The 57,671-nt window shown below is 59.3% G+C and carries 47 protein-coding genes and 1 pseudogene (2 of these 48 running past the window's edge); 32 read left to right on the top strand and 16 right to left on the bottom strand.

Features of this window, described 5'->3' with window-relative positions; all coding sequences use genetic code 11:
• Positions 1-574: the 5' portion of an FMN-binding negative transcriptional regulator gene (locus ACYZT6_RS26890; protein ID WP_462029300.1), read on the bottom strand. Its footprint begins 50 nt before the window's first position; only the first 574 of its 624 coding nucleotides appear in the window; the start codon lies at positions 572-574; its stop codon lies off the left edge, out of view.
• 90 nt (positions 575-664) lie between these two features.
• Here ACYZT6_RS26890 and pdxR point away from each other — a divergent pair, with 90 nt between their 5' ends.
• Positions 665-2,215 carry a MocR-like pyridoxine biosynthesis transcription factor PdxR gene (pdxR, locus tag ACYZT6_RS26885; protein ID WP_462029299.1) on the top strand — a complete coding sequence of 517 codons (1,551 nt, stop codon included), beginning with the start codon at positions 665-667 and terminating at the stop codon, positions 2,213-2,215.
• Here pdxR and ACYZT6_RS26880 read toward each other — a convergent pair.
• The 8 genes and pseudogenes from ACYZT6_RS26880 to aspA form a co-directional block, all read right to left on the bottom strand.
• Complete coding sequence (locus ACYZT6_RS26880; RefSeq protein ID WP_462029298.1) at positions 2,212-6,735, bottom strand: dermonecrotic toxin domain-containing protein; 4,524 nt, start codon at positions 6,733-6,735, stop codon at positions 2,212-2,214. The two genes, pdxR and ACYZT6_RS26880, sit on opposite strands and share 4 nt — an antisense overlap.
• Before the next feature lie 147 nt (positions 6,736-6,882).
• A pseudogene (locus tag ACYZT6_RS26875) lies at positions 6,883-11,474 on the bottom strand (dermonecrotic toxin domain-containing protein).
• Between the two features lie 369 nt (positions 11,475-11,843).
• Complete coding sequence (locus tag ACYZT6_RS26870) at positions 11,844-12,944, bottom strand: polyamine ABC transporter substrate-binding protein (RefSeq protein WP_462029297.1); 1,101 nt, start codon at positions 12,942-12,944, stop codon at positions 11,844-11,846.
• A 12-nt stretch (positions 12,945-12,956) separates the two neighbouring features.
• On the bottom strand, positions 12,957-13,988 hold the full coding sequence (locus ACYZT6_RS26865; RefSeq protein WP_462029296.1) for a histone deacetylase family protein: 1,032 nt from the start codon (positions 13,986-13,988) through the stop codon (positions 12,957-12,959).
• 246 nt (positions 13,989-14,234) lie between these two features.
• The gene (locus tag ACYZT6_RS26860; protein WP_462029295.1) at positions 14,235-15,227 is read right to left on the bottom strand and encodes an AraC family transcriptional regulator; all 993 of its coding nucleotides are present in this window, start codon (positions 15,225-15,227) and stop codon (positions 14,235-14,237) included.
• Positions 15,228-15,375: 148 nt separating this feature from the next.
• Positions 15,376-16,380, bottom strand: a complete 1,005-nt coding sequence (locus ACYZT6_RS26855; RefSeq protein WP_462029294.1) for an asparaginase — start codon at positions 16,378-16,380, stop codon at positions 15,376-15,378.
• Between the two features lie 144 nt (positions 16,381-16,524).
• On the bottom strand, positions 16,525-17,976 hold the full coding sequence (locus ACYZT6_RS26850) for an alanine/glycine:cation symporter family protein (protein ID WP_462029293.1): 1,452 nt from the start codon (positions 17,974-17,976) through the stop codon (positions 16,525-16,527).
• Positions 17,977-18,475: 499 nt separating this feature from the next.
• Positions 18,476-19,900: an aspartate ammonia-lyase gene (gene aspA / locus ACYZT6_RS26845; protein ID WP_046044988.1), complete on the bottom strand. Its 1,425-nt coding sequence runs from the start codon at positions 19,898-19,900 to the stop codon at positions 18,476-18,478.
• A gap of 180 nt (positions 19,901-20,080) precedes the next feature.
• Here aspA and ACYZT6_RS26840 point away from each other — a divergent pair, with 180 nt between their 5' ends.
• The 5 genes from ACYZT6_RS26840 to ACYZT6_RS26820 all read left to right on the top strand — a co-directional run bounded on the left by ACYZT6_RS26840 (position 20,081) and on the right by ACYZT6_RS26820 (position 23,862).
• Positions 20,081-20,998: a LysR substrate-binding domain-containing protein gene (locus ACYZT6_RS26840; protein ID WP_131058959.1), complete on the top strand. Its 918-nt coding sequence runs from the start codon at positions 20,081-20,083 to the stop codon at positions 20,996-20,998.
• A gap of 302 nt (positions 20,999-21,300) precedes the next feature.
• The gene (gene purE, locus ACYZT6_RS26835) at positions 21,301-21,792 is read left to right on the top strand and encodes a 5-(carboxyamino)imidazole ribonucleotide mutase (RefSeq protein ID WP_008150032.1); all 492 of its coding nucleotides are present in this window, start codon (positions 21,301-21,303) and stop codon (positions 21,790-21,792) included.
• 11 nt (positions 21,793-21,803) lie between these two features.
• Positions 21,804-22,886 carry a 5-(carboxyamino)imidazole ribonucleotide synthase gene (locus ACYZT6_RS26830; protein WP_462029292.1) on the top strand — a complete coding sequence of 361 codons (1,083 nt, stop codon included), beginning with the start codon at positions 21,804-21,806 and terminating at the stop codon, positions 22,884-22,886.
• A 107-nt stretch (positions 22,887-22,993) separates the two neighbouring features.
• Positions 22,994-23,239, top strand: a complete 246-nt coding sequence (locus ACYZT6_RS26825) for a GlsB/YeaQ/YmgE family stress response membrane protein (protein ID WP_090177848.1) — start codon at positions 22,994-22,996, stop codon at positions 23,237-23,239.
• A gap of 86 nt (positions 23,240-23,325) precedes the next feature.
• Positions 23,326-23,862 (top strand): DUF3299 domain-containing protein, encoded by a 537-nt coding sequence (locus tag ACYZT6_RS26820; RefSeq protein ID WP_462029291.1) that lies wholly within the window; start codon positions 23,326-23,328, stop codon positions 23,860-23,862.
• A 125-nt stretch (positions 23,863-23,987) separates the two neighbouring features.
• On the opposite strand, the gene ACYZT6_RS26815 is transcribed toward ACYZT6_RS26820, so the two are convergent.
• Together ACYZT6_RS26815 and ACYZT6_RS26810 are read right to left on the bottom strand one after the other, a co-directional pair.
• Complete coding sequence (locus ACYZT6_RS26815) at positions 23,988-24,887, bottom strand: D-hexose-6-phosphate mutarotase (protein ID WP_462029290.1); 900 nt, start codon at positions 24,885-24,887, stop codon at positions 23,988-23,990.
• Between the two features lie 57 nt (positions 24,888-24,944).
• Positions 24,945-25,349 carry an acyl-CoA thioesterase gene (locus tag ACYZT6_RS26810; RefSeq protein WP_007896491.1) on the bottom strand — a complete coding sequence of 135 codons (405 nt, stop codon included), beginning with the start codon at positions 25,347-25,349 and terminating at the stop codon, positions 24,945-24,947.
• A gap of 525 nt (positions 25,350-25,874) precedes the next feature.
• On the opposite strand from ACYZT6_RS26810, the gene ACYZT6_RS26805 reads away from it, so the two are divergent.
• The 8 genes from ACYZT6_RS26805 to ACYZT6_RS26770 all read left to right on the top strand — a co-directional run bounded on the left by ACYZT6_RS26805 (position 25,875) and on the right by ACYZT6_RS26770 (position 36,658).
• A complete protein-coding gene (locus tag ACYZT6_RS26805; RefSeq protein WP_462029289.1) occupies positions 25,875-27,173 on the top strand; it encodes an MFS transporter in 1,299 nt (432 codons plus the stop codon).
• A gap of 231 nt (positions 27,174-27,404) precedes the next feature.
• A complete protein-coding gene (locus ACYZT6_RS26800; protein WP_462029288.1) occupies positions 27,405-28,403 on the top strand; it encodes a phosphate ABC transporter substrate-binding protein PstS in 999 nt (332 codons plus the stop codon).
• A 237-nt stretch (positions 28,404-28,640) separates the two neighbouring features.
• Entirely contained in the window at positions 28,641-30,923 is a 2,283-nt protein-coding gene (locus ACYZT6_RS26795) for an ABC transporter permease subunit (RefSeq protein WP_462029287.1), read from the top strand.
• 15 nt (positions 30,924-30,938) lie between these two features.
• A complete protein-coding gene (gene pstA / locus ACYZT6_RS26790; protein WP_462029286.1) occupies positions 30,939-32,609 on the top strand; it encodes a phosphate ABC transporter permease PstA in 1,671 nt (556 codons plus the stop codon).
• A gap of 157 nt (positions 32,610-32,766) precedes the next feature.
• On the top strand, positions 32,767-33,600 hold the full coding sequence (gene pstB / locus ACYZT6_RS26785) for a phosphate ABC transporter ATP-binding protein PstB (RefSeq protein WP_461956351.1): 834 nt from the start codon (positions 32,767-32,769) through the stop codon (positions 33,598-33,600).
• Positions 33,601-33,720: 120 nt separating this feature from the next.
• Positions 33,721-34,482: a phosphate signaling complex protein PhoU gene (gene phoU, locus ACYZT6_RS26780; protein WP_008150055.1), complete on the top strand. Its 762-nt coding sequence runs from the start codon at positions 33,721-33,723 to the stop codon at positions 34,480-34,482.
• Between the two features lie 167 nt (positions 34,483-34,649).
• Positions 34,650-35,555, top strand: coding sequence for a response regulator (locus ACYZT6_RS26775; protein WP_462029285.1), 906 nt, complete (start codon positions 34,650-34,652; stop codon positions 35,553-35,555).
• A gap of 206 nt (positions 35,556-35,761) precedes the next feature.
• A complete protein-coding gene (locus ACYZT6_RS26770) occupies positions 35,762-36,658 on the top strand; it encodes a peptidoglycan DD-metalloendopeptidase family protein (protein WP_462029284.1) in 897 nt (298 codons plus the stop codon).
• Positions 36,659-36,786: 128 nt separating this feature from the next.
• On the opposite strand, the gene ACYZT6_RS26765 is transcribed toward ACYZT6_RS26770, so the two are convergent.
• The 3 genes from ACYZT6_RS26765 to phoB all read right to left on the bottom strand — a co-directional run bounded on the left by ACYZT6_RS26765 (position 36,787) and on the right by phoB (position 40,308).
• Positions 36,787-38,127: a hemolysin family protein gene (locus ACYZT6_RS26765; protein ID WP_462029283.1), complete on the bottom strand. Its 1,341-nt coding sequence runs from the start codon at positions 38,125-38,127 to the stop codon at positions 36,787-36,789.
• 123 nt (positions 38,128-38,250) lie between these two features.
• On the bottom strand, positions 38,251-39,537 hold the full coding sequence (gene phoR / locus ACYZT6_RS26760) for a phosphate regulon sensor histidine kinase PhoR (RefSeq protein ID WP_462030021.1): 1,287 nt from the start codon (positions 39,535-39,537) through the stop codon (positions 38,251-38,253).
• Between the two features lie 81 nt (positions 39,538-39,618).
• On the bottom strand, positions 39,619-40,308 hold the full coding sequence (gene phoB, locus ACYZT6_RS26755; protein ID WP_008150066.1) for a phosphate regulon transcriptional regulator PhoB: 690 nt from the start codon (positions 40,306-40,308) through the stop codon (positions 39,619-39,621).
• A gap of 152 nt (positions 40,309-40,460) precedes the next feature.
• Here phoB and ACYZT6_RS26750 point away from each other — a divergent pair, with 152 nt between their 5' ends.
• The gene (locus ACYZT6_RS26750; protein ID WP_462029282.1) at positions 40,461-40,847 is read left to right on the top strand and encodes a COG4315 family predicted lipoprotein; all 387 of its coding nucleotides are present in this window, start codon (positions 40,461-40,463) and stop codon (positions 40,845-40,847) included.
• Positions 40,848-40,902: 55 nt separating this feature from the next.
• Here ACYZT6_RS26750 and ubiA read toward each other — a convergent pair whose 3' ends face one another.
• Positions 40,903-41,793: a 4-hydroxybenzoate octaprenyltransferase gene (gene ubiA / locus ACYZT6_RS26745; RefSeq protein WP_462029281.1), complete on the bottom strand. Its 891-nt coding sequence runs from the start codon at positions 41,791-41,793 to the stop codon at positions 40,903-40,905.
• Positions 41,793-42,356: a chorismate--pyruvate lyase family protein gene (locus ACYZT6_RS26740; protein WP_462029280.1), complete on the bottom strand. Its 564-nt coding sequence runs from the start codon at positions 42,354-42,356 to the stop codon at positions 41,793-41,795. The genes ubiA and ACYZT6_RS26740 overlap by 1 nt, the downstream gene beginning before the upstream one ends.
• Before the next feature lie 201 nt (positions 42,357-42,557).
• Here ACYZT6_RS26740 and ACYZT6_RS26735 point away from each other — a divergent pair, with 201 nt between their 5' ends.
• From ACYZT6_RS26735 to ACYZT6_RS26655, 17 genes are all read left to right on the top strand, one after another.
• A complete protein-coding gene (locus ACYZT6_RS26735; protein ID WP_007954349.1) occupies positions 42,558-42,725 on the top strand; it encodes a rubredoxin in 168 nt (55 codons plus the stop codon).
• 21 nt (positions 42,726-42,746) lie between these two features.
• Positions 42,747-43,895 (top strand): NAD(P)/FAD-dependent oxidoreductase, encoded by a 1,149-nt coding sequence (locus tag ACYZT6_RS26730; protein WP_462029279.1) that lies wholly within the window; start codon positions 42,747-42,749, stop codon positions 43,893-43,895.
• A 192-nt stretch (positions 43,896-44,087) separates the two neighbouring features.
• Positions 44,088-44,363 (top strand): HU family DNA-binding protein, encoded by a 276-nt coding sequence (locus ACYZT6_RS26725; RefSeq protein ID WP_003213368.1) that lies wholly within the window; start codon positions 44,088-44,090, stop codon positions 44,361-44,363.
• A 650-nt stretch (positions 44,364-45,013) separates the two neighbouring features.
• The gene (tssA, locus tag ACYZT6_RS26720; RefSeq protein ID WP_462029278.1) at positions 45,014-46,570 is read left to right on the top strand and encodes a type VI secretion system protein TssA; all 1,557 of its coding nucleotides are present in this window, start codon (positions 45,014-45,016) and stop codon (positions 46,568-46,570) included.
• A gap of 32 nt (positions 46,571-46,602) precedes the next feature.
• Positions 46,603-47,106, top strand: coding sequence for a type VI secretion system contractile sheath small subunit (gene tssB, locus ACYZT6_RS26715; RefSeq protein ID WP_010465292.1), 504 nt, complete (start codon positions 46,603-46,605; stop codon positions 47,104-47,106).
• A 28-nt stretch (positions 47,107-47,134) separates the two neighbouring features.
• Positions 47,135-48,610: a type VI secretion system contractile sheath large subunit gene (gene tssC / locus ACYZT6_RS26710; RefSeq protein WP_109626782.1), complete on the top strand. Its 1,476-nt coding sequence runs from the start codon at positions 47,135-47,137 to the stop codon at positions 48,608-48,610.
• A 14-nt stretch (positions 48,611-48,624) separates the two neighbouring features.
• Positions 48,625-49,032 (top strand): type VI secretion system baseplate subunit TssE, encoded by a 408-nt coding sequence (gene tssE, locus ACYZT6_RS26705; protein WP_008150080.1) that lies wholly within the window; start codon positions 48,625-48,627, stop codon positions 49,030-49,032.
• 10 nt (positions 49,033-49,042) lie between these two features.
• Entirely contained in the window at positions 49,043-49,567 is a 525-nt protein-coding gene (locus ACYZT6_RS26700; protein WP_462029277.1) for a PAAR domain-containing protein, read from the top strand.
• A gap of 20 nt (positions 49,568-49,587) precedes the next feature.
• Positions 49,588-50,520, top strand: a complete 933-nt coding sequence (locus ACYZT6_RS26695) for a DUF6402 family protein (RefSeq protein ID WP_462029276.1) — start codon at positions 49,588-49,590, stop codon at positions 50,518-50,520.
• A 57-nt stretch (positions 50,521-50,577) separates the two neighbouring features.
• A complete protein-coding gene (locus ACYZT6_RS26690; RefSeq protein WP_462029275.1) occupies positions 50,578-50,988 on the top strand; it encodes a hypothetical protein in 411 nt (136 codons plus the stop codon).
• 5 nt (positions 50,989-50,993) lie between these two features.
• Positions 50,994-51,212: a hypothetical protein gene (locus ACYZT6_RS26685; RefSeq protein WP_462029274.1), complete on the top strand. Its 219-nt coding sequence runs from the start codon at positions 50,994-50,996 to the stop codon at positions 51,210-51,212.
• Positions 51,209-51,370 carry a hypothetical protein gene (locus ACYZT6_RS26680; RefSeq protein ID WP_462029273.1) on the top strand — a complete coding sequence of 54 codons (162 nt, stop codon included), beginning with the start codon at positions 51,209-51,211 and terminating at the stop codon, positions 51,368-51,370. The genes ACYZT6_RS26685 and ACYZT6_RS26680 overlap by 4 nt, the downstream gene beginning before the upstream one ends.
• Complete coding sequence (locus tag ACYZT6_RS26675) at positions 51,367-51,579, top strand: hypothetical protein (protein ID WP_462029272.1); 213 nt, start codon at positions 51,367-51,369, stop codon at positions 51,577-51,579. The genes ACYZT6_RS26680 and ACYZT6_RS26675 overlap by 4 nt, the downstream gene beginning before the upstream one ends.
• Positions 51,580-51,642: 63 nt before the next feature.
• Positions 51,643-53,430 (top strand): type VI secretion system baseplate subunit TssF, encoded by a 1,788-nt coding sequence (gene tssF, locus ACYZT6_RS26670; RefSeq protein WP_462029271.1) that lies wholly within the window; start codon positions 51,643-51,645, stop codon positions 53,428-53,430.
• Positions 53,394-54,401 (top strand): type VI secretion system baseplate subunit TssG, encoded by a 1,008-nt coding sequence (gene tssG / locus ACYZT6_RS26665; protein ID WP_438658815.1) that lies wholly within the window; start codon positions 53,394-53,396, stop codon positions 54,399-54,401. The genes tssF and tssG overlap by 37 nt, the downstream gene beginning before the upstream one ends.
• Before the next feature lie 13 nt (positions 54,402-54,414).
• The gene (tssH, locus tag ACYZT6_RS26660) at positions 54,415-57,063 is read left to right on the top strand and encodes a type VI secretion system ATPase TssH (protein ID WP_462029270.1); all 2,649 of its coding nucleotides are present in this window, start codon (positions 54,415-54,417) and stop codon (positions 57,061-57,063) included.
• A gap of 10 nt (positions 57,064-57,073) precedes the next feature.
• Positions 57,074-57,671, top strand: the 5' portion of a protein-coding gene (locus ACYZT6_RS26655) for a sigma-54 interaction domain-containing protein (protein WP_461977903.1). Its footprint extends 920 nt past the window's final position; the window shows 598 of its 1,518 coding nt (coding positions 1-598); its start codon is at positions 57,074-57,076; its stop codon lies off the right edge, out of view.

Genomic DNA, 57,671 nt, shown 5'->3' with positions numbered 1-57,671 from the left:
CAAGCCCCTCGCGCACACCGGCGATATCTGCAGCGCTGCGGTTCTGGCTGAGCTTGCGTTTGCCTTCCAGGCGCTGGATCGGCAGTGCGAATCCGACGATGGCTTTGAGCATGCCATCGATGTAGTCCGCGGGCGCATCAGTCACTTTCCACGGTTGCGCGCGGCCGGCTTCATGACGATCGGTCAACGCGCTGACCAGGTTGAGCAGGCGATCGGCATCGGTGAACACTTCGGCTGTTCCGTAAGCGTGCACCGCGACGTAGTTCCAGGTCGGAACGACTTTGCCGTGCTCGGCTTTGCTTGGATAAAACCCAGGGCTGACGTACGCATCGGCACCGGCAAAAATCACCAGGGCTTCGGCACCGTTCTGCAGTTCCTTCCACTGGGGATTGCCCCGGGCGAAGTGGCCGTAGAGGGTGCCATTGGGGCCCTGCTCAGAATCGAACAACAAAGGCAGATGACTGGCTTGCAGGCCTTGCTCGCCGTGGGTGACCACCATGGCGATACGGGTGCTGAGTATCTGCTCGTGCAGTTCATGCAAATCTTTGATGGCAAAGCCACTGGGGTTGTACATGGAAAAACTCCTTGGCGAATGCGTCCATCCTAGGCAGGCTATTGGTCTGTTGTAAGAGCCATTAATGACCAATTTCATAGGTCCATTGCCATGAGCGAAGCGCCGCTTTCCCTGTCATTCAACCCAGCCGGAATCGAACTCGACCGTCGCCAGGGCCTGAGTCGTCAGCTGTATCAGGCGTTGCGCCTGCGGGTGCTCGACGGACGATTGGCCAGCGGCACGCGGTTACCAGCCAGCCGGGATCTGGCGGCAGCGTTGGCGATTTCCCGCAACAGCGTGGTGCGGGCCTACGATCAACTTTACGCCGAGGGGTTTATCGAGGGGCGTGTCGGTGACGGGACTTACGTTGCGCAATTGCCTCAAACCGCGCTGCCGTCGAAAAAATTATCCACAAAAGTATCCACAGGGTTGTCAACAGGGTTACCCACAACCTTATCCACAAATTGGCTCGATTTACCTGTGATTTCATCCAGTAGAGTTATCCACAGCGGCGCATTGGCGCGGGTTGAGAATAACCATTTGCCAACCCCGCCGAGTGGTCCGCCGCGAGCGTTTCGGGTGGGTGTTCCGGCGTTCGATCTGTTTCCTTTCGAGGTTTGGGCCAAGCTGAATGCGGCTTTCTGGCGCAAACCGGATTTACAGCAACTGTGTTATGGCGATCCGGCGGGTGATCAGCGTTTACGCGGCATGATTGCCGCGTATTTGCGCAGTTCGCGAGGCATGCAGTGTTCGGCTGAGCAAATAGTGATCACCAGTGGCGCGCAGCAGGGGATTAGCCTTTGTGCACAGCTGCTGGTGGAGCCGGGGGACGGGGTGGCGATTGAGAATCCGGGGTATCGGGCGGCAGGTCATGCGTTCGCCGTGGCCGGTGCGCAATTGCATGGCGTGGCGGTGGACAGTGAGGGTATCGACTGCAACGAATTGAACGTCCTCAGCGATTGTCGGCTGGCGTATGTTACGCCGTCGCATCAATACCCGACCGGGGTGGTGATGAGCCTGGCGCGACGCCTTGAGTTACTGGCCTGGGCCGAACGCACCCAAGGCTGGATCGTCGAGGACGACTACGACGGCGAATACCGTTACAGCGGCGCGCCACTGGCGCCGTTGGCCGCACTCGACCGGCAGGGACGGGTTTTGTACGTCGGGACGTTTGGCAAAGTCGCCTTTCCGGCGCTGCGTCTGGGTTACCTGGTGTTGCCGCCAACCCTGGTGCAGGCGTTCTCGCAACGTCGAGCGGTGGACGTTCGGCATTCCGAGGTGAGCACCCAGGCGGTAATGGCCGAGTTCATGGCCGCCGGGCATTTCCAGCGGCATATCCGCCGGATGCGCCGCGCAGCCCTGAGCCGACGCAATACCTTGCTGGCCGGTTGGCCACAGAACATTCCCGGCATCGGCAGCCTGCCGAGTGTCGCGGCAGGGCTGCATCTGACGGTGGTGGTCGACACACAGGCCCGTGAGCGCGAACTGGTGGAGCAGGCGGCCAGCGTCGATGTCGAGATTAATGCGCTGAGCAGCTACTGGTTGCCGGACTCGACAAAACCTGTGGACCAGCGCGCCGGGCTGGTCCTGGGTTTCGCGGCGGTGCCCGAAGCGGCCATCAGCGCCGCGCTGGGGCGACTGGAAAAGGTCTGGCGTCGTTAAGGGTTCGGTGCGGTTTCTGCCTGTGGTTCCAGGTCCAGAAACAGTCTGCGTAACCCGGGATCTTCAATCTTTCTGAATACCCCATCGATGGGCTCGAAGGTCGACAATCCCTGTTGAAGTTCGGGTGTCAGCGTTTTCAGGTAGTCATCTGAAACTTTCAAATGGGCCGCGGTGGGCGCGTTCGCAGGGCTTGTCAGGGTTTCGTAGTGGAAATGCGCAACCCATAACGGCTTATTGTGGGGCTTGTCGAAAATCCGGTATTCCTGGAAAAAGTCGCCGAGCCCTCTGGTCTGGATTCGACCTCGCTTATCGCGGTTTATGTCGAGTTGCCCGTTTTCATGCATCCATTTGAAGATGCTCTGGGTCGGTTTGCGCCGCGTGTACAGGTCGGCTCGAACGCTGACACCTTCTTTGCGCAGACGGCTGGCTCCATCACGTAGATCGCGGCTCAGCGTGGCGACAGGGATTGGGTCACCTCCGGCCTTCCTGCTGTTGGCCACGGCTTGATCAACGCTGCTGGCAGCCTGCTCCAGTTTCAGTGCCTGCTGATCGAATACATCCTGGATATCGGCAGGGATGCGTCTTGGGAGCAAAGCGTCTTTACGGGTGCGTTCGATGAAGGTGTCCGTGTCCAGGTTCAGCTCGATGCCGGCCTCGATCGTTCCCGGATCGTCCAGCACCGGAACGGGTTGCTTATACACGGCGGGGGTAAACGGCTTGAGCGGATCCTCCGTGGTTTTTTCGGGCTCACTCTTGCCGGAATCGCGTGGCCGGGTTTTGCGCACTTTGATCGGTTGTCGTGTTGTGCCCGGCTGCACGCGTTCTACAGGAGGCTGCGCAGCAATGGGCTCTGGCAGCAACGCCTGTAATCGGTTTTTTGCCAGTTGCGCAAACTCATCAATGAGCAATTGCAGATGTTCAAGTTTGGGCGGTTTGATCAGCCCAGGGTACGTGCCCGGCAATTCCTGAATGCGCTGGTCGGCGTCGGCGAATGTCTCCACGAAACTGTTCAATTCTTCGACGACATCGGAATGCTCACCTTGGACGCGCATCAGGTCCGCCACTTGAATCGCGGCCTTCGCGGCGCTCACAACGATATTTCCCACAGCGGTACGAGCCTGCTGCATCAGGGGGCTGACCTGCTCATTGAGGCACAGCTCCTGCGCCATGCCGATCTCGTTGGCCTTGATATCCAGGACGGTAAACGAAGGCGCCAGTTTTCTGATTTCCATCGCGCGTTCAATGCCAGGTCGTCCGGCTGCATGCATGCCCTCGAGTGTCGACGTCGACAGGGTCAGTTTTTCAATCATCTCCTGACCGATGTCAGACGCTTTCTGGACACTGTCGACGAAAGTTTGCCTGGGGACGGGTTCGTGCTGTCCGGCCTTGGTCATGACACTCGTGGCCTGCGCATACTCGGATCGTTTCAGGACAAACCACAAAGCCAGATTCTTTTGCAGCACCACGCTCATGCGAAGCAGGTCTTCTCGGTAGTTTTCCGTCCCTCCGAGGGTGCGCCATTCGCGTAGTTGTTCCAGCGCCTGGCGATACTCGCCGATCGTGGCATCCAGTTTTTCCAGGTATACCGCCGTACGTTGATCGTAGTTTTCAGCGCTGGCCTGGCGGATGCCGTCATGTAACTTTGTCAGTTCCGTTTCCTTCGCCTTTTCGAGGCTTTTGAAGGTTTTCAGAGCGTCGTCCAGATTGACCTGGCGCTGTTCATTCGCTGCCTCCTGGTGGCGGCTGAAGGCATTCCCGGCACCCCCTCGCAAGCGCAGACGCAAGTCGAGCACCCATTGTCCTTTACCGTTATTCATCAGCATCGGACCGTTTCGCTCAGGTTGGTCCGGGTACACGATATGAACCTCTTCGTCGCCTTTCACGTCGACGTAAAACCACCGATCACCCACCTGTGCGTAGTTTCTGACGTTATGTTGGTAAAAATGCGGAGGCGCTTCCTTCACCTTCGTCACGCTTGCGCTGGAAATATCCGGGGCCGTGACTTTGAGTGTGTCCAGGTAGGCGCCCAGCGCTGTCGGTGTTCGGCGTGGAACCGAGCCGGCCAGTTCCAGCGAGGAAAGGTGACTGGGCGGAAGATCCGGGGTCAGCGGGTCAGGATTGAGCGTGACAGTCACGGGCTCGACGACGGCGTCTGGGGCTTTCTCCCTCCACACCTGCTCAATTCGAGGTTTGCTCGAAACCCTTTTACGTCGCATCACCGCGTGGTGGCTGAGGACGATGCCGATCGCCAGCAGAATGTCCGACACCGACGTCCATTCGATGAAGCGGTCATCCCGGTCATGGGCATCGAGGGCCTGTTGAATCTGATTGATGGTTTGCCAGACCCAGACGGCTGTGCCGACCGCACCACTGAGGAAATTCGAGGCAACGTTGAAGAGCGCCCAGCCACTGTCCTTCAAAGCACTCCAGCGCCGTTCGGCATTGGATTGCGATTTGCGGTCGGCGAGGTTGACCAGCATCCGCGCGTTGCTTTTGAACAGCGCAGACAGAATGTCGCCGGTGATCTCGACGTTTTCGAAAACCACGCGACCGAACTTGTCTGCCCGCTGCAAAGGATTGACGACTTGTTCCGCGATCAGCCACGGAGAGGGCAGTCCGGTGGGGAAAACATATTGGGCGTATTCAAAGCTCAGGTTTTTTTGGGGCAGCCAGGCCAGAACCGAATCCCTGAGTTCGCCGGGTTGATGCAACGCGTACAACAGGTTTTGCCTTGAGGGGTATTGCAGCAGGGGCTCATCGAGCATCGGCCGATAGAGCAGGCAAGGCCCGCTGTGTGCGTCTCGAGGACTGATGATGAACATGTTGTCGACTGTGTCGCTGCTGCTGATCAAACGATGTTGTGGCGTCATCGTCAGCGGGTAGAGGGCGATGGTTTTGGCTGAGACATCGGGATCGAGTAGCTCGCAGACGAATTGATAACCGCGTTCGTCCACACCGGTTTCAGGCTTGAATCGAGCCTCCAGTGCCTGAAGCGGCAGCAAGGAACGCAATTGGTCGCGATAGAAGTTTTCCTGACGTCGGGAGGCAACCGGATCCTCCAGAAGCTTGGGCTTGATCAGTTCGGGATACGTTTTTCCAACGTCCACTCGCGCTGACACGGTGGTGAGAAACTCAGCTGTCAGCCAATCCGGCACCTTCTCCCCACCCTTGAAAAACACGGTCGCCATGTAGGGCGCTTCGTTCTCAAGAGCGAAGTCGGCCAGCGTTTCAATGCGTTGATCGAGGGGGTTGGGAAGCGTGAAATTGTCGGCGGAAAAACTGCTGGTGATTTTGATCCGCAGATCATCCAGCGCAAGAGTCGCGGCGCCAACCGCCAGTGGATCCGCGATGATCGTTTCACGCATCTGCCGCTGAGCGTAATCGGTAATGGACGGGATCTCGGATCTGGCCAGTTTGCTGTCCGGCTGACGATACAGCTTGCCCAGTGCGCTGATGTAACGGCTGTAGTCTTGAATATCGTTGGACGAGGCGCTGCGCAACCAATCGGGAATCGCTTTGTTCAGTTGCAGGAGTCGTGCTTTTTCGTTGAGGTCGAGCCCGGCTTCAGGCTCGACATCGTCTGGTGGTGCTTCAAGAAACTGCAATGAGTTGATCGCGTCCATTTGTGACGACACCAACGCCCATGCCATGTGATCGAAGACGTTGCCTTCCGGCTCGTAAAGCCGCCACGTCAGACCGTGTCCTGACAATTGCTCTTCCAGCCGTGCGGGGAGCGAGTTACCCAGTTCTACCAGCGAACTGAACGACTCGTATGCGCGCTCGATGGTGTACATCACCAGCAATTGGCGCTCGCGATACGTGGCTTTGATCACCAGCGCGCCGCCGATCAACAGATGGCGTGTGACGTCATTCTCGACGGTATCAACATCGAGAAGGCACGCCTGAATGGTGGAAAATTCGCTGTTTACATTTTTGCGGGTGGTGTTGTCCGGGGCGCTGTAAACCTCTCGCGCCATCTCGCATTCATCGGCGTCCCAGCCTTTGACCATCTGCACATTCAACGCCTTGCGCAGCGTGTCGGAAAGCTCCTGCCAGCGGGGGATAGCATGCCCCTTGCCATTCCAGAACTCCAGTTGCCGTACTTGCGCCTCGACGAACAGGATCGACGCCGAGTCATTGAGCATCTTTGCAATGTCCTCAATGCTGACGGCGAGGTGCACCGGATTTTTGCTGTCCGGTTCGAGCGTCAGGAAATGTTCGCCTTCGAGAAAGTTGGCCGTTGTTCCATACAGACCCTGGCGCATCAGCGCCAGGGTCAGTGATTCGAACTGGGTCGGGCCAGCCTCGACGTGGTGGTCCACGATGAGCCATTGAGGCGTGGCGACGAAGGCTTTGTCTGGATCGATTTGCAATTCTGGCCAGGACTTTTCCAAGGTCCGGCTCAGCAGGTGCGAAGCCACTTCGCTGAGCGCCGGGCCGTGGCTGGTCAGGCTCACCAGGTCACTGGTTTCCACCAGGGGCGTCGAATCAATCTGGGGCGATGAAGTGTTGTTGCTCATGGTGGATAACCGGGGCAATGAGGAGGCCGGGACAGCCTCTTGGTGTATCGAAAGTAGTCAGGCGTCGGCCTTCCGGGGTGGTAGATATATATCGCGGGCAAAAAAAGACCCGCGAATGCGGGTCTCGGGTTTGGCACAACGTACGGCTTACGATCCTGAGGCCGAGGGTGGCAATTTTGCCAAGAACAGTGTGGTCGCCAGTTGCGGACTGATCTCGCTGCGGTAGATCGAAATCGCCTGGAGATCGTCGTTCGCGGTGCGAGCCTCGGACGCACCCCCTAGCCGCCGTTGCTGCACGGTTTTCAGATGTGCTGCTGTAAAGGTTTGAACAGGCGAAGCGGGCAGCGAATAGTGGAAGTGGGCATACCACAGAGCTTTCTGGGTGCCGCGATCACGGATCTCATACTCCTCGAGGTAGTCTCTTTTACGGCTTTTGAGCAAACGTCGGCCGGGGTTTTTGACGATGTCGACCTGACCTTCACTTTGCAGCCACCGGACGCGCTCCGCCGTCGGCGGCTGTAGTTTGGTCATGCTGATTCGCGTCACACGTCCCTGATTGTAAAGTTTGGTTGCCCCGTCATTCAGCTGCTTGACCAGTGTGACGGCGGAACCCGGACCGCCTTCGGTGGAATTAGTGGCGGTCAGCGCTTCGTCGATTGTGTTGGCGGCCTCTTCCAATCGATGGGCCTGCTGATGAAACATTTCCTCTATTTCCACGGGGATTCGCCGCGTCCCTTTGGAGTGGGCCTCTGTTCGACGAGTGAACGCATCCAGCCCGTCCAGCAATGCCTGGCCTTGAACAGTACTTGCATTCAAGTCGGGTTGGACGACGACGGAGGGAACCGGTTTCGGGGCCACTCTTTCAACCCAGACACCCGGGGTTTTCTCATGAAAGGTCGAGATGACTTTGCCGGTCAACGCCGAGGTCACGTCGATCAGATCTGACCCCTGCGCCCCAGGGGCCGCGCGTAACTGGCCCACCACGGTACCTTTGTAACGGGTCTTGATGATCCGCTTGGCGGGAACGGTCGGCAGGCGGGAAGGGCTGGTTGCGGCTCGAGCGCCTGGCGTTCCCGCAGCAAGCTCGCCAGATGCTTCACCGTGCGTTGTTGAAAACCATCGATACGTCGGCGCATCGAGTCGAGCGATGGTTGCAGGTACTGACCGGGAAACTCGGTGGGCAGATCGACGATGCGCTGGTCAGTTATCGTGAGTTGTTCCACCAGATCGCTGAGCCCATCGATCCGCTCCGGTAGCCGCCGCACCTCTTCGTCAGCGGCCAGGTCCAGTGACGCCTGAATGGCGAGGGCTGCGTTTTCGACAACGTTCTCCAATGCCAGGCGGGCTCCAGGCGCGGTCGCAACGCTGTCGTCGAGGCACAACTCTTGTCCCAGTGTGATCTGGAACAGTTTGAGATCCTGTAAATCGAACGTCGGCAGGTTGGCTTTGACGTCGCGGATCACTTCGACGGCTTCTTTGCCGAGCAGGTTCAGTTGTTCGAAGCGCGAATGCGCGAACTCGATTTTGTTGATGTGGCTTCCGGTCAAATCGCTCATGAGCTGATGGGTTTGCCGGGCGGTCTGTGGGTTTTCCGTGGGCTGTTTTTCGAGAAGATCGAGGGAAAGCCGCATTTGACTGCCGAAAACCGGACGCTGGTGATCGAACCATTTTTGCAGCAGCGAAAGCTGGAAATCCAGGCGACTGATCATCGCTTTCCGGAAGTTGGGAATGGTCTCGCGAGCGTTGAAGGCTTTCATCTGTTCCATGTTGGCGCTGATGAACGACATCTGCGCGTCGAGCATTTCAAGGTACAGGCGGCGATGGGTGTCGGTGGCTGCAGATGCCTGCGCGTTTTTTTCCGCTTCCTTGAGTTCGGTCTCGCGGCTTTTGGTTTGGCGTTCAAACGCTATCATTTGCTCTTTCAGTTCGGCTTGGCGTTGCCGGTTTTGTTGCTCCAGTCGTTGTTTCTCCCTGCCCCCGCCCCTCAGTCTCAGCCGCGTGTCGATGAACCATTCGCCTCTGGCATCCTTGATCAGCAAAGGCCCGGTGCGTGCGGGAGTCCGGCGTGATTCAATGATCTGCACATCGTTATTGTCGTTGAGGGTGACTTCGAACCATCGCTGGCCAACCTTCGCATACCATTTTCCATTGAGTGAACGGAGGTGTTGGTGAGGACCGGGCTCGCTGGAAGCGGCTGCCATTCCTTTGGGTTCGGCGATGGTCAGTTCATCAAGCAAGACGCCCAGGGACGTAGGAGACCGCGAAGCGGTGGCGTGCAGAGATGACTCATGGGACGGTGGAAGCTGGTTGAGATCGGATAGATGGGTGATCGTGATTTTGTGGGCAGGCTTGTTTTCGGGTGTTACGGGTGGTGGCTCGACCTTCTCGGGTAATCGCGTGACGGGCTTATTGCGAGTGGCAGCCCGATGGGCCAGCACCATGCCGAGCGTCAACAGCAGGTCGGTCACCGCGGACCAGGCGAGTTGGCTGTCGTCGTTCTCAGCGGCATCGGTAATCTCCTGCAAGTCGTCCATGATCTGCCAGACCCAAGCGGCCACCCCGGCAGTGCGGCCGAGGAAGGGCAGTGCGACGTTGAACAGCATCCATGTGCCTTGCTTGAGCGTTGCCCAGCGAGCTTGCGCATTGGACACCGATTGGCGGTCAGCCAGGGTAATCATTGCGTTGGCGTTGGCTTTGAACAGGGTAGCCAGTGGCGCGTCATCAAGGGCTGTCGTACTGAACGTCACCGCACCCATCTTGCCCAGGGCAGAAGTGGGATCGGCCAGCAATTGGGTCAGCGTCCAGACCGAAGGCAACTCACCCGAAAACACATACTGGGAATAATTGAAGCGCACATCGTCGGACAGCCAGGCCAGGATCGATTGGCGAAGGGGTTTTTCGTGCTTGATCGCATACAGCAGATTGGCCTCGCTTGGGTACTGCGTCAGCGAGGGGGAGAGCAATGGCCGGTAGAGCAGGCACGGGCCTCTGTCGGTGAGGCGCGGACCGATGATGAACATGTTGGCGACTTCATCACCTTTGCTGCCGGTGCGATCACCGGTAATGAAGGCCAGCGGTCGAACGACAATCTCCTGTCCGTTCACCCAGCGGTCGGCAGCGTTTTTCTGCATGGCTGCATTGACGTATTGATACCCGCGTTCATCAATCCCGGCTTCGCCGCGCATCTTGTGCTGCAATGCCTGCAAGGGCAACTGGACGGGCAGATGGCGGGTGTAGAGCGCCTGCCGTCGTAACCTTTCTTGCGAGTCTTCAACCAGCTTGCGCTTGATCAACGCCGGGTAAACTGCACCGATATCGACTTGAGTGACGAGCTTTTCCAGGTAGGCGGGCGTCATCCACGCAGGCACCGCGTCGCCGTTTTTGAAGCGCACCGTCTTGTTGCCCAGAGGAACGGCAATCAGGTTTTGCAGCGCCAGTTCGATCAACGACAGCGTGGTGGTTTGCGTCTTGCCAGGTACCACGATAGCGCCCAGCACCACGACGCTGGTGATGCTGATTTCAATGTCTTTCAGATCCAGGTTCGCTGCCGCTGGATGATCCTTGATCATCTGCTCTTGCAGGGTTTGCAGCGCGAATTCCGGCAGTGACGAGATACCTTCGTCGAAGGTTTTTCCAGCGTCTTGCTCCCGCAGCTGCGCCAGGTCCATCAAATGTCGGCTGTACCGGGTGAGGTCCGCTGACGAAGCGTTTTTCAACCAGCCTGTCAGTAACCCTTGAACCTTGCTGAAGCGCGACGACGGCAGGGCTTCAAATTCAGTGAAGCTTTTTGCTGCGGCACTGACTTGTGGTGAAAGAGTCGTAAAAGACGCGGGCTGAAACGTATTGAATGTACCGATGGCTTCGGCTTCGAGTGCGATCAGCGCGCAGGCCTGGTGGTGAAAGAAATTGCCCTCGGGTTCAAACAGACGCCATTGCAGTGTCAGCTCGACGCTTGACGTTCCAGGCTGGGCGAACAATGTTTTACCCAGTGCCTCAACGGAGTCATAGCGCCTGAACCCTTCGGCAATCGAGTGCGTCAGCACCAGGGTTCGCGTACCCAATGTGCCCACGAACACAGCGATATCCAGGACACGCAGATGTTCGCTCACCGCGTTTTCAATGCGATCGGTATCGATCAGGCAGGCCTTGGTCTGGTACTTGTCCTGTGACTGTGATCGCCGTGTTGCGCCATCCGGATAATTGAACACGGCTTGGGCCATGGCTTTTTCATCCGCATCCCAGGCCGACGCGGGATCGGGGCTCCAGATGTCCTGCAGCGATTGCGAGAGCGAATGCCAGCGCGGGGTCTTGGGGCTTGTCTCCTGGTTCCAGTAATCAAGCTGTTGTTGCTGATAGGCGATGAACAGCTGCGGTGCGAGCGTGTTGAGCAGGCATCCGATGGCGTCGATTTTCACCGGCAGTTGGGCCAGAGGTTCAACGCCCGGTTGCAGGGTCAGGAAATGTTCGCCATCGATGAGCGTCACCGTTGTTCCCGACCAACCGAGTCGCACCAGCACATCGGTGAGCGATTCATACAAGTTGTGGCCGGATACGACCTCGGTGCCTGTATCGACCCAGGTCGGGGTGACGACCGTGGCGAGCGTCGGATCAATCTTCAACTGCGGATAAAGCGCATTGAGCGCAGGACTCAATGCGTTCGCGGCGACCTCTCTGATCGAGGGGCCGGTGACCAGTTGGGTCAATACCTCTTCTGCACTCGGGGCAACGGTTTCGGGCATGGTCGTCTCCTGACTGAGAGCGCGCCGCTGTTAAGTGCGCGGCGCTGGATCAGGAAAAGGTATCGGGCGGCCAAACGTGCCTGGCGGTACATATATATCGCAGGCAAAAAAAGACCCGCACTCGCGGAAAATGCCAGTCAGTTAAGTCGTAACGCGATCTGTAGCAGCTGGCGAAGCCTGCGTTCGGCTGCGCAGCAGTCGTAAAATCAGACGATGCGGTGTTTCAGGAAGACCGCAAATTCAGGTTTTACGACTGCTTCGCAGCCGAACGCAGGCTTCGCCAGCTGCTACAGAAATTGCATTGCCGCGGAAATTGTTTAACTGATCGGCATTACCCGCAAGTGCGGGTCTTTTTTTTCAGGGGTGGTTTCAGGTTCCGGACTTGATCTTGGTCCAGGCCCGGGTCCGCGCACGTTCGGCATCCCGTGGCAACGGTTGCAGGGTGTACAGCGTACCCATCGCCGTTTCGGTCGGGTACAGGTTCGGGTTGTTGCGGATCGCCGGGTCGACCAATTCCGTGGCGTCCTTGTTCGGGTTCGGGTAGCCGACGAAGTCGCTGACTGGGGCGATGACTTGCGGTTGCAGCAGGTAGTTGATGAAGGTGTAGGCGTCTTCCGGGTTTTTTGCGCCTTTCGGAATCGCGAGCATGTCGAACCAGATCGGCGCGCCTTCTTTCGGCAGGCGCATGTCGACGATCACACCGTTCTTGGCTTCCTTGGCGCGGTTGGCGGCCTGGGAGAAACTGCCGGAATAACCGACCGCGACGCAGATGTCGCCGTTGGCAATGTCGGCCATGTATTTGGAGGAGTGGAAGTAGGTGATGTACGGGCGGATTTTCATCAACAGCGCTTCAGCCTTTTCGTAATCCGCCGGCTTCTTGCTGTTGGGGTCCAGACCGAGGTGTTGCAGGGCCAGCGGCAGGATCTCCGACGGCGAGTCGAGCAGGGCGACGCCGCACTGCTTGAGCTTGCTGATGTTCTCTTCCTTGAAGATCAAATCCCAACTGTCCACCGGCGCGTTGTCGCCCAGCGCGGCTTTGACCTTGTCCGGGTTGAAGCCGATCAGGATGGTCCCGTACATGTACGGCACGGCGAATTTGTTACCCGGATCGTTGCCTTCGAGCAGCTTCATCAGCTTCGGATCGAGGTGGTTCCAGTTCGGCAATTTGCTGCGGTCCAGCGGCTGGAACACACCGGCCTCGATCTGTTTGGCGAGGAACACGTTGGACGGCACCACCACGTCGTAGCCGGAGTTGCCGGTCAGCAGCTTGGCCTCGAGTGCTTCGTTGGTGTCGAAGATGTCGTAGACCAGTTTGGTCTGGGTGTTCTGCGCCTTGAAATCTTCCAGGGCCTTGGGCGTGATGTAGTCGAACCAGTTGTAGACGCGCAACGTTCGCTCTTCAGCGTGGACGGCGCCACTGAGCACCGTGGCGCATAGCACCGGTGCAATAAAACGCTTGAGACTGTTCATTGTTCTAATTCCTCATTGGGCGCTTTCAAAACCTTCGAGAACGTTCACGGCATTGATGCCGATTTCTTCTACCGCGTAACCGCCTTCCATCACGAACAGCGTCGGTTTGCCGAGCTTCGCGATGCGCTCGCCCATGGCCAGGTAATCCGGGCTGTCGAGCTTGAATTGTGAGATGGGATCGTCCTTGAACGTATCGACGCCCAGGGAAACGACAACGATGTCGGCGCCGTATTTCTCGATCTCGTTGCAGGCTTGATCCAGCGCGGCACTCCAACTGTCCCAGCCGCTGCCGGCCGGCAAAGGGTAGTTGAAGTTGCAGCCTTCGCCGGCCCCCTCGCCGAGCTCGTCTTCATAGCCAAGGAAAAACGGAAACTCGGCTTCCGGATGGCCATGGATCGAGGTGAACAGCACGTCGCCGCGCTCATAGAAAATCGACTGAGTGCCGTTGCCGTGGTGGTAATCGACGTCGAGGATCGCGACTTTTTTGTGGCCCTGATCAAGGAACGCCTGAGCGGCGATGGCAGCGTTGTTGAGGTAGCAATAACCGCCCATCAAATCGCTGGCGGCGTGGTGTCCCGGTGGACGGCACAGGGCGAAGGCACTGCGGGCGCCGTGCTGAATGGCGGCTTGCGCGGTGAGGGCCACTTGCGCTGCGCTGTACGCCGCTTGCCAGGTGCCGGCGGTGATCGGCGCGCCGCCGTCGAAGCTGTAATAGCCGAGCTGGCCGTGCAGGCTGGAAGGAATGATCCGACGCAGGGTACGGGCCGGCCAGGTGTAGGGCAGCAAGTCGCCGTCGGTGTTGAATTCGGTCCAGCGTGCCCAGGCACCTTTGAAGAAGTCCAGGTAGTCGCGGCTGTGGATGCGCGCAATCGGGTCCAGGCCGAAATCCTGCGGCGCTTCGACCGGGCCGAGATTCTGCGTTTGCACACGCTGCAACACATGGTCGGCCCGCGAGGGCATTTCGAAGCAGGGCATCAATTGCCCGTCCATCAATTCACAACGGCCGTGGTGCAGGTGGTGATCGTCCGAGTAGATCGTCAGCATTTCTTATTCTCCGCAGGCTGATTTGGTTGAACACAGTCTTGCGGGAGGCGGTGTTTGGGAGAACGGCAGGAAAGGCCAAAAAGGGATCGATAGGGCCAAAAGGTTTGACCGGAATTCGCCCTTTTATGGCGCGGGTCTGCCCCAGCGTTGGGCACTTGCCCCTGTAGGAGCGAGGCTTGCCCGCGAAGCTTTTGGCGTATTTGAGGACGCCTTCGCGGGCAAGCCTCGCTCCTACAGAGGGTGGGGTCAGGGCCGAAACTGACTGGGCGCCACCCCACTCCAGCGCACAAACGCATGGCGGAAACTTGCGGTTTCGCTGAAGCCCAACGCTTCGGCGATCCGGTAAATCGGCAGCTGATCTTCGCAAAGCATCTGCTTGGCCTGCTCGAAGCGCAATTCGTCGAGCAATTCCTGATAACTGCACCCCAGATCCTTGAGATGCCGGCGCAACGTCCGCGCTGAGCAGTTCATCTGTAACGCCAAACCGTCCAGCCCCGGCGCCGCATTCAATTGCGTACGGAGCAACTCTCGAATCCGCCCCAACCATGCCTGGCGCCCGGTGAATTCGGTGTTCTGCTTGCGGCAGCGTTCGACCATGGCCTGATGGGTGATGACATCGGCAAGCGGCAAGGGCTGGTCGAGCCAGCGCTTGTCGAAGGCAAAGGCGTTATCCCGCGCGTCGAAGTGCAGTGGGCAGTTGAAGTGTTCGGCGTAGGTCGCCTGATAGTCCGGCGCCGCATGTTCCAGACGCGCCCCGAGTAATGGCAGCGGGTGCCCGAGCAGGTCATCGCAAATGACTTTCAACGACACCAGACAGAACTCGGCGTTGAACACGGCCAGCGCCGGGTTCTCCCGGTAATCGGCGGCAACGAACCAGATGCGCTCACCGTCGTCTTCCAGGCTCAACTCGAAAAGTGTTCCCAACAGCGCCGGATAACGCATCGCCAGCCGCAAAGCGTCACCGAAGGTGGCACAGGTGAGCAGTGCATAACCGAGCATGCCGTAGGACGAAACGTGCATCCGCCGGCCCAGTTCGAGGCCGATATCACGCTTGAGCGCGACCGCGTTGGCGCAGACCTGCATCTCCTGGTTGGTGGTGATGCGCGTGTCCGCCCGGCTCAGATCCGCCGCACTGATGCCACTTCCCGCCAGCAGCGCTTCGCTGGACAAGCCTTCGGCCTTGAAGGTGTTGAGCACCAGGGAGACGGCGTTGAGGGTGGTGAGGTGGGAGTGGAGCATGGGGTGTTCCAGCGGTTGGATGCTGGAACGGAGCAAGTTGTATGCCGCGTACAAGTCATATGTAGAAGCGAGGCTTGCCCGCGAAGCTTTTGGCGTTATCGAAAACGCCTTCGCGGGCAAGCCTCGCTCCTACAGGTCCTGCGGTGTGTCAGCTGAGTTCGCCGCAGAGGTCGAGCTCGACCAGGCGCTGCACTTCAGCAATGTCGAGCCCGGCACCCAGCAACCCATGCAACTTGCCGAACGCCGCCTCACGGGTCATGCCGCCACCCGAAAGCACGCCAACGCCCCGCAACCGGCTGCCGGCCTCGTAAACATCCAGCTCGACACCCCCTTCATGGCACTGCGTAACTGCAACCACCACAACACCCTTGTCCCGCGCTCGTTCCAGGCTGGCCAGAAACTCGGGGTTATCGCTCGGCCCGGTTCCGCTGCCGTAGCACTCGAGCACCAGGCCTTGAATGCCGCTGTTCAGCACGCCATCCAGTTGCTCGGCGCCGATGCCTGGAAATAACGGCAACACCGCGACTTTTGCCAGTTGCTTGCTCTGGTTGTAATTCAATTGAGCAGGCAGCGAAGTAGCCTTCACACCACCGCCCTGACGTTCCAGCCGTTTGAACGGATGACGACCAAAGCTGCGGACTTTCGCGCAGCGGGTAGGGGCGAGCAGTTCGCCATGGAAGTACAGATGAACGCCCGGCGCCAGGCCATGGCCCAGGGCAACCAGCGCACCGCTGAGGTTTTCCCAGGCATCGCTGTCGGTCACGCCGGCCGGCAGCATGGAACCGGTGAACACCACGCGAGCATGTAGGCCGAGCAATTGAAAACTCATGGCTGCCGCGCTGTAGGCGAGGGTGTCGGTGCCGTGCAGGATCAGCACGCTGTCGCAGCCCTGGACATCAACGGCGTCGACCACCGCTTCGCGCAGTTGCTGCCAGTACGCCGGGCTCATGTTGGCGCTGTCGATCAGCGGCGACATTTCGCGAAAGCGCCACTGTGGCACCACGAGTTCAGGTTGGCTATTCAGGTATTCGCGCATCCGCGCTTCGAAGCCGGACGCCGGGGCCAGGCCATTGGCGCTGGCCTGCATACCGATGGTGCCGCCGGTGTAGAGCACCATGACGTGCTGGGCGGCTGGAAAGGAATTGGGAACCATGGGGAAGTCTCCGCAAGAGATGACATGTGGGAGCGAGACCGGCTTGCCGGCGATGGCGGTATGTTAGTCACTAATGTGTGAACTGACAGTCCGTCATCGCCAGCAGGCTGGCTCCCACAGGTTTGTGCACCCTTCGTTTAACGATCAGCGTTGCGCTGCGGGTACGCCTTGCGGCTCAGCTTCGGCCTTGGGGGCGGCGGCTGGTGGATTGGCGGGCCAGGCTTTCAGATCCAGGTCCAGATCCGGGAACTTGCTCGAATCGAACACCGGTGTCTTGATCCCGGCAGCGCGCTGGTCGTCGTAGTCACGCAGGATGCGCATGCCGACCTTGAACAGCAGGAACAGCGCGATCAGGTTCACGAACGCAAGCAGGGTCATGGTGATGTCCGCGAAGGCGAACACCGTGCCGAGGTTTTCGATCGCACCCCAGAAGATCAACACCAGCACCAGCGCGCGGTAGCCGATCAGCGCCTTGCGGTTTTCACCGATCAGGAAGCGCAGGTTGCTCTCGCCCAGGTAGTAGTTGTAGAGGATCGAGGTGAACACGAACAACGACAGAGCCACGGAGATGAAACTGCGGCCCCAGTCACCGACCACGGCGGCCAGCGAGTTCTGGGTCAGGGCAATGCCGTCGCCTTCGAAGCCCGGGGTGTAGAAGCCCGAGAGCAGGATCAGCAACGCGGTGCAGGTGCAGATCACGAAGGTGTCGAGGAACACGCTGAACGCCTGAACCACGCCTTGTGCCACCGGGTGCTCGACCGAAGCCACGGCGGCCACGTTCGGCGCACTGCCCAGGCCCGCTTCGTTGGCGAACACGCCACGCTTCACGCCCATGACAATGGCGCTGCCGATCAAGCCGCCGAAGGCTTGATCCAGACCGAAAGCGCTTTTGACGATGGTCATCAACATGGCTGGAACGTGGTCGAATTGCAGCACGATCACGTAGATGGTCACGCCGATGTACACCAGGGTTTTGACCGGTACCAGCAGGTCAGCGACCTTGGCGATGCGCTTGATCCCGCCGATGAACACCATACCCAGCAACACCGCCAGGGCCAGGCCTGTGTAGGTGGTGTCGAGGCCGAACGCGTTGTTCAGCGAATGGGTCACGGCGTGGGCTTGCAGGCCGTTGAAGGCGAAGCCGAAGGTCACCAGCAGCAGGAACGCCATGACCATACCCAACCAGCGCTTCTGCAGACCGTGCTGGATGTAGTAGGACGGGCCGCCACGGTAGGTGCCGTCGGCATCCGTACGTTTGTAGAGCTGACCGAGGGAGCACTCGAAGAAGCTGCTGGACATGCCGACCAGTGCGGTCACCCACATCCAGAACACCGCGCCTGGGCCACCCAGGGTCACGGCGATGCCGACACCGGCGATGTTACCCGCGCCGACGCGGCCGGCGAGGCTGAGCATCAGGGCCTGGAACGAACTGAGTTGCCCGGCGCTGCTTTTCAGGCTGTCGCGGAACACCGCAAACATATGGAAGAAGTGGCGCAGTTGTACGAAACGCGAGCGGATCGTGAAGTAGCTACCGAGCCCGACAATGAGCACGATCAGTACTTTCCCTGAGAGGAAGTCGTTAATGACTTCGAGCATGGATTTTTCCTCGCTGTTTTTTGTGTAGGCAAATGCTGGGCAGGTAGAAACATCGCGTTACACCGGTGTGCACGTGGCACAACAGTGAGGCGAGTGTTCGTCCCGGGCCCATATCGCAGGTTTGTTATTAGTTCGGGTTTCGCATGGGTTTGGGCCTCGTTACCGACGACCGCTCACGCGAAGAGGGGCGGCACTATACCTAGGAGAGTGCCGTCCGTCTGCACGGTTGTGGTGCATTCGGTGAAACGAAGCCTTTGAAACACCTGACCCTTGGGAGGTCCGGTTCATGTGGGAGCGGGCTTGCCCGCGATGCAGGCACCGCGGTTTATCAGGAACTCCGCGTTATCGTTCATCGCGGGCAAGCCCGCTCCCACAGGTTCTGCGTTGTTGCAAAACGAGTTAAAAAAAAGGGCTTGGGGAATAAATCCCCAAGCCCTCAAAAGGTGAGAGGTGTCTAGTCCCTCGACCTGGTGAGCGGTGCTACAAGTAACGCGTCGGATCAGGCTTTAAGCGGAACCAGACGCGGAGCAATCATGTTTTCCGGGCGCAGGATGTCGGCGAGCATTTCGTCGTCGAGCAAGCCTTCTTCGCGCACCAGTTCCAGCACGCCGCGGCCGCTTTCAAGGGCGATACGGGCGATGCGGGTGGCGTTTTCATAGCCGATGTACGGGTTCAGCGCGGTGACCAGGCCGATCGAGTGCTCGACCAGTTCACGGCAGCGCTCTTCGTTGGCGGTGATGCCGACGATGCAGTGCTCGCGCAGCATGTCCATGGCGCGTTGCAGCAGGCGGATCGAGTCGAAGATCTTGAACGCGATCAGCGGCTCCATCACGTTCAGTTGCAACTGGCCGCCTTCGGCCGCGATGGTCAGGGCCAGGTCGTTACCGATGATCTGGAACGCCACCTGGTTCACGGCTTCCGGGATAACCGGATTGACCTTGCCGGGCATGATCGAGCTGCCTGGCTGACGCGCCGGCAGGTTGATTTCGTTGATGCCGGTGCGTGGGCCGCTGGACAGCAGGCGCAGGTCGTTGCAGATCTTCGACAGCTTGACCGCGGTGCGCTTGAGCATGCCGGAGAACAATACGAAGGCGCCCATGTCGGACGTGGCTTCGATCAGGTCGGCGGCCGGAACCAGCGGTTGACCGCTGATCAGAGCCAGACGCTGAACGGCCAGGAGCTGGTAGCGCGGGTCGGCGTTGATGCCGGTACCGATCGCGGTGCCGCCCAGGTTCACTTCGGTCAGCAGTTCAGGTGCGAGTGTTTTCAGGCGCGCCAGGTCTTCGCTCAGGGTAGTGGCGAAGGCGCGGAATTCTTGACCCAGGGTCATCGGCACGGCGTCTTGCAGCTGGGTACGGCCCATCTTCAATACGTGGCTGAACTCTACACCTTTGGCGGCGAACGCCTGGATCAGGCTGTCGAGGCTGGCCAGCAGCGCATCGTGACCCAGCAGCAGACCCAGGCGGATCGCGGTCGGGTAGGCGTCGTTGGTCGACTGCGCCATGTTCACGTCGTTGTTCGGGTGCAGGTATTGGTATTCGCCTTTCTGGTGACCCATGGCCTCCAGCGCGATGTTGGCGATGACTTCGTTGGCATTCATGTTGGTCGAAGTGCCAGCACCGCCTTGAATCATGTCCACCACGAACTCTTCGTGGAAATCGCCGCGGATCAAACGTGCACAGGCTTCGCTGATGGCAGCGTGCTTGGCTTCGCTCAGGTGACCCAGCTCGCGGTTGGCGTCAGCGGCGGCCTGTTTGACCATCGCCAGACCGACAACCAGCTTCGGGTAATGCGAAATCGGAACGCCGGAGAGACGGAAGTTGTTCACCGCTCGTAGGGTCTGGATGCCGTAATACGCTTGAGCAGGTACTTCGAGTACGCCAAGCAGGTCTTTTTCTGTGCGGAAAGATGCAGCGGAGGACATGATAGAAATCATCTCGATATGGACCCGGTCTGTGCCGGAACACTGCAAATGCTAGGCTTGTGGAGAATTTTCGGCCAATGCTGTTAAACACTGGCCTATGCACATTCGGCATAATGCCCATGTGACGCCGTGTGTGCGGCGAGCGTGTGACCTAAATTGGTGCGTGTCCGGGAGGACGTGATGAATCTGGAAAGTAAATGGCTCGAGGACTTCAGCGCCTTGGCCGCCACCCGCAGTTTCTCCCAGGCTGCGGAACGACGTTTCGTAACGCAGCCAGCGTTTAGTCGGCGGATCCGCAGCCTGGAAGCCGCGCTGGGGCTGCAATTGGTCAATCGCTCGCGTACGCCGATCGAGCTGACGGCGGCGGGGCAGTTGTTCCTGGTGACCGCGCGAACCGTGGTCGAACAGCTCGGCGAAGTGCTGCGCCACCTTCATCATCTGGAAGGCGGGCAGGGCGAAGTGATGCAAGTGGCCGCCGCTCACTCATTGGCGTTGGGTTTCTTTCCGCGCTGGATCGCGCAGTTGCGCAATGAAGGCCTGAACATTGCCACGCGGTTGGTGGCGACGAACGTCGGTGACGCGGTGCATGCGCTGCGTGAAGGCGGTTGCGACTTGATGCTGGCGTTCTATGACCCGGACGCGGCCTTGCAGATGGACCCGGAAATCTTCCCGTCGCTGCACCTCGGCCACACCGAGATGCTGCCGGTGTGCGCGGCGGATGCCGACGGCAAGCCGTTGTTCGACCTGGAGGGCGAAGGCAGTGTGCCGCTGCTGGCGTACAGCGCCGGTGCGTTTCTCGGGCGCTCGGTGAACATGTTGCTGCGCCAGCGTGCGCTGCGCTTCACCACCATCTATGAGACCGCCATGGCCGACAGCCTCAAAAGCATGGCGCTGGAGGGATTGGGCATTGCCTGGGTGCCGCAACTCAGCGTTCGCGCCGAACTGGCGCGCGGTGAACTGGTGGTCTGCGGCGGCCCGCAATGGCATGTACCGCTGGAGATTCGCCTGTATCGCTGCGCGCTGGTGCGCAAGGCCAACGTGCGGTTGCTGTGGCGCAAGCTCGAGGGCGGCGCCGCGCAAGGCACAACCGGGCAATAAGATTTTGTAGGAGCCAGGCTTGCCGGCGAAGGCGTCCGTAAGATCGCCTTCGCCGGCAAGCCTGGCTCCTACAGGTTAGGTCGATTCACGATGTTTTTGCCTGACCTGCGAGTCAATAAAACCGGGACTTTACGCCGTATGACAGATGGTCGTTTCAGGGGCTGTTTATCTGCTTCATTGAGGTATACTGCGCGGCCTTCGGCCGGTTCGACTGGCCATAATTCGTACAATCAAGCCACGCATTTGCGTGGCTTGTTGTTTTTTGACGCGCCTGCGGGCGCCCAGAGAGAAGAGGCACGACGATGAGTGCACTGGTTGGCGTGATCATGGGCTCCAAGTCCGATTGGTCCACCCTTAGCCACACCGCCGATATGCTGGAAAAGCTCGGCATCCCTTACGAGGTGAAAGTGGTCTCTGCCCACCGCACCCCGGACCTGCTGTTCCAGTACGCCGAAGAGGCCGAGGCGCGTGGCATCGAGGTGATCATCGCCGGTGCCGGTGGCGCGGCCCACCTGCCTGGCATGTGTGCGGCCAAGACCCACCTGCCGGTGCTGGGCGTTCCGGTGCAGTCGTCGATGCTTTCGGGCGTCGATTCGCTGCTCTCGATCGTGCAGATGCCAGCGGGCATCCCTGTAGCCACCCTGGCCATCGGCAAGGCCGGCGCGATCAACGCCGCCTTGTTGTCGGCGAGTATCCTCGGCGCCAAGCACCCGCAGTTCCACGCGGTGCTGAAAAAATTCCGCGCTGAGCAGACAGACAGCGTCCTGGAAAATCCAGACCCACGCATCGCCTGAGGTTGTTGACGATGAAGATCGGTGTAATCGGTGGCGGCCAGTTGGGTCGCATGTTGGCGTTGGCGGGCACTCCGCTGGGCATGAACTTCGCTTTCCTGGACCCGGCACCGGATGCTTGCGCAGCCGCGTTGGGCGAACACCTGCGGGCCGATTACGGCGACCAGGATCACCTGCGTCAGCTGGCCGATGAAGTCGATCTGGTGACCTTCGAGTTCGAAAGCGTCCCGGCCGAAACCGTGGCGTTCCTGTCGCAATTCGTCCCGGTCTACCCGAGCGCCGAAGCCCTGCGCATCGCCCGCGATCGCTGGTTCGAGAAGAGCATGTTCAAAGACCTGGGGATTCCAACCCCGGCGTTCGCCGACATTCAGTCGCAAGCCGATCTGGATGCCGCTGTCGGTTCGATCGGTCTGCCAGCCGTACTGAAAACCCGCACTTTGGGTTACGACGGCAAGGGCCAGAAAGTCCTGCGCAAACCGGAAGATGTGGTTGGCACGTTCGCCGAACTGGGTAGCGTGGCCTGCCTGCTGGAAGGCTTCGTGCCGTTCACCGGCGAAGTTTCGCTGATCGCCGTGCGTGCTCGTGATGGTGAAACGAAGTTCTATCCGTTGGTTCACAACACCCACGACAGCGGCATCCTCAAGCTGTCCGTGGCCAGCACCGATCACCCGCTGCAAGCACTGGCCGAAGACTACTCCAGCCGTGTGCTCAAGCAGCTGAATTACGTCGGCGTCATGGCGTTCGAGTTTTTCGAAGTCGACGGTGGCCTCAAGGCCAACGAAATCGCCCCGCGCGTGCACAACTCCGGGCACTGGACCACCGAAGGCGCCGAGTGCAGCCAGTTCGAAAACCACCTGCGGGCCATTGCTGGTCTGCCGCTGGGGTCGACGGCCAAGGTCGGCGAGAGCGCGATGCTCAACTTCATCGGTAAAGTGCCGGAGACCGACAAAGTCCTGGCCATCGCCGATTGCCATCTGCACCACTATGGCAAGGCGTTCAAGGTCGGCCGCAAGGTCGGTCACGCCAACCTGCGTTGTGCCGACAAGGCCACGCTGGAGCAGCAGATCCTCAAGGTCGAAGCGCTCATCGCCGAATAAACAGTTTCATGTGGCAGCGGCGGAACCATTAGGCCCCGCCGTTCTCTGATGGCAGGATGCCAAAGTCTGACTAGGCTTCATATCCAAATCATTCAGAGGGAAACGCCATGGGAATTATCGGAACCATCTTTATCGGCTTGATCGTCGGCCTGCTGGCTCGGTTCCTGAAACCGGGTGATGACAGCATGGGCTGGATCATGACCATCCTGCTCGGTATCGGCGGTTCGCTGGCGGCTACTTATGGCGGCCAAGCCCTGGGCATCTACCAGGCCGGTCAAGGCGCAGGCTTCATCGGTGCGCTGGTCGGTGCGGTGGTGTTGCTGGTGATCTACGGCTTGATCAGAAAGAACTGATTCAAGCGACGAAGTCCTCTCTGCGGCGCACGTAGGGAGGGCTAGAATGCTCGGCGTTACACGTCCTTTCCTTACCGAGCACCTCCATGCGCCGTTTTTTGTTGACTCTCCTCCTGTTGGGCAGCGGTTTGGCCCATGCCGGCGAACTGCCGGAAACCGACTGGCTCGAACTGATGCCCAAGTCGGACCAGAAGGCCCTCGAGGCCATGCCCGAAATCGACCACAACTCCCCGGAAGGCGATGGCACCTTTACCGAAAAAGGTGGCATGAAGCAGAGCAAGGGCTTGCCGTCGGTGATGTATTCGACCAAAACCGTGCCGTCGATGAACGACAAGAATATCCGCATCGGTGGTTATCCGGTGCCGCTGGAGTCCGACGCCAAGGGCCGCAGCACGCTGTTCTTCCTCGTGCCGTACCCGGGCGCCTGCATCCACGTGCCGCCACCGCCACCGAATCAGTTGGTGCTGGTGCGTTATCCGAAAGGCTTGAAGCTGGATGACATCTACACGCCGCTGTGGGTGACCGGCACGCTGAAGATCGAGAAGGTCAACAATGATTTGGCGGATGCGGCGTATGCGCTGGATGCGGCGAAGGTGCGGGTAGTGCAGGAGTCCGATCTCTAACAGCCACTCGAAATAACTGTGGGAGCCAGCCTGCTGGCGATAGCGGTGGGTCAGATACTTTCAAGTTGACTGACACAGCGCCATCGCCAGCAGGCTGGCTCCCACATTTCGTATTGCGGTATGGCTTAGAGTGGTTTTGCGCCGACGCTGACACCCAAGGTATGGCTCGCACCCGGCGCCAGCGTCACCACGTCATCCATCACATTCGCCGTCTCGATGCACAGCATCTTCTGCCAGCCGTCGTCGGCCATGTCGCTGAACGCCGCCGCGCGTTCGATCCACGGGTTCCAGATCACCGCCGTGCGCGAACCACTGCTGGTCAGCTCGATACGTCGTTCCCAGGCCGGGTCGACAATGCTCACCTTCGCCGGGGTATTGAGGTAGATGCGATCAGTCTCGCCGGTAAAACGCAGTTCACCGGTCTGAGCCTTGGTTTTCCAGTCATCCAGAGTTTCGATATAGCTCAAGCCATCCAGCCCTTCCACATGCACATTGCGTACATCACTGACCGCGAAATAACTGTGCAGCGCCTGGCTGATGGTGACTTTGTCGGTGCCGCGATTGTGGCTGGTCAGGCTGATGTGCAGTTGCTCATCCAGACGAATGCTCAGCTTCAAATCCACCTGATGCGGCCAGCCAGGGAAGCCGCCTTCAGGGTAGGGCAGGATGAATTCCACCTTCAGGCGCTCGCCCTCGGCTTCGATACCGCCCAGTTCCCAATCCATCGCCCGTACAAAACCATGGGCGGTTGGCGGTTCGCTGCTCACGCGCATCGCCTGGACACTTTGCGGGTTACGCGGGAAATTGCCGAACCACGGCCAGCACACCGGCACACCGGCGCGGATGCTCTTGCCGGTCTTGAAAACGGCCTCGTCGTTAAGCCAGATCAGCGGCGGTTGGCCGGCCAATTGATAACTGAGGATGTGCGCGCCTTGCTGGGCGACCAGCAGTTCGGCCTGGCCGTGGCGGATGCGCCAGCAGTTCAGTTCATCCAGTTTCACGGCTTCAACGTTGGGCGTGCTCATGGGGCAACTCTCGATCAGGAACAATGACTGCAATGGACCGCAGAAAGGTCGCGGTGTTTAACGCGCGCGCGGAGGAACCGAGCGGGTCCGGCCGCTGCCATCGATCGCGACAAACACAAACACGGCTTCAGTCACTTTACGCCACTCGCTGGACAGCGGATCGTCGCTCCAGACTTCGACCATCATCTGAATCGAGCTGCGGCCGATTTCCAGCGCCTGGGTATAGAAGGAGAGCTGAGCGCCCACCGCCACCGGAACCAGGAACGCCATGCGATCAATCGCAACGGTCGCCACGCGTCCGCCAGCGACTTTGCTGGCCATTGCGGTGCCGGCCAAATCCATCTGTGCCACCAGCCAGCCGCCGAAGATATCGCCGAAGCCGTTGGTTTCACGCGGAAGTGCGGTGATTTGCAGGGCCAGGTCGCCTTGCGGGATTGGATCTTCTTGTTCGAGCTCTATCATGCCGGGGGTGCCTCTGACCCGTGACTCTTCATTAGTACTTCGCGTGAATAGCCGTCTTACGGCTCCGCGCGCAAAGTGCCTGCGCTCGGTCATGCTGCGTTAAAAACAGGCTCGGACGCTCATTTACAGCAGTAAACTCCGCGTCCTCGCCTGTTTTTGCCTTGCCTGACCTTCGCTCGGCGACTTTGCGCACTGGAGCCTTTGGAAAAACGATTCAGCCCGAACATACTACGTCCGTCACGTTTTTCGTAAGGCGCCTAAAGGGAAACTCTGCGAAAGCGACTGAACCAAGCAATTACCTTGCCCTACAGTCAGCGCGTTTTCGCACAGCAACCCCTTACAAATGCTGCAATGCAGCGAGTATATCGATCGGTAGACTCCGAGACGACCGTCCGGTTCTCATTTTGACCGTCAAATACGCACCTCCATGTGCTTTTTCGAACAATTTGCTATCGTGCCGGACCTGCCCAAGCCCCCGCCAGCGTTGTTGGGGTTGCAGATCCGACTATAAGAGAAGCCCTTGCCATGACCACAGCGCCCTCTAGCATCGCGCAGCCGACCCAGCCCGCACGCCCGTTAACCCGTAGCGACTACAAGACTTTATCGCTGTCTGCCCTGGGCGGTGCGCTGGAGTTTTACGACTTCATCATCTTCGTGTTCTTCGCCACCGTGGTGGGCAAACTGTTCTTCCCGGCGGACATGCCCGAGTGGCTACGCCTGATGCAGACGTTCGGCATCTTCGCCGCCGGCTACCTCGCTCGCCCGCTGGGCGGCATTGTCATGGCGCACTTCGGTGATCTGCTGGGCCGCAAGAAGATGTTCACCTTGAGCATTTTCATGATGGCGGTGCCGACCTTGATCATGGGCCTGCTGCCAACCTATGCGCAGATCGGCATGTGGGCGCCGATCCTGTTGCTGCTGATGCGGGTGATTCAGGGCGCGGCGATTGGCGGTGAAGTGCCGGGCGCGTGGGTATTCGTTTCCGAACACGTCCCGGCGCGTCATATCGGTTATGCCTGCGGCACTCTGACGAGCGGTCTGACAGCTGGCATCCTCCTGGGCTCGTTGGTCGCCACCGCGATCAACAGCATTTACACCCCGGTTGAAGTGTCCGATTACGCCTGGCGGATCCCGTTCCTGCTGGGCGGCGTGTTCGGGTTGTTCTCGGTGTACCTGCGCCGCTGGCTGCACGAGACCCCGGTGTTCGCCGAGCTGCAGCTGCGCAAAGCCCTGGCCGAAGAGGTACCGCTGCGCGCGGTATTGCGTGACCATCGCGGGGCGATCCTGATTTCCATGCTGCTGACCTGGCTGCTGTCCGCCGGCATCATCGTGGTCATTCTGATGACCCCGACCGTGCTGCAGACCGTTTACCACTTCTCGCCGACCACGGCGTTGCAGGCCAACAGCCTGGCGATTGTGTTCTTGAGCTTTGGCTGCGTGGCGTCCGGTGCTTTGGCTGACCGTTTCGGTGCGGGTCGAGTGTTCGTATTTGGCAGTGCGGCGTTGTTGTTCAGCTCGTGGACTTTCTACCACAGCCTGTTCAATCACCCTGACTGGCTGTTCCCGATGTACGCCTTGACCGGCTTCCTGGTCGGCACCATTGGTGCAGTGCCGTATGTGATGGTCAAAGCCTTTCCGGCGGTGGTGCGTTTTAGCGGGTTGTCTTTCTCTTACAACCTGGCTTATGCGATTTTTGGCGGCCTGACGCCGATGGTGGTGACGCTGCTGCTCAAGGAAAGCCCGATGGGGCCGGCCTACTATGTGGCGATTATTTGTGTCGTCGGAATTCTGGTGGGGGCTTATCTCTGGAAGAAGGGGCGCTGATCCCGAAATTGTCTGTAGCTGTACCGGCCCCAATCGCTAGCAGGCTAGCTCCCACATTGAAATGCATTCCAATGTGGGAGCTAGCCTGCTAGCGATTGGGGCGCATGAATTATCCGGTAAAACCTCGAATGCTGGCCTTTCATCCAATTGTCATATTTCAGCCATAGAGTGTTCACACGGCCTGCTGATACTTGGCCCCGACTAACACACCCTATCTGCTAGGAGTAAGGCATGAAACTGAAGCGTTTGATGGCGGCAATGACTTTTGTCGCTGCTGGCGTTGCGACTGCCAACGCGGTTGCCGCTGTTGACCCTGCTATCCCGAGCTACACCAAGACCACTGGTGTGTCGGGCAACCTGTCCAGCGTCGGCTCCGATACTCTGGCCAACCTCATGACCCTGTGGGCTGAGAACTACAAAAAAGAATACCCGAACGTAAATATCCAGATTCAGGCCGCCGGTTCCTCGACCGCGCCACCTGCGCTGACTGAAGGCACCGCTAACCTGGGCCCGATGAGCCGCAAGATGAAGGACAACGAGCTGCAGGCCTTCGAAACCAAATATGGCTACAAGCCAACCGCTATCCCGGTTGCCGTGGATGCCCTGGCTGTGTTCGTGCACAAAGACAACCCGATCCAGCACTTGACCATGGAACAAGTCGACGCGATCTTCTCGTCCACTCGTCTGTGCGGCGCTAAAACCGACGTGAAAACCTGGGGTGATCTGGGTGTGACCGGCGACCTGGCGAACAAGCCGGTTCAACTGTTCGGTCGTAACTCGGTATCGGGCACCTATGGCTACTTCAAAGAAGAAGCCTTGTGCAAAGGTGACTACAAGCCAAACGTCAACGAACAACCAGGTTCGGCTTCGGTCGTGCAGTCGATCAGCTCCTCGCTGAACGGCGTTGGTTACTCGGGCATTGGCTACAAAACCGCTAGCGTGAAGACGGTAGCTCTGGCCAAGAAAGGCAGCACCGAGTTCATCGAAGACACCGAAGAAAACGCCCTGAACGGCAAGTACCCGCTGTCGCGCTTCCTCTACGTTTACGTCAACAAAGCCCCGAACAAGCCTCTGGCCCCGCTGGAAGCCGAGTTCGTGAAGCTGATCCTGTCAAAACAGGGTCAGGAAGTTGTGGTGAAAGACGGCTACATCCCACTGCCGGCCAAGGTTGCTGCAAAAGCACTGGCTGACCTGGGTCTGCAGGAAGGCGGCAGCGTAGCAAAAAAGTAAAACCCTAGGCCCGGGGTAAACCCGGACCTGTAGGAGCGAGGCTTGCCCGCGAAAGCGGTGGTTCAGTCGGCATTGATGTTGAATGTAATGACGCCTTCGCGAGCAAGCTTCGCTCCTACAAATGCCGGTACGCCGGCCCCCCAAATTTCCGGTCCACTGCCAGTTTCCGCTGGCGGCGGATTTGTTGCGTCACTGCATTGTCATCTTTCTGTCATACAGGATCGCTAGGGTGTGCGCATGAATGATCTGGCCAATTCCACCATGACTACTAATCCTCCCAAGCGAATTGATTTCAATACGCCTGAGCTGCAACGCAAGCGCCGCATCCGCGCGCTCAAAGATCGCCTGACCCGCTGGTACGTCCTCGTGGGCGGCCTTGCCGTTCTCGCCGCGATCACGCTGATCTTCTTCTTCCTCGCCTACGTCGTCTTTCCCCTGTTCCAGGGGGCCGACCTGACGACCAAGGACACCATCACGCCGGCCTGGATGCAAGACGCCGGCAAGCCGCTGATGATCTCCCTGGAAGAACAGAACCAGGTCGCCATGCGCGTTTCCGACAAGGGCCAGGCGCTGTTCTTCGACATCGACAGTGGCGCCGAACTCAAGCGCGTCGATCTGCCGGTTCCAGCGGGTGCCAGCGTCACGTCCATCGGCGAAGACCAGCCCGGCCATCCGCTGGTAGCGGTGGGTTTCTCCAACGGCCAGGCCCTGGTGTTCCGTCATACCTATAAAGTCAGCTACCCGGACGGCAAGAAAACCATCTCGCCAGCCATCGAATACCCGTACGGCGAAACCCCGATCACGCTGAACGAGACGGGCGGCGCGCTGGAGCACGTCAGCCTCAACGCCACCGACACCACCCTGATGCTGGTCGGTTCCACCGGTTCACAACTCAATGTCCTGTCGCTGACCAGCGAAGAAAACATGATGACCGGCGAAATCACCAACGAGCAGAAGCGCATCGATCTGCCTCAGATGACTGAGCCGGTGAAGAACATCTTCGTCGACCCGCGTCAGCAATGGCTGTACGTGATCAACGGTCGTGCGCAAGCCGACGTGTTCAGCCTGCGCGACAAGAGCCTCAACGGTCGTTACAAGCTGCTCGAAAACGGCGATGCCGAGATTACCGCCAGTACTCAATTGGTCGGCGGTATCTCAATGATCCTCGGCGACTCCAAGGGTGGCCTGGCCCAGTGGTTCATGGCCCGCGACCCGGATGGCGAGCAGCGTCTGAAGCAGATCCGCACCTTCCAGATGGGCACTACGCCAATCGTTGAAATCACCGCCGAAGAACGTCGCAAAGGCTTCATCGCCCTTGATGCGTCCGGCAAGCTCGGCGTGTTCCACAGCACCGCTCACCGTACCTTGCTGGTGGATCAGGTTGTGGAAGGCCAAGGCCTTTTCGGCCTGTCGCCACGGGCCAACCGAATCATCGTGGAACAGGGCGGCAAGCTGCAACCGCTGCTTCTCGACAACCCGCACCCGGAGGTTTCCTGGAGCGCGTTATGGAGCAAGGTCTGGTACGAGAACTACGACGAGCCTAAATACGTCTGGCAATCGACCGCCGCCAACACCGACTTCGAGCCCAAACTGAGCCTGTCGCCGCTGACGTTCGGCACCCTGAAAGCCGCGTTCTACGCCATGCTGCTGGCTGCACCACTGGCCGTCGCTGCTGCAATCTACACCGCGTACTTCATGGCCCCGAGCCTGCGCCGCAAGGTCAAACCGGTGATCGAGCTGATGGAAGCGATGCCGACGGTGATCCTCGGTTTCTTCGCCGGCCTGTTCCTCGCGCCGTATGTGGAAGGGCATTTGCCGGGCATCTTCAGCCTGCTGATGCTCTTGCCGATTGGCATTTTGGTGGCCGGTTTCGTCTTCAGTCGCTTGCCTGAGTCCATCCGCCTGAAAGTGCCGGACGGCTGGGAAAGCGCGATCCTGATCCCGGTGATCCTGTTTGTGGGCTGGTTGTCGCTGTACATGAGCCCGTACATGGAAACCTGGTTCTTCGGTGGCGACATGCGCATGTGGATCTCCCACGACTTGGGCATTACCTACGACCAGCGCAACGCACTGGTGGTCGGTCTGGCCATGGGCTTCGCGGTGATCCCGAACATCTACTCCATCGCCGAAGATGCTGTGTTCAGCGTGCCTCGCGGCCTGACCCTCGGTTCCCTGGCCCTCGGTGCCACACCGTGGCAAACCATGACCCGCGTGGTGATCCTCACCGCCAGCCCGGGCATCTTCTCGGCGTTGATGATCGGCATGGGCCGTGCGGTCGGTGAAACCATGATCGTGCTGATGGCTACCGGTAACACCCCGGTCATGGAAATGAACCTGTTCGAAGGTCTGCGAACGCTGGCCGCCAACGTCGCGGTGGAAATGCCCGAATCGGAAGTCGGCGGCAGCCACTACCGAGTGCTATTCCTCTCGGCGCTGGTGCTGCTGTTGTTCACCTTCGTCATGAACACCCTCGCGGAACTGATTCGTCAGCGTCTGCGCAAGAAATACTCGTCGCTTTAAGAAAGGTAGAAGTCTGTGAAACAGAACTCCCTGAATGGATGGTTCAAGAGCGGCGCCCCAGGCGTCTGGATCAGCGGTGGCGCGGTGTCCATCGCGGTCATCATGACCATTGGCCTGCTCGCGGTGATTGCCGTGCGCGGTCTGGGTCACTTCTGGCCGGCGGATTTGATTCACGCCAGCTACGACGTGCCGGGCCAGGCCAATCACCTGGTCATCGGCGAAATCGTGCAGAAAGAAGAAGTGCCGCGCGAGCGTCTGAAAAGTGCCGGTCTGCCGGTACCCGACGTGGGCCCGGAGTTCATGACCCGGGAGCTGATCAAGGTCGGCAACCGTGACCTGAACGGTAACGACTTCACCTGGATCGTCGGCGAGTGGCTGACCAACCAGAAGACGCCGCCGGAGCTGATGGCCATCGAGCGCCGCGAGTGGGGCAATTTCTACGGCTACCTGGTCAACGTCAAACAGGAAGGCAAGGTTATTGCTGAAGGCGAAGCCGCGTGGCCTGAGTTGCAGGCTCGCGTTGCCCGCGTCAACGAGCTCGCCGCACAGCTCAAGACCCTGGAAAAAGTCGACATCGGCGCGATCAACGCCGGCCTCGAACGCATCCGCCTGCACGGTCGCAAGCTGGAACTGGCCGGAAATCTCGATGCCGCCGCGCAAGCGGACATGGAATCCGAGCGCGCCGAGCTCAACGCACGTTATCAGGACATCGAAGCACGCCTGAACGACCTGCACGCCCAGTTCAACCGCGACAGCCTGACGGCCCGCGATGCGAACGGCAAAGAGATTGAAATCGGCATCGGTAAAGTGGTTCATGCTTATCAGCCGAACGCGATGGGCACCTTCACCAAGATCGGTTTCTACTTCAGCAAGATGTGGGAATTCCTCAGCGACGACCCGCGTGAAGCGAACACCGAAGGCGGGATCTTCCCGGCGATTTTCGGCACTGTGATGATGACCCTGATCATGGCGATGGTCGTGACGCCGTTCGGCGTGCTGGCAGCGGTTTACTTGCGCGAATATGCCAAACAGAACGCGTTGACCCGGATTATTCGCATCGCCGTGAACAACCTGGCGGGCGTTCCGGCCATCGTTTACGGCGTGTTCGGTCTGGGCTTCTTCGTCTATGTACTCGGCGGCTCGGTTGACCGGTTGTTCTTCCCTGAAGCGTTGCCGGCGCCGACCTTCGGTACGCCGGGCCTGCTCTGGGCGTCCCTGACCCTGGCGCTGCTGGCAGTGCCGGTGGTGATTGTGGCCACCGAAGAAGGCCTGGCGCGGATTCCTCGCACCGTACGTGAAGGCTCGTTGGCACTCGGCGCGACCAAGGCTGAAACTTTGTGGAAGATCGTGCTGCCGATGGCCAGCCCGGCCATGATGACCGGCATGATCCTCGCCGTGGCGCGCGCCGCCGGTGAAGTAGCGCCGCTGATGCTGGTGGGTGTGGTGAAACTGGCACCGTCGCTGCCACTGGATGGCAACTACCCGTACCTTCACCTGGACCAGAAGATCATGCACTTGGGCTTCCACATCTATGACGTCGGCTTCCAGAGCCCGAACGTAGAGGCCGCGCGGCCGCTGGTGTACGCCACGGCGCTGCTGCTGGTGCTGGTGATCGCGACATTGAACCTGTCGGCCGTTTATATCCGTAACCATCTGCGCGAGAAATACAAAGCGCTGGATAGCTAATACCGCCGCTCCCTGTAGGAGCCAGGCTTGCCGGCGAAGGCGATTTCAAGGACGCCTTCGCCGGCAAGCCTGGCTCCTACAGAACGGCAACACCGCTGGCCCATTTTGTGAGGCCAGCGGCCAACCGAACCGAATTTGTTAGCACAGGGAGCCTCCCATGCAGCACGAAGCACATACCCACGGCATCAACATGTCTGCCCTGGGCCGCGACAAACAGAGCCTGAGTCTTGAACAGGAAACCGTGGCCATCGAAGTGCCGGGCCTGAATCTGTTCTATGGCGACAAACAAGCGCTGTACGACGTCAACCTGAACATCCCGAAACAGCGCGTGACCGCCTTCATCGGCCCGTCCGGCTGCGGCAAGTCCACGTTACTGCGGACTTTCAACCGCATGAACGACCTGGTCGATGGCTGCCGCGTAGAAGGTGAAATCAACCTGTACGGCAACAACATCTACCGCAAGGGCGAAGACGTGGCCGAGCTGCGTCGGCGCGTCGGCATGGTGTTCCAGAAGCCGAACCCGTTCCCGAAAACCATCTACGAAAACGTGGTTTACGGCCTGCGCATTCAAGGCATCAACAAGAAACGCATCCTCGACGAAGCGGTCGAGTGGGCGTTGAAAGGCGCGGCGCTGTGGGACGAAGTCAAAGACCGTCTGCATGAATCGGCACTTGGCCTGTCCGGTGGTCAGCAGCAACGTCTGGTGATCGCTCGCACCATCGCCGTAGAGCCGGAAGTGCTGCTGCTCGACGAACCCTGCTCGGCACTCGACCCGATCTCGACGTTGAAAGTCGAAGAGCTGATCTACGAATTGAAATCGAAGTTCACTATCGTCATCGTGACCCACAACATGCAACAGGCCGCGCGGGTCTCCGACTACACGGCGTTCATGTACATGGGCAAACTGGTGGAATTCGGTGACACCGACACTCTGTTCACCAATCCGGCGAAGAAGCAGACCGAAGACTACATCACAGGGCGGTACGGCTAGCCGTACAGCTGCACGCCGCAAGCTTCAAGCGGCAAGAAAGAAGCGGTGCGATATCAGGACTCATACATAACTGCTTGAAGCTTGCGGCTTGAAGCTTGCAACTTTCGCGGAGCGAAACTGATGATTAGTAAAGAAGGCCTTACCCACCACATTTCCGCGCAGTTCAACGCTGAACTGGAGGAAGTGCGCAGCCACCTCCTGGCCATGGGCGGTCTGGTGGAAAAGCAGGTTAATGACGCGGTGACCGCGCTGATCGAGGCCGACTCCGGCCTGGCACAGCAGGTTCGCGAGATCGACGACCAGATCAACCAGATGGAACGCAACATCGACGAAGAATGCCTGCGCATTCTGGCCCGCCGTCAGCCGGCGGCGTCTGACTTGCGTCTGATCATCAGCATCTCCAAATCGGTAATTGACCTGGAACGCATCGGTGACGAAGCGACCAAGATCGCCCGCCGTGCCATTCAGTTGTGCGAAGAAGGCGAGGCCCCGCGTGGTTACGTCGAGGTTCGCCACATCGGCGATCAGGTGCGCAACATGGTCCGTGACGCGCTGGACGCGTTTGCCCGTTTCGACGCCGACCTGGCGTTGTCGGTGGCCCAGTACGACAAGATCATCGACCGCGAATACAAGACTGCGCTGCGCGAGCTTGCGACCTACATGATGGAAGACCCGCGCTCTATCTCGCGGGTCTTGAGCATTATCTGGGTGCTGCGTTCGCTGGAGCGGATCGGCGACCACGCGCGCAATATTTCGGAACTGGTGATTTACCTGGTGCGCGGCACGGACGTGCGTCACTTGGGCCTCAAGCGCATGAAAGAAGAAGTTGAAGGCACAAGTGGCGAAACCGCTAATGTTCCGGGCAAAGCTGACGATAAGTAAGACTGCCCGAGAAAAACGCCCGGTCCTTTGGCCGGGCGTTTTTTTGTGTGGTTTTCGACTTCAAAAGCAGCACCCGCGAACGAAAAGTCCCGGCGTGACTGAAGGTTTTTGGCAATGTGCCATCAGCAAAACGGTATGCTTGCCGGGATTTTTTCGAGGGGTGGTGGATGAGCAAGATCAGTGTGTTGGTGGTGGACGATGCGGCGTTCATTCGTGACCTGGTAAAGAAGTGCCTGCGTAACTACTTCCCGGGTATCCGGACAGAAGACGCCATCAACGGCAAAAAGGCTCAGGCCATGCTGGCCAAGGAAGCGTTCGACCTGGTGTTGTGCGACTGGGAAATGCCGGAAATGTCTGGCCTGGAACTGCTGACCTGGTGCCGCGAGCAGGACAACCTCAAGACCATGCCCTTCGTGATGGTGACCAGCCGTGGCGACAAAGAGAACGTGGTCCAGGCGATTCAGGCCGGCGTTTCCGGCTACGTCAGCAAGCCCTTCACCAACGAACAACTGCTGACCAAGGTCAAGCAGGCGCTGAACAAGGTCGGCAAGCTCGACGCCTTGATGAACGGTGCCCCGACCAAAATGAACTCGGCCTTCGGCAACGATTCCCTGAGCGCATTGACCGGCGGCAAGGCTGCGGTGGTCGCCGCTCCGGCACCGGCGGCTGCACCTTCGCGCGGTTTGCTCAATAGCCCGCCGATCAAGGCACCGGTCGCTGCTTCCGCACCTGCCAGCGGTCGGGGTCAAGGCCAGCTGCGTTTGCCGAGCGGCATTCAGCAATGCGTGATCAAAGCCTTGAGCATCAAGGAAGCGCTGCTGGTGGTGAAGCGCACCGACACGCTGCCACAAGTCCTCGACAGCGCCGTGCTCGACCTGGAGCAGGGCGACAACGCTGAAGTCGCCCGCCTCAATGGCTACCTGCACGCCATCGTCGCGTTTGAACCGAAACCCGACAGTGACTGGCTGCAACTGACCTTCCGCTTTGTGGATCAGGATGCGCAGAAGCTCGACTACATCTCCCGCCTGATTGCCCGTGGTACGGCGCAGAAGCATTTCGTACCCGGCGCTTGATCTTCGTCGCCTGACAGCCCGTCATCGCTAGCAGGCTAGCTCCCACATTGGAATGCATTCCCCTGTGGGAGCTAGCCTGCTAGCGATGGGGCCCTCAAATTCACAGTGCGTCCCCTTTGCTGCCCATTTTGAAACATCTGCCGACTACCCGGGTCCATTGCAGCTGCTAGGCTCCTCCCCAGGCCTTACTCGACAGACTCTTGCCCATGCTCGCGCGCCTGCTGTTTTTCTGTGGTCTTTTCATGGCCTCCACCTTGGCTGTGGCCATGACTATCTACAAGTCCAAAGACGCCAATGGCGTGGTCTCCTACAGCGACCGCCCCACGAAAGGGTCCCATGTGTTCGTTTTTCGTGATCGCATGGTCGAGCACCTTGAGCGCCAGGTGTACCTGGAGATCAAGAAGCAGAAGGGCGTGGACAACGTGTACGTGCGCAACGACCTGTATGCGCCGGTCGAGATCGAGCTGAGTTTTGCCGGGCTGAGCAATGTCAGCGGCGCGCCGAGTCGGCCGATCCGCCGGGTCATGCCGGCCCGCAGCAACATTCGTCTGGCGTTGCTCACGGCGACGAAGGCCGGAAGGCCGCTGGCGTACACCCCAAGGTTCGAATATTCCCTGGGCGACCCTTCAGGGGCCGCCATGGCCTATCGGTATCCGTTGCCCTGGCGTGGTGGGCCGTTTCGCCTGAGTCAGGGCGCCAACGGTCAATACAGCCATTTCGGCGCCAAGAACCGTTACGCCATGGACATCGCCATGCCCGAAGGCACGCCGATCATCGCGGCGCGTGGCGGGGTGGTGGTGAAAACCGAGAATGCGCAGACCGGGCGCGGCACCGATCCATCGGGCAATTTCGTGCGGGTGCTGCACGACGACGGAACCATGGGCGTGTACCTGCACCTCAAGCAAGGTTCGGTCAGCGTTCGCGAGGGGCAACGGGTATCAGTGGGGAGTGCGCTGGCACTGTCGGGCAATACCGGCAACAGCAGCGGGCCGCATTTGCACTTCGTGGTGCAGCGCAATACGGGGTTGGGGCTGGTGTCGATTCCGTATCAGTTCAATCAAGCGGTGGGCGCGTTGCCCAACTTTGCGTTGGGCAAACAATGATGTGTTGCCTGGACTGACGCCTTCGCGGGCAAGTCGGATCGCCGCACCGCTCGCTCCTACGGTCGGTATGATCTGTAGGAGCGAGGCTTGCCCGCGAAGGGATCAACACGGTTCAAGCCAAAAAAAACTTAATCCAGCATCAACACCTTGGCCAGAATAATCTTCGGCCCTTTCATTTTCTTGATGATGATCCGCAAGCCTTCGACTTCCAGCACTTCTTCCTCTTCCGGCACCCGTTTCAGGGTTTCGTAGATCAGCCCGGCGAGGGTTTCGGCTTCGATGTGGTCCAGATCGATGCCCAGCAGGCGTTCGACCTTGAACAGCGGCGTGTCGCCCCGAACCAGCAGTTTGCCCGGCTGGTACGCGAGGATGCCGCGCTCAGCCTTGCGGTGTTCGTCCTGAATGTCGCCGACCAGCACCTCAAGCACGTCTTCCATGGTCAGGTAACCGATGATGTTGCCATCGGCTTCTTCAACCAGGGCGAAGTGCGAGCCGCCCTTGCGGAACTGTTCCAGCAGCTGCGACAGCGGCATGTGCCGCGACACTCGTTCCAGCGGCCGGGTCAGTTCGGCGAGGTTGAACGACTCGGGGATGTGGTCCAGTGCCGCCAATTCCAGCAGCAGGTCCTTGATGTGCAGCAGGCCGACGAACTCCTGACTTTCGCTGTCGTACACCGGATAACGGCTGAACTTGTGGCGACGGAACATCGCCAGGATTTCCTTGAGCGGCGCGTTGAACTCCAGCGTCACCAGGTCTTCCCGGGAGTTGGCCCAGTCGACCACTTCCAGCTCGCCCATTTCTACCGCCGAGGCCAATACACGCATGCCTTGGTCACTCGGGTCCTGGCCACGGCTGGAGTGCAGGATCAGTTTCAGTTCTTCACGGCTGTAATGGTGCTCGTGATGCGGGCCGGGTTCACCCTGGCCGGCGATCCGCAGGATCGTGTTGGCGCTGGCGTTGAGCAGGTAAATCGCCGGGTACATGGCCCAGTAGAACAGGTACAGCGGCACCGCGGTCCAGAGCGACAGCAGCTCGGGTTTGCGAATGGCCCAGGATTTCGGCGCCAGTTCACCGACCACGATGTGCAGGTACGAAATGATAAAGAACGCCGTGAAGAACGATACGCCTTTGATCACTTCGGGCGACTGCACGCCGACGGCTTCAAGCAGCGGCTCGAGGATGTGTGCGAACGCCGGTTCACCTACCCAGCCAAGGCCCAGGGAGGCGAGGGTGATACCCAATTGGCACGCCGAGAGGTACGCATCGAGCTGACTGTGAACGGTGCGCAGGATGTGTCCGCGCCAGCCGTTTTTTTCAGCGATGGCCTCGACCCGGGTCGAGCGCAATTTGACCATGGCAAATTCCGCCGCAACGAAAAAGCCGTTGAGCAAAACCAGGATCAGAGCAAAAAGAATCATGCCGAAATCGGCGAAGAGTGTCGCGAGGGTCAAGCCAGGGGAAGGGTCCATGATGGAGTTTTGCGGGTTCCGTGTATTCGAAAAGGGGGTCGATGCGGTGCCTGAAGGACAGGCACAAGTCAGCCAATGTAGCGGCTGACTTGATGATTGCCTAGTGGCGAGTGCTGGCCGGTATCAGTCGGCGGTGCTGATGACCCGGGTTTTCGTGACTTGGGCCGGCGCAAAGTGGCAGGTAAACGTGCTGCCATGCCCCGGCACACTGCTGATTTCCATCCGCGCGCGGTGCCGTAGCAGTACGTGTTTGACGATCGCCAGGCCGAGGCCGGTGCCACCGGTGTTGGAGTTGCGGCTGGAGTCGACGCGGTAGAAACGTTCGGTCAGGCGCGGCAGGTGTTTGCTGTCGATGCCGATCCCGGAGTCCTGCACGCTCAGGTGTGCGCCTTGCTCATCGCCCCACCAGCGGATGCGGATATTGCCTTCGGCCGGGGTGTATTTCACCGCGTTGAACACCAGGTTGGAAAACGCGCTGCGCAACTCGGCTTCGCTGCCCTTGAGCAGAATCGTCGGATCGGCTTCCAGGGTGATGCGTTGGTTCTTCTGGCCGGACAACTGCTGGGCATCGCCGGTGATCGATTGCAGCAAGCCGTCGATCACCACGGGCTGGTTGTCCGAGGGGTAATCGGTGGCTTCCAGTTTGGCCAACAGCAGCAAGTCGTTGAGCAAGGTCTGCATGCGCCCGCCTTGCTGCTGCATTTGCTGCAAGGCACGGGTCCAGCGTGGGTTCACTTCCTCGACGTTGTCGAGCAGGGTTTCCAGGTAGCCGCAGATCACCGTCAGCGGTGTGCGCAATTCGTGGGACACGTTGGCGATGAAGTCTTTGCGCATCTGTTCCAGCTGATGGATACGCGTCACGTCGCGCACCAGCATCAAGTGTTCGTTGTTGCCGTAGCGGGTGATGTACAGCTGAATGCGTACGCGATCATTGGTCGGCGACGGGATTTCCAGCGGTTCGGCGTAGTTGTTCTGCTCGAAATATTCCTTGAAGCGCGGATGGCGCACCAGGTTGGTGACCGGCTGACCGCTGTCTTGCGGTGTCTTGAGGCCGAGCAGGGTTTCGGCGGCGCGGTTCCACCATTCCAGGTTGCCATCGCTGTCGAGCATGATGACGGCGTCTTTCAGTGCGGCGGTGGATTCCTGAACCCGATCGATCACCGCTTGCAGGCGTCCACGCACGCGTTGGTCACGGCGTTGCAGGTGATAGATGCTGTCGAATACTTCACCCCACAGGCCATAGCCGTCGGGTGGTGCTTCGTCGGGTTTGTGCAGTCGCAGCCATTCGTGCAGCCGCAGCAATTGCTTGAGGGTCCAGGCCAGGTAAAGGCCCAGGCCCGCGGCGAGGCTCCAGCCGTAGTAGCCGGTAATCAGGCCGATCACCAAACAGCCGGTCACCAGCAACAGCATGTGGCGGATCAGGGTGCCATGCCAGTTTTGGTTCAATTGAACACGCGTCCTTGTCAGCTTGTCGGGCGGGAAAGGTCTTGGTCAGGCTTTGGTAGAAAAGCGGTAACCGGTGCCGCGCACGGTTTGTACCAGATTTTCGTAGGCATCACCGAGGGCTTTGCGCAGACGGCGGATATGCACGTCGACGGTGCGCTCTTCGACATATACGTTGCCACCCCAGACCTGATCCAGCAACTGGCCACGGGTGTAGGCGCGTTCCTGGTGAGTCATGAAAAATTGCAGCAGGCGGTATTCGGTCGGGCCCATCTCGGCCGGTTTGCCGTCGATGGTCACGCGGTGGCTGATCGGGTCGAGCAGCAGGCCGCCGACTTCGATCGGCGTCTCGCCGTCGGTAGGGCCGGCACGGCGCAGCACGGCTTTGAGGCGCGCCACCAGCTCTCGCGGGGAAAACGGTTTGGTGATGTAGTCGTCAGCACCCACTTCCAGGCCCTGGATCTTGTTGTCTTCTTCGCCCTTGGCGGTGAGCATGATGATCGGGATGTCCCCGGTCAGCTCATCGCGCTTGAGACGACGGGCCAGCTCGATGCCGGACGTGCCGGGCAGCATCCAGTCGAGCAGGATCAGGTCCGGCTTGCGGTCGACGATGATGGCATGGGCCTGCTGCGAGTTCTCAGCCTCCAGGCAGTCATAGCCGGCCATTTCCAACGCAACGGCGATCATTTCGCGAATGGGCGCTTCGTCGTCGACGATCAGAATGCTCCTGCCAACCATGCCTTTAATCCTCTTGTCATTTAACTGTCTTGCGCCGCATTAGATAACGGAATTATTGCAGTCGTGTGACAGTATTTTAGTCGACCGGCGATTGTCACGAACCTGGGCTAAGCTCTAATTCCGAATCCTGACTACCACAAGAGAAGGTTTCCATGACTCAATACTCGTTCTCCCTTAAGGCAATGATGTTGGCCGCTGCTCTGGCTTTGCCGACAATGGCCTTCGCTGCCGAACCGGCCATGATGAAGGACGGCATGATGGTCGACCACAAGGGAATGACCGTTTATACGTTCGACAAGGACTCCGGCGGCAAGTCCATGTGTAACGGTGATTGTGCCGAGAACTGGCCACCGATGATGGCCCCGGCGGGTGCCAAGGCCGAAGGCAAATGGACAGTCATCAAGCGTGATGACGGCATGATGCAATATGCCTACGACGGCAAGCCGCTCTACACCTTCGTGAAGGATAAAAAGCCTGGTGACATGGAGGGCGACAAAATGAAGGACGTCTGGCACGTCATACACGAATCGCAGAAGTAACCGATCAAAGCCTGTAGCCGCTGCCGAAACATGCGTTCGGCCGCGGCTTGGGCGGTCAGCGCGTGGCGTAATCCAGCACAATCCCGACAAAAATTGCCAACCCGGCCCAGTGGTTGTGCAAAAACGCCTTGAAGCAACGCATCTGGTCCTTGCCGCGGGTGTACCAGAACTCCCACGCAAAACAGCCCGCCGCCGCCAGTAGCCCGAGGTGGAACCAGCCACCGAGCTCGAATTTCGATCCAGCCAGCAACAGGCAACCCAACGCCAACCCTTGCAGGGTCAGGATGATCACCCGGTCTGCATCGCCAAACAGAATGGCCGTGGATTTCACGCCGATCTTCAAATCGTCGTCGCGGTCGGTCATCGCGTAATAGGTGTCGTAGCCAACGGTCCACAGCAGGTTGGCGATCCACAGCAACCATGCGGCTGCCGGCAGTTCACCGGTTTCGGCGGTGAACGCCATCGGCATGCCCCAGGAGAACGCCGCGCCCAACACCACTTGCGGGTAATAGGTGTAGCGCTTCATGAACGGGTAGCTGAAGGCCAACGCCAAACCGCCGAACGACAACCACACCGTGGCCGCGTTGGTGCACAGCACCAGCAGAAAACTCACGCCCATCAGCAACGCGAAAAACACCAGGGCTTCTTTGGAGCTGATCTTGCCGCTCACCAAAGGGCGCTGTTCGGTGCGTTTGACGTGGCCGTCGACCTTGCGGTCCGCCCAGTCGTTGATCACGCAACCGCCGGCGCGGGTCAGCACCACGCCAAGGACGAAAATCACAATGTTGGCCAGGGATGGCGAACCTTCGCCGGCAATCCACAGTGCCCACAGCGTCGGCCACAGCAGCAGATAAATGCCGATCGGTTTGTCCATGCGCGTTAGCTGAATGAAATCCCAGGCCCGAGGGTTCAAGCGGTTCAGGGACTTGAGCAGGCTCTGGTACATCAGCAGTTCTCCGGGTGGGCGCGGGTGGCGAGCCACAAGGTCGGCAAGAAGATCTCGGCCACCAGCACACTCAAGGCGCCTCGGTCGAAACGCGAGCGACGGCCCCACAGTTCGGGTGCCCGGGAGGCCAACGGCAGCCAGTCCTCAGGATAGTGACAAACCTCGATGGCGCGCCTCTGGAATGCGTGATCGCAAAACAGCAGTTCGCCCAAGGAACGGCTGCCCAATTCATCCATGTGCAAGCCGTCGCCCTGCAAAGCGCTGCGCGCCGCCACGCTGCGGGCAAACACCCACGCTTCGCCGTGACCGCGCAAATACACCTCGCGCACCCAGCCTTCACTGCCTTCCTTCAACTCCAGCGCGGCACATTCGTCGGCGCGCAGCGGTTGCCAGCCTTCAAACAGCGGCGTGACGCTGAAGCCGTCATTCGACAAGCGGATCAGGCGTCGGGTCAGGGAGCCTTCGTCGAACAGCCAGTCGAGGGTAGACGTGTCGGGGAGGGGCGTCAGTTGGCTTTGAGGGAGCCACAGCGGGGTTGCGGAGGGGGATTTTGAGTGCGGCACAGTGAGTCATTATTGGCAGCAAATGAGGCGGCGAGCTTACCATGTCAGCCAGCGATTTTGAGTGATCCGGGCCGTCGTCGCGCCGAACAGGCTTGCATCTGCCGGGCCCGATCAGTACAAAACGCCCCTGAGCCGGACGGCATCGCCCACCTGGCGACCGTCCGCGCCGGCAATAAGCCTGAATCCTGAGGAAGTACTTGAATGAAAAAGTGGCAATGTGTGGTCTGCGGCCTGATCTATAACGAAGCCGACGGCTGGCCGGACGACGGCATTGCGCCGGGCACGCTGTGGCAAGACGTACCGGAAGACTGGCTGTGCCCGGACTGCGGCGTAGGCAAGATGGATTTCGAAATGATCGAAATCAACTAACAAGAAACCGAGGAGTAAGGAATGAACGCACCTGTCGTGATCGTCGGCACTGGGCTGGCCGGCTACAACCTGGCCCGCGAGTTTCGCAAGCTCGATGGCGAAACCCCGTTGCTGCTGATTACCGCCGATGACGGGCGTTCCTACTCCAAGCCGATGCTCTCCACCGGTTTCGGCAAGAACAAAGACGCCGACGGCCTGAGCATGGCCGAGCCGGGCGCCATGGCCGAGCAATTGAAGGCCGAAGTGCGTACTCACACGCGCATCAGCGGCATCGATCCGGGCCACCAACGCCTGTGGATCGGTGAGGAAGCGGTGATTTACCGCGACCTGATCCTGGCCTGGGGTGCAGAAACCGTGCGGGTGCCCATCGAAGGCGACGCGGCTGATGCGGTGTTCCCGATCAACGACCTGGAAGATTACGCACGCTTTCGGGCCGCCGCGGCGGGCAAGCGCCGGGTGCTGCTGCTCGGTGCGGGCCTCATCGGTTGCGAGTTCGCCAATGACTTGATCCTCGGCGGCTACGAGGTGCAACTGGTTGCGCCGTGCGAGCAAGTCATGCCGACCCTGCTGCACCCGGCGGCGGCCGCTGCGGTTCAGGCCGGGCTGGAAAGCCTGGGCGCGCGTTTCCACCTTGGGCCGGTACTCAACCGCTTGCAGCGCGTCGCAGACGGTCTGGAAGCGCATCTGTCCGATGGTCAGGTGATTCCGTGCGACGTGGTGGTCTCGGCCATTGGCCTGCGTCCCCGTATCGATCTGGCGGCTGCGGCCGGTGTGCAGGTCAATCGCGGCGTGGTGGTCGATCGTCACCTGAAAACCTCCCACGCCAATATCTACGCCCTGGGCGACTGCGCCGAGGTCGATGGGCTGAACTTGTTGTACGTCATGCCACTGATGAGTTGTGCGAGAGCGCTGGCACAAACCCTCGCCGGCAACCCTACGGCCGTGAGTTATGGCCCGATGCCGATCACCGTGAAAACCCCGGTCTGCCCGTTGGTGGTTTCGCCGCCACCACGGGGTGCCGAGGGCGTCTGGACCGTCGAAGGGCAGGGCGCGGACATCAAAGTATTGTGCCGCGATGCCAGCGGAAAACTGCTCGGTTATGCCCTGACAGGCGCGGCGGTGATGGAAAAACTGGCCCTCAACAAAGAGCTTCCGGCACTGCTGGCGTAAATACCGGTCGTTCTGTCGGAATCACCCCGCTTTTGCCCCTACAAAGGTCGCGCCGAGACTGGCGCGGCTCTTCCGTGCGTGCCATTCTCACTCCCGTCTGCCGCAGAGTAGAGCATCTGCGGCGCCTTGGGCGCTGTTCCAACGAGAACAGCACGGACATAACAACAAAAAACCGTCAAAGGGGCTTCACTAATGCGTAAACCAGAACTCGCCGCCGCCATCGCGGAAAAAGCAGACCTCACCAAAGAGCAGGCCAATCGCGTTCTCAACGCCGTTCTCGAAGAAATCACCGGCGCTCTGCACCGCAAAGACAGCGTCACGCTGGTGGGTTTCGGTACCTTCCTGCAACGCCACCGCGGTGCCCGCACCGGCAAAAACCCGCAAACTGGCGAACCTGTCAAAATCAAGGCCAGCAACACCGTTGCGTTCAAGCCGGGCAAGTCGTTGAAAGACAGCGTTAATCCGTAATTGCGGCGAACTCCCTGAATAAAGTGGAGAACCGTATTGAAAAATGGGCACACCGATTGAATCGGGTGCCCATTTTTTATGGGCGGTTTTAAGTTCTGTATATGTTTCGTGGACTGATTAATACAGGTTGGAAAATAACTGTCCACACATCCAATGGTTCGCGGCCGTCCTTACAGAAGTGCTTCTTTATATAAAGTGCCATCATAAAGATGGCACTTCCTTGATTCTCTGTTGTCGCCCTTCGTTTGTTCGCAGATGACCGCAATCTTTCGGACAGTTCCTACATTAATCCTCCTTTATTGTTGGCATGCTTCACGCCTGCCATCGCGCAGGTGCGGTTCACGATCTGATGCAGGTTTCACCGGCCGCTCTGGCTCAGCGGTTTCAGGGCTGTCAGCTAAAGAGGGAAATGTTAAATCGACATCAGGGAATCCCCTTGCACATATAGGGAAATCTCCTACACGCAATAAACAACAGTTCGTCTTGTTGTTTAATCGGATGCTTGCTAGTGGCCATCATTGTGATTACGATGCGCCCACTTGAAAGAGCACGAACTCAATTGGATGAGACTCATCGCAGCTCTTTGATACTGTCCCGCGCCGCTGCAACTGCAATTGGCGTTCGACCGTAATCCTAAATAAAGGCCATGGATGTCCTACTCAAGCAAACTTTCTGCTCATTACCTTGAACTCGCAAAAGCCTCTGTTTCCAAAGAGAATTTCGCGGGCGAGGACGTTCGCTTTTCGAGCGAATATGAGGCATTGGAAAGCGAGCTGGCGAAAGCCTCGTCCATGCACGAAAGCGGTCAGATCGACTGGCTGAAAATCCGCGAAAACAGCGAAAACCTGCTGCGTACCCAGTCCAAGGATTTGCGGGTCGGCGCCTGGTTGACGTGGGCCTTGTACCAGCGTGAATCCTTTCAAGGCCTGTTGGCCGGCCTCGGTTTGTTGCACCACCTGTGCGAAAACCATTGGGCCGAGGTTCATCCGAACAAGGCCCGTACCCGCTCCGCTGCGATCAGCTGGCTGGTGCCGCGCCTCGAGCAAGTACTGACCGAAAACGTCGCGATCAAAGAGCAGTTGCCGATGTTCCGGCGGCTGGTCGAACACCTTGAAGGGCTCGATGCCGCTTGCACCGAGCACTTGGGCGACGACGCACCGCTGCTGCTGCCGATCTCCCGCCGCCTGAAAAACATGGTGCAACGCGCCGCCGACAACCAGCCGGAACCTGGTGTGGTGGGCGCCGCAGTGGCCCAGGTCAAGCAGGCCGCCACTCAGCTGTTCACCCCTGGCGCGCCGATCGACAACGAAAAAGAAGCCCACAAAGCCCTGCGCGCCCAGCAGGAAAGCGCCCGTCCGTTGTGTGCCTGGTGGCTCAAGCAGAAAGCCACCGACCTGCGCGCCCTGCGCCTCAATCGCACGCTGCTGTGGCTGCCCATCGACGCGGTGCCTGAGCGTAACGCCGAGCAAATCACCGTGCTGCGCGGCTTGCCCGCCGACAAGCTCAAGGCCTATCAGGACCGTTACGATCAGGCCAAATACGCCGACCTTTTGGTGGAACTGGAGGCAAGCCTGGCGAAGGCGCCGTTCTGGTTCGACGGCCAGCGAATGGTCTGGGAATGCCTTCAGGGGCTGAACGCCGAGATGGCAATGCGCGAAGTGGAAATCCACTTCGCGCTTTTGATTCAGCGCCTGCCCGGCATCGTCGAATTGCGTTTCCACGACGGCGCACCGTTCGCCGATCCGGCCACCCGCGCCTGGATCAGCGCCAATGTCATGCCGCACCTGCAAAGCGCCAGCGCGCCGCGCAAGGTCGAAGCCGCCGACACCCAGCCAGCCTGGGAAGTGGCCCTCGAAGAAGTCCTGCCGATTTTGCGCAAGGACGGCCTCAAGGCCGCCGTGCAGATTCTCAAGCAGGGCCTGCAAAGCGCCCACGGCGGACGCGTGCGTTTCTTCTGGCAGTTCGCCCTCGCGCGGCTGTGCTTCATGGCCAAGAAATACGAACTGGCCAAGACCCAACTCGAAACACTGGACCAAACATTACAGGACTCAGGCCTGAACGCCTGGGAGCCCGATCTTGCGCTGGAAGTGCTGCATTTACTGCATAGCTGCTGCGAGTTGTTGCCGCAGAACCATGCCGTACGTGAACGCAAGGAAGAGATTTATCGCAGGCTGTGCCACCTCGATCTCGAAGTGGTACTCGAATAGGCCCCAGGGCCACAACCGCAAGGAGAAAAGCCATGGCCAAAGAAGGCTCGGTAGCCCCCAAGGAACGCATCAACGTCACTTTCAAACCTGCCACCGGTGGTGCCCAGGAAGAGATCGAACTGCCGTTGAAACTACTGGCAATCGGTGACTACACCCACCGCAAGGACGAACGCAAAGTCGAAGATCGCAAGCCGATCAGCATCGACAAGATGACGTTTGACGAAGTGCTGGCCAAGCAAGAGCTGAGCCTGACACTGAGCGTGCCGAACCGTCTTCAGGAAGAAGGTGACACTGAAGAACTGGCCGTGAAACTGCGCGTCAACTCGATGAAGGACTTCAACCCGGCCTCGCTGGTCGAGCAAGTGCCCGAGCTGAAAAAACTGATGGAACTGCGCGACGCGCTGGTGGCCCTCAAAGGCCCGCTGGGTAACGCGCCTGCGTTCCGCAAAGCCATCGAAGGCGTTCTCGCCGACGACGAATCCCGCGGTCGCGTACTGGGTGAGCTGGGCCTGAACGCCGCAGCCCAGGACGCCTGAGTCTCCATCAGCCAAGGAAGCCAACACAATGAGCACTAGCGCAGCACAGCAAAAGAGCAAAGAGAACGGCGAATACAGCATTCTCGACAGCATCATCGCCGAGACCCGCCTGACGCCGGACGACGAAGCCTACGACATCGCCAAGCGCGGTGTGTCGGCCTTCATCGAAGAACTGCTCAAGCCGCAGAACAACGGTGAGCCGGTCAAGAAAGCCATGGTTGACCGCATGATCGCCGAGATCGATGCCAAGCTCAGCCGCCAGATGGACGAAATCCTGCACCACCCTGACTTCCAGTCCCTGGAATCGTCGTGGCGTGGCCTGCAGTTGCTGGTCGACCGCACCAACTTCCGCGAAAACATCAAGATCGAAATCCTCAACGTCTCCAAAGAAGACCTGCTGGACGATTTCGACGATTCGCCGGAAGTAATGCAATCGGGTCTGTACAAGCACATCTACACCGCTGAATACGGCCAGTTCGGTGGTCAGCCTGTGGGCGCGATCATCGCCAACTACTTCATGTCCCCAAGCTCGCCGGACGTGAAACTGATGCAGTACGTGTCCAGCGTTGCCTGCATGTCCCACGCGCCGTTCATCGCTGCCGCCGGCCCGAAATTCTTCGGCCTGGAAAGCTTCACCGGTCTGCCGGACCTGAAGGATCTGAAAGATCACTTCGAAGGCCCGCAATTCGCCAAATGGCAGAGCTTCCGCCAGTCGGAAGACTCCCGTTACGTTGGCCTGACCGTGCCGCGTTTCCTGCTGCGTAACCCGTACGACCCGGAAGAAAACCCGGTCAAATCGTTCGTGTACAAAGAAACCGTCGCCAACAGCCACGAGCACTACCTGTGGGGCAACACCGCCTACGCGTTCGGCACCAAGCTGACCGACAGCTTCGCCAAATTCCGCTGGTGCCCGAACATCATCGGCCCGCAGAGCGGTGGCGCGGTTGAAGACCTGCCGTTGCACCACTTCGAAAGCATGGGCGAAATCGAAACCAAGATTCCTACGGAAGTTCTGGTTAGCGACCGTCGTGAATACGAACTGGCCGAGGAAGGCTTCATCTCCCTGACCATGCGCAAAGGCTCCGACAACGCGGCGTTCTTCTCCGCGAGCTCGGTGCAGAAGCCGAAGTTCTTCGGCATCAGCGCAGAAGGCAAGGCCGCAGAGCTGAACTACAAGCTCGGCACCCAACTGCCGTACATGATGATCGTCAACCGCCTGGCTCACTACTTGAAAGTGCTGCAGCGCGAGCAACTCGGTTCGTGGAAAGAACGTACCGACCTCGAGCTGGAACTGAACAAGTGGATCCGCCAGTACGTGGCCGACCAGGAAAACCCAAGTGCCGAAGTTCGTGGCCGTCGTCCACTGCGCGCTGCCCAGATCATCGTCAGCGATGTCGAAGGCGAGCCTGGCTGGTACCGCGTCAGCCTGAACGTGCGTCCGCACTTCAAGTACATGGGTGCCGATTTCACCCTGTCGCTGGTTGGCAAGCTGGACAAAGAGTAAGCGGAGCCTAACTCATGACTGGATACGGCAGCCTTTTCGAACGCCTGGGTGGCGACGCGGACAAACGCGTCGGCTGGAGCCGCGAGGTCTCCGCCATGGCGTCCGTGGCTGCCCATCTGGCCAAGATGCTCAGCACCCGTGCGGGCAGCGTGCAAACGCTGTCCGATTACGGGCTACCCGATCTCAATGACATGCGTCTGAGCCTGCACGACTCCCTGAGTCAGGCCCGTCTGGCCATCGAAAATTTCATCGAAGCCTACGAGCCACGCTTGAGCAATGTGCGTGTCATCTCCCTGCCGCGTGATCACGATCAGCTTCGCCTGTCCTTCAGCATCGAAGGCCTGCTGGAAGTTGATGGTTTCAAGCGTCAGGTCAGTTTCGCCGCGCGCCTGGATGGCAGCGGTCAAGTCAAGGTCAACTAAGGAGATTCGTATGTCCGGCAAACCAGCAGCCCGCGTATCCGACCCCACCGCTTGCCCGCTCCCCGGCCACGGCACCAACCCGATCGCCGCCGGTTCCGGCGACGTCTTCTTCGACGGCCTCGCGGCCGCCCGCCAAGGCGATGCCTCGGCGTGTGGTGGTGCGATGTCGGGCGGGTTGGCGACGACGGTTTTGATCAACGGCAAACCGGCTGCGACGGTGGATTCAGTGGGGACGCATGGCAATAAAGTCACTGCCGGTTCCGGGACGGTGATTATCGGCAATTCGCATTCGCCGGTGCCGTTTGTGGCGCCGTTGCCGGTGGATATCAAATGGCCGTTTAACGAGCACTACGTGATCAATTGCCAGGACACCGGGAAGCCGTTGGCTGGAGTTGCATACAGTTTCAAAACAGCCTCGGGAAAAATAGTCAGTGGTGTCACAGGCGCCGACGGCAAGACGCAGAAAATCTCGTCATCGGAAGCTGAACCCTATGAACTGATTATTGAGCAGCAATCTGAAGTTGTAATTGGATAATGTAATTAAGGGGTTTTGAGATGGCGGATACAAAAATAGCTTCAAGTCTGACACCAGCCAGTAATCAAGCTGGTAAGTCTGCAGCTGTTCGTCAATTTAAAATCACAGATATCCCTGATGCCATGGACAAGATGAAGTGGCCCGTCGCTGCAAAACTTATGCGGCACTGGTTTAATGGTAAGCCATGGCCAACCGTTGACGGCGCGATGAGTAAAGAGGTTAAAGATCATGTTGCTCTCCCTAAGGACCCTTATGTGGAGGACACCATCGTAAAGATGGCATGGCTAAATCAATTCGAACCGGCAAAAGCTGTTATTAAAGAGTTGAAGTCTGTTTGGAATAATCCTGCTGCACAGAAAAATATAAGCGATAAAATTAAGACGAAATACCTTGGGAAGGCTCCTGGGGTTTATCCGTTTAAGTTCGATGGCAGTGCGAGAAAAGTAGAGGAGTTTGGATACAGCAACAATCGGGCAGTTAAGTTTGGGCTGATAGAAAAAACCGATGAGCTCAGAGCAGCGCTTGCAAACTTTAACGTCCGTGTTTTTCCAGAGGGTAAGGTAATTATTTCTGTTGATAGTGTTCAGCTCTTTGCTGATCGTATTGGGTTTTACGTTGAAGATGCTTACGACTTCAATGACGCACCGGATGACAACTTTAGTCAGCCGCTGGGTTACTGGAATTTTGATGGTATAACCAACCCAGCCTACGCAACGGCAGCAAATGCAGGCATGGCGCAGATGAAGTCGGATATGGCATCGAATCCGTTTCTGAATCCACAAGACGCTCAAAAAATGTTCAAAGAGTTAGATGAATCACGGTATTTTTATATATCCAACTCTCATTTTGTGAAGTACCGAACTGACTTCGGTAAGGGCGGTGATTTTCAGGTTCTTTCTGATGTGCAGTATGAGTCTGTTCCGCTCACGGTTATAAATGTTTGGAATAAATGATGGGCAGCCATGGCTTGGTTGGCGTTTTGATTTGTTTTGGTGCTAAGAATAATGCATATGTTTAATAAAAAATGGGTTTGGTGTTTCAGCTTTGTTTTGGTGACGTCACTTGCGTTGCTGATTTATTGTGTTAACGCAATGCTAGGGTATCCTGCAAGCACAACTCAAGTCAGTCCTTCTGGCCGCTATGTCATGGAAAATGTGCGTGTTGGAAAAGTTTTTATGTTGGGTGGAATGGCGTATTTAAGAGTCATAGATACGCAGGATCCAAAAAAAACCTACCGAACCCCACTGTATGATACTCAGTCGCTAGATATGCGCGCATTCGAAGATGAGGGCGAAGTTGGTATTACTTGGATCTATTTCGATCGAAAAAACAAGACGTTCACCATTTCCATGCCGCAATGGGAAGAAAGTTGGTTGAATGTCTTTATTAGCAATACACCTTACACGCACTTGGAAAACTGACAGACATGCTAGTGAACGGTGAAATAGAGGGCTACCTGGCCGTTGTAGCCGACAGCAATTTGTTTGGCGCTCTGGCATTGCTGTGTCTTGTGCTGATTCTGACCGGGCTTCGTCGTGGATTCCGAGAGTCGCTGCTGCATCGCGCACTGACGTTTGTGGTGTTGACGACTGTTGTTGTGATGGAACTCGTCGGTTCCTATTACGCGAATTTGAGTCCGGCATGAACAAAAGTGTCCGCCTGCTCCTGTGCCTGTTTTTCCATACCGTGGGGTGTGTCGGATACGTGTTCCTGAACAACTGGCTGGTCGCCGCCTACCTGCTAATCACCGGTTACACGGTTTCAGGCCTGACGGTTGCGCTCTACAGGACGTTCTGTTCATGAATACAGAAATGAAAATGTATTTGACCGGCTTGGCCGACAGCGACTTGTTCGGAAGCTTCGCGTGTATGGCGCTGATTTTGGCCCTGACAGGCCTGCGCGCTGCGAGCCGGAACTCGAAGCTTCACCGCACGCTGACATTCGTCACTTTCATGGGCTTTGCGGTGATGCACGGCATCGGCACCTACTTCTTGAATCAACCGCCAGCATGAATATGAAGACCGCGTCGAAGCACATACCAAGCTCACCAGAATTCAACACCAGGCAGGTAACCCGTGTCCTTTAACCACTACTACCAAAGCGAACTCACCGCACTTCGCCAGTTAGGTCGTCGATTCGCCGAGCGTAGCCCGGCGTTGGCGCCTTTCCTCGGGCAAGCCGGGCGAGATCCGGACGTGGAGCGGTTACTGGAAGGTTTCGCGTTCCTGACCGGGCGCCTGCGCCAGAAGCTCGATGATGAACTGCCAGAACTCAGCCATTCCCTGATGCACCTGCTGTGGCCCAACTACATGCGGCCGCTGCCGGCGTTCAGCATTTTGCAGTTCGATCCGTTGAAGCGTTCGGGGCCTGCGTTGATGGTCGAGCGCGACACGCCGGTCGAGAGCGTGCCGGTTGATGACGTGCGTTGCCGCTTCCGCACTTGCTACCCGACCGAAGTGTTGCCGCTGGATCTGGCCGCGCTGAATTATTCGGTGAAGGGCGACGGTTCGCTGTTGAGCCTGCGTCTGGAGATGAGCGCTGACGGTCACCTCGGCGAGCTGGAGCTGAGCCGCCTGCGTCTGCACTTCGCGGGCGAGCGTTACATCAGTCAGATGCTGTACCTCAGCCTGCTGCGTAATTTGGAAGGCATCGAGCTGATCCCGCTGGACGGCGCCGGCAAGCCCATCAATGGCGTCAACGGCATGCCGATGGCGTTCAAGATGCCCGGCGACCGTGTGCAGCCGGTGGGTTTTGCTGAAGAAGAAGCGTTGATCCCGTATCCGCTGAACACCTTCCGTGGCTATCGCTACTTGCAGGAATATTTCGCCTTCCAGGACAAGTTCCTGTTCGTCGACGTCAACGGTCTGGACATGCTCAAGGCCTTGCCGGAAGACACGCTCAAGCAAATGCGCGGCCTAGAATTGCGCTTCGACATCCGCAAGAGCGGCATCATGCGGATGCGTCCGACGCTGGACAACGTGAAGCTCTACTGCACACCGATCGTGAACCTGTTCAAGCATGACGCACTGCCCATCCGCCTCGACGGCAAGCAAGACGAATACCTGCTGCTGCCGGCCGAATTCGATCTGCAAAACTGCGGCGTGTTCTCGGTGGAAACCGTCACGGGATGGAAGCCCGGCGGCCTCGGTTATCAGGAATACGTGCCGTTCGAATCGTTCGAGCACGACCCGAGTTTCGACGTGCCCAACAGCCGTCCGCATTACAGCATCCGCCAGCGTTCGTCCCTGCTGCACGACGGCCTCGACACCTACCTGAGCTTCGGCATTCGCCACACCGAAGCCCACGAAACCCTGTCGATCGAGCTGATGTGCACCAACCAGAACCTGCCCAAAAAGCTCAAGCTCGGCGACATCAGCCAGGCCTGTGAAGAGACGCCGGAGTTCCTGAGTTTCCGCAACATCACTCCGGCTACCTCGAGTTACGCGCCACCGCTGAACCGTGACTTCCTCTGGAAGCTGATCAGCAACATGTCGCTTAACTATCTGTCCCTGGCCGACGTCAATGCGTTGAAGGTGATTCTCGAAACCTACGACCTGCCGCGCTACTACGACCAACACGCTGAAAAAGTCAGCAAGCGCCTGCTGGGCGGGCTCAAGTCAATCAAGCACCAACACGTCGACCGGTTGCACCGAGGGTTGCCGGTTCGCGGGTTGCGCACTGAGCTGACCATCGACCCGGAAGGGTATATCGGCGAGGGCGACCTGTTCGTTTTCGCCTCGGTTCTTAACGAGTTTTTCGCGCTTTACGCCAGTCTCAATTCGTACCACGAGCTGCGGGTAAAAAGCACACAGGGAGAGGTGTACCAATGGACACCACGTATGGGCCTTCAGCCGCTTCTTTAAGCGGACTGACCCGAGGAATACGCGAGTACTCGCTGTTTCAGGCCGTGCTGCTGGTGGTTGACCGGCTGCGCGAGGCCCACCCGCACCTGAGCCAGGACGACCTGTACGACCAGCTTGAATTCCAGGCCAACCCGAGCCTGGGTTTCCCTGGCAGTGACGTCGATCGCGTGGAGTTTTTCCACGAGCACGGGCAGATGCGCGCGCGCCTGCGTTTCAACCTGATCGGCCTGGTCGGTTCCGGTTCGCCGCTGCCGGCGTTCTACGGTGAACAGGCCCTGGGCGACAGCGAAGACGGCAACCCGACCCGCAACTTCCTCGACCTGTTCCACCATCGCCTGCAACGGCTGATGCTGCCGATCTGGCGCAAGTACCGTTACCGCGCCAGTTTCGAAAGCGGCGCCCTCGACCCGTTCTCGGCGCAGCTGTTTGCCTTGATTGGCCTCGGTGGCGAAGAGATCCGCAAGGCCCAGGAACTGAACTGGAAACGCCTGCTGCCGTACCTCGGCCTGCTCAGCTTGCGGGCGCACTCGGCGGCGCTGATCGAAGCGGTGCTGCGTTACTACTTCAAGCACGCCGAACTGACCATCGAGCAGTGCATCGAGCGCCGTGTGGAAATTCTCGAAGAACAGCGCAATCGTTTGGGCCGCGCCAACAGCCTGCTTGGCGAAGACCTGGTGCTGGGCGAACACGTGCGCGACCGCAGCGGCAAATTCCGCATCCACATCCGCGAACTCGACTGGCAACGCTTCCACGAATTCCTGCCGATCGGTTTCGGCTACCAGCCGCTGTGCGCGCTGGTGCGGTTCACCCTGCGTGACCCGCTCGATTACGACATTCGCCTGGTGTTGCGCCAGGAAGAAATCCGCGAACTGCGCATCGGTGAGCAAAACGCCTGTCGCCTGGGATGGACCAGTTGGCTGGGCCGCGAGAAAGCGGACGGCGTGGTGACCCTGGGCAGCAAAATTCATTAAGGACAGATGACCAATGATCAACGTAGACCTGCAACAACTTATCCAGGCGCTGGACGCCGAAACCCGTCGTGATCTGGAAAGTTCTGCCGAGCGCTGCGTCGCCCGTGGCGGCAGCAAAATCCTCGTCGAAGACTTGTTGCTCGGCCTGCTGGAGCGCCCGCAAGGCCTGCTCGCACGCGCGCTGCAAGACGCCGAAGTGGATGCCGGTGAGCTGAGCGCCGCGTTGCAATCGCGAGTCGAGCACAGCGCTTCGCGCAACCCGGTGTTCGCCCCGGAACTGGTGCAATGGCTGCAAGACGCGTTGCTCGTGGCCAACCTTGAACTGGGCCAGAGCCAGGTTGAGCAGGCGGCGTTGATCCTCGCGCTGCTGCGCAACCCGATGCGCTACGCCGGCAGCCGCTACCAGTCATTGCTGTCCAAGCTGAATATCGAGCGCCTGAAAGAATTCGCCCTGTCGCAGAAAGAACAACCGGCCACCGGCAAACCGGCAGTACCGGGTGAGTCGCTACTGGAGCGCTTTACGCATAACCTCACTCAACAGGCGCGCGACGGCAAACTCGACCCGGTGCTGTGCCGCGATGGCGCGATCCGGCAGATGGTCGACATCCTCGCCCGTCGCCGCAAGAACAACCCGATTGTGGTCGGTGAGGCCGGCGTCGGTAAAACCGCCATCGTCGAAGGTTTGGCCTCGCGCATCGCCGCCGGTGAAGTGCCGCAGGTCTTGAAAGGCGTGGAGCTGTTGTCCCTGGACATGGGCCTGTTGCAGGCGGGCGCCAGCGTCAAAGGTGAATTCGAACGCCGCCTCAAAGGTGTGATCGACGAAGTCAAAGCCTCGCCGAAACCGATCATCCTGTTCATCGACGAAGCGCATACGCTGATCGGCGCGGGCGGCAATGCCGGCGGTTCCGATGCGGCCAACTTGCTGAAACCAGCCTTGGCCCGTGGCGAGCTTCGCACCATCGCCGCCACCACGTGGGCGGAGTACAAAAAATACTTCGAAAAAGACCCGGCCCTGGCCCGCCGCTTCCAGCCGGTGCAACTGCACGAACCGACCGTTAGCGAAGCGGTGACCATCCTCCGTGGCCTGGCTCAGGTCTATGAGAAAAGTCACGGCATTTACCTGCGCGATGACGCGGTGGTGGCGGCGGCCGAACTGTCTGCGCGTTACCTCGCAGGCCGTCAGCTGCCGGACAAAGCCGTCGACGTGCTCGACACTGCCTGCGCCCGCGTTCGCATCAGCCTCGCCGCCGCCCCGGAAAGCCTCGAACGCCTGCGCGGCGAACTGGCTGAAGGTGGACGTCAGCGTCAGGCCCTGCGCCGTGATGCCGAGGCCGGTTTGCTGATCGATCACGAAGCGCTGGATGCTTTGGAAGATCGCCTGGCCGCCGCCGAAGAGGAAATGGTCGCACTGGAAACCCTGTGGACCGAACAGAAAGTGTTGGCCGAACGCCTGCTGGACCTGCGCCAGCAATTGGCCAAGGCTCGCGAAGCGGCTGCCGTCGAGCCGACCGTCACGGTTGAGGAAGACGCCGAAGGCACCGTGATCGAAACGCTGCCGGTGGACGAAGCGCAAAGTGTTGAAACCCTGGAAGCCGCGCTCAACGAAACGCACAAAGCGCTGACCGAGCTTCAGGTCAAAGAACGTCTGGTGAGCTTCGAAGTGTGCCCGCGTCTGGTGGCCGAAGTGATCAGCGCCTGGACCGGCGTGCCATTGGCGCAGTTGGCCCGCGAACACAACGCCAAGGTCGCCAGCTTCGCCACCGACCTGCGCACCCGCATCCGTGGTCAGGAACAAGCCGTTCACGCCTTGGACCGTTCAATGCGTGCCACCGCTGCCGGCCTGAACAAACCGGATGCACCGGTCGGCGTGTTCCTGCTGGTCGGCCCGAGCGGCGTCGGCAAAACCGAAACCGCGCTGGCCCTAGCTGACTTGCTGTACGGCGGGGATCGTTTCATCACCACCATCAACATGTCCGAGTTCCAGGAGAAGCACACCGTCTCGCGCCTGATCGGTGCGCCGCCGGGCTACGTGGGTTACGGCGAGGGCGGCATGCTCACCGAAGCCGTGCGCCAGAAGCCGTACTCGGTCGTCCTGCTGGATGAAGTCGAAAAGGCTGATCCGGACGTGCTGAACCTGTTCTATCAAATCTTCGACAAAGGCGTGGCCAACGACGGCGAAGGGCGCGAGATCGACTTCCGCAACACGCTGATCCTGATGACCTCGAACCTGGGCAGCGACCGCATCAGCGAACTCTGTGAAAACGGCGCACGGCCATCAGCCGAAGTCCTCGAAGAAACCATTCGCCCGGTGCTCAGCAAACACTTCAAACCGGCGCTGCTGGCGCGGATGCGCGTCGTGCCTTACTACCCGGTCGGTGGCCCGGTGCTGCGCGAGCTGATCGAAATCAAACTCGGTCGTCTGGGCGAGCGCCTGAACCGTCGTCAGCTGGATTTCACCTACTCGCAAGACCTCGTCGATCACCTGGCCGAACGCTGCACCCAAAGCGACAGCGGCGCGCGTTTGATCGACCACTTGCTGGACCTGCACGTGCTGCCGCTGGTGGCCGACCGCTTGCTCGACGCGATGGCCACCGGTGAAAACCTCAAGCGTGTCCACGCGACGCTCGACGGCGGCGCCAGTGTGACGTGCGAGTTCGCCTGAGGTGGGTGTGATGTTCACTCAAGTGCCGCAACCACTGGTCTATGCCGAAGCCTTGCTGGCGCAGTTCGCCAGCCTGTCGCGCGCGGCGGACGGTGCTGCGCTGCTGGGTGACTTCGTGCGCGGGTTGGCCGAGCTCAGTGGTTGCGAATTGACGCAGCTGTACCTGCTGGACGCCACTCACACCTGTCTGGGGATGAACGCCGAGTGCCTCAATGGCATTCTGCAACCGCGGGAAGCGGCGAGCCTGCCGGCGGATTACAACGGTGAACAACTGCTGCAATTCGCCCTGTGCCAGAACCGCGTGGTGAGCCTCAGCGAGTTGAGCGGCAGCCTGCACGAAACCAGTTTCCTGCCGCCGCAGGCCACGCCTTGGCAGTCGCTGTTGTGCGTGCCGCTGGTCAATCAGCAGAAAGCCGTCGAAGGCTTGTTGCTGTGCGCCAGTCGCCGGCACATCGACCTGCAAGGCTTCGCCGATTCACTCGGGCAACTGGGTTCGTTCGTGCTCGGCCAGTTGCATTTGCTCCAGCGTTTGCGTCAGCCGAGCGGTGACGTACGACCGATGAAGGTCAGTGTCCCAAGCGCCAGCGGTTACGGCCTGATCGGCAAGA

The sequence above is a fragment of the Pseudomonas sp. RT6P73 genome (assembly GCF_054897715.1).
The sequence above is the reverse complement of the archived record's forward strand: the minus strand, read 5'-3'. Positions and strand labels throughout refer to the sequence as shown.

Bases quoted from the DNA above. Each gene is read 5' to 3' on its own strand.
- pdxR (WP_462029299.1), top strand. From the start codon at position 665: ATGAGCGAAGCGCCGCTTTCCCTGTCATTCAACCCAGCCGGAATCGAA.
- ACYZT6_RS26880 (WP_462029298.1), bottom strand. From the start codon at position 6,735: ATGAGCAACAACACTTCATCGCCCCAGATTGATTCGACGCCCCTGGTG.
- ACYZT6_RS26870 (WP_462029297.1), bottom strand. From the start codon at position 12,944: ATGAACAGTCTCAAGCGTTTTATTGCACCGGTGCTATGCGCCACGGTG.
- ACYZT6_RS26865 (WP_462029296.1), bottom strand. From the start codon at position 13,988: ATGCTGACGATCTACTCGGACGATCACCACCTGCACCACGGCCGTTGT.
- ACYZT6_RS26860 (WP_462029295.1), bottom strand. From the start codon at position 15,227: ATGCTCCACTCCCACCTCACCACCCTCAACGCCGTCTCCCTGGTGCTC.
- ACYZT6_RS26855 (WP_462029294.1), bottom strand. From the start codon at position 16,380: ATGGTTCCCAATTCCTTTCCAGCCGCCCAGCACGTCATGGTGCTCTAC.
- ACYZT6_RS26850 (WP_462029293.1), bottom strand. From the start codon at position 17,976: ATGCTCGAAGTCATTAACGACTTCCTCTCAGGGAAAGTACTGATCGTG.
- aspA (WP_046044988.1), bottom strand. From the start codon at position 19,900: ATGTCCTCCGCTGCATCTTTCCGCACAGAAAAAGACCTGCTTGGCGTA.
- ACYZT6_RS26840 (WP_131058959.1), top strand. From the start codon at position 20,081: ATGAATCTGGAAAGTAAATGGCTCGAGGACTTCAGCGCCTTGGCCGCC.
- purE (WP_008150032.1), top strand. From the start codon at position 21,301: ATGAGTGCACTGGTTGGCGTGATCATGGGCTCCAAGTCCGATTGGTCC.
- ACYZT6_RS26830 (WP_462029292.1), top strand. From the start codon at position 21,804: ATGAAGATCGGTGTAATCGGTGGCGGCCAGTTGGGTCGCATGTTGGCG.
- ACYZT6_RS26825 (WP_090177848.1), top strand. From the start codon at position 22,994: ATGGGAATTATCGGAACCATCTTTATCGGCTTGATCGTCGGCCTGCTG.
- ACYZT6_RS26820 (WP_462029291.1), top strand. From the start codon at position 23,326: ATGCGCCGTTTTTTGTTGACTCTCCTCCTGTTGGGCAGCGGTTTGGCC.
- ACYZT6_RS26815 (WP_462029290.1), bottom strand. From the start codon at position 24,887: ATGAGCACGCCCAACGTTGAAGCCGTGAAACTGGATGAACTGAACTGC.
- ACYZT6_RS26810 (WP_007896491.1), bottom strand. From the start codon at position 25,349: ATGATAGAGCTCGAACAAGAAGATCCAATCCCGCAAGGCGACCTGGCC.
- ACYZT6_RS26805 (WP_462029289.1), top strand. From the start codon at position 25,875: ATGACCACAGCGCCCTCTAGCATCGCGCAGCCGACCCAGCCCGCACGC.
- ACYZT6_RS26800 (WP_462029288.1), top strand. From the start codon at position 27,405: ATGAAACTGAAGCGTTTGATGGCGGCAATGACTTTTGTCGCTGCTGGC.
- ACYZT6_RS26795 (WP_462029287.1), top strand. From the start codon at position 28,641: ATGAATGATCTGGCCAATTCCACCATGACTACTAATCCTCCCAAGCGA.
- pstB (WP_461956351.1), top strand. From the start codon at position 32,767: ATGCAGCACGAAGCACATACCCACGGCATCAACATGTCTGCCCTGGGC.
- phoU (WP_008150055.1), top strand. From the start codon at position 33,721: ATGATTAGTAAAGAAGGCCTTACCCACCACATTTCCGCGCAGTTCAAC.
- ACYZT6_RS26775 (WP_462029285.1), top strand. From the start codon at position 34,650: ATGAGCAAGATCAGTGTGTTGGTGGTGGACGATGCGGCGTTCATTCGT.
- ACYZT6_RS26770 (WP_462029284.1), top strand. From the start codon at position 35,762: ATGCTCGCGCGCCTGCTGTTTTTCTGTGGTCTTTTCATGGCCTCCACC.
- ACYZT6_RS26765 (WP_462029283.1), bottom strand. From the start codon at position 38,127: ATGGACCCTTCCCCTGGCTTGACCCTCGCGACACTCTTCGCCGATTTC.
- phoR (WP_462030021.1), bottom strand. From the start codon at position 39,537: ATGCTGTTGCTGGTGACCGGCTGTTTGGTGATCGGCCTGATTACCGGC.
- phoB (WP_008150066.1), bottom strand. From the start codon at position 40,308: ATGGTTGGCAGGAGCATTCTGATCGTCGACGACGAAGCGCCCATTCGC.
- ACYZT6_RS26750 (WP_462029282.1), top strand. From the start codon at position 40,461: ATGACTCAATACTCGTTCTCCCTTAAGGCAATGATGTTGGCCGCTGCT.
- ubiA (WP_462029281.1), bottom strand. From the start codon at position 41,793: ATGTACCAGAGCCTGCTCAAGTCCCTGAACCGCTTGAACCCTCGGGCC.
- ACYZT6_RS26735 (WP_007954349.1), top strand. From the start codon at position 42,558: ATGAAAAAGTGGCAATGTGTGGTCTGCGGCCTGATCTATAACGAAGCC.
- ACYZT6_RS26730 (WP_462029279.1), top strand. From the start codon at position 42,747: ATGAACGCACCTGTCGTGATCGTCGGCACTGGGCTGGCCGGCTACAAC.
- ACYZT6_RS26725 (WP_003213368.1), top strand. From the start codon at position 44,088: ATGCGTAAACCAGAACTCGCCGCCGCCATCGCGGAAAAAGCAGACCTC.
- tssA (WP_462029278.1), top strand. From the start codon at position 45,014: ATGTCCTACTCAAGCAAACTTTCTGCTCATTACCTTGAACTCGCAAAA.
- tssB (WP_010465292.1), top strand. From the start codon at position 46,603: ATGGCCAAAGAAGGCTCGGTAGCCCCCAAGGAACGCATCAACGTCACT.
- tssC (WP_109626782.1), top strand. From the start codon at position 47,135: ATGAGCACTAGCGCAGCACAGCAAAAGAGCAAAGAGAACGGCGAATAC.
- tssE (WP_008150080.1), top strand. From the start codon at position 48,625: ATGACTGGATACGGCAGCCTTTTCGAACGCCTGGGTGGCGACGCGGAC.
- ACYZT6_RS26700 (WP_462029277.1), top strand. From the start codon at position 49,043: ATGTCCGGCAAACCAGCAGCCCGCGTATCCGACCCCACCGCTTGCCCG.
- ACYZT6_RS26695 (WP_462029276.1), top strand. From the start codon at position 49,588: ATGGCGGATACAAAAATAGCTTCAAGTCTGACACCAGCCAGTAATCAA.
- ACYZT6_RS26690 (WP_462029275.1), top strand. From the start codon at position 50,578: ATGTTTAATAAAAAATGGGTTTGGTGTTTCAGCTTTGTTTTGGTGACG.
- ACYZT6_RS26685 (WP_462029274.1), top strand. From the start codon at position 50,994: ATGCTAGTGAACGGTGAAATAGAGGGCTACCTGGCCGTTGTAGCCGAC.
- ACYZT6_RS26680 (WP_462029273.1), top strand. From the start codon at position 51,209: ATGAACAAAAGTGTCCGCCTGCTCCTGTGCCTGTTTTTCCATACCGTG.
- ACYZT6_RS26675 (WP_462029272.1), top strand. From the start codon at position 51,367: ATGAATACAGAAATGAAAATGTATTTGACCGGCTTGGCCGACAGCGAC.
- tssG (WP_438658815.1), top strand. From the start codon at position 53,394: ATGGACACCACGTATGGGCCTTCAGCCGCTTCTTTAAGCGGACTGACC.
- tssH (WP_462029270.1), top strand. From the start codon at position 54,415: ATGATCAACGTAGACCTGCAACAACTTATCCAGGCGCTGGACGCCGAA.